Source organism: Mycobacterium sp. NPDC050551, from assembly GCF_040674075.1.
Classification (GTDB): Bacteria; Actinomycetota; Actinomycetes; order Mycobacteriales; family Mycobacteriaceae; genus Mycobacterium.
In genome coordinates this window covers 1-54,578 of sequence record NZ_JBFARC010000004.1, presented here as the reverse complement: position 1 = coordinate 54,578, position 54,578 = coordinate 1, and the positions used below count along the sequence as shown (strand labels likewise).

60 protein-coding genes (1 of these 60 running past the window's edge) are annotated in these 54,578 nt (G+C 70.7%); 25 read left to right on the top strand and 35 right to left on the bottom strand.

The features are described 5' to 3' along the window. The 4 genes in view from AB0K11_RS16665 to AB0K11_RS16650 are tightly spaced (at most 5 nt apart) and all read right to left on the bottom strand, a layout consistent with a single transcriptional unit that may run on beyond the window. Positions 1-353, bottom strand: partial view of an aldolase/citrate lyase family protein gene (locus AB0K11_RS16665; protein WP_364978725.1) — the start only. The gene continues 430 nt to the left of window position 1, outside the view; 353 of the gene's 783 nt are visible here — the first part of the coding sequence; the start codon lies at positions 351-353; its stop codon lies beyond the left edge, outside the window. Then, a complete protein-coding gene (locus AB0K11_RS16660; RefSeq protein ID WP_364978722.1) occupies positions 350-1,318 on the bottom strand; it encodes a zinc-binding dehydrogenase in 969 nt (322 codons plus the stop codon). Before AB0K11_RS16660 ends, AB0K11_RS16665 begins: the two co-directional genes overlap by 4 nt. A gap of 2 nt (positions 1,319-1,320) precedes the next feature. After that, positions 1,321-2,547 (bottom strand): cytochrome P450, encoded by a 1,227-nt coding sequence (locus AB0K11_RS16655; RefSeq protein ID WP_364978719.1) that lies wholly within the window; start codon positions 2,545-2,547, stop codon positions 1,321-1,323. Positions 2,548-2,552: 5 nt separating this feature from the next. Continuing rightward, positions 2,553-3,257 (bottom strand): NIPSNAP family protein, encoded by a 705-nt coding sequence (locus AB0K11_RS16650; protein ID WP_364978716.1) that lies wholly within the window; start codon positions 3,255-3,257, stop codon positions 2,553-2,555. A 95-nt stretch (positions 3,258-3,352) separates the two neighbouring features. Between AB0K11_RS16650 and AB0K11_RS16645 the strand changes: the two genes are divergently transcribed. From AB0K11_RS16645 to AB0K11_RS16635, 3 genes are read left to right on the top strand one after another with little or no spacing between them, the layout of a single operon-like run. Then, positions 3,353-4,183, top strand: a complete 831-nt coding sequence (locus AB0K11_RS16645; protein WP_364978713.1) for an SMP-30/gluconolactonase/LRE family protein — start codon at positions 3,353-3,355, stop codon at positions 4,181-4,183. After that, entirely contained in the window at positions 4,176-4,988 is an 813-nt protein-coding gene (locus AB0K11_RS16640; protein ID WP_364978710.1) for a thioesterase family protein, read from the top strand. Before AB0K11_RS16645 ends, AB0K11_RS16640 begins: the two co-directional genes overlap by 8 nt. 22 nt (positions 4,989-5,010) lie before the next feature. Further along, positions 5,011-5,385 (top strand): NYN domain-containing protein, encoded by a 375-nt coding sequence (locus tag AB0K11_RS16635; RefSeq protein WP_364978707.1) that lies wholly within the window; start codon positions 5,011-5,013, stop codon positions 5,383-5,385. A gap of 9 nt (positions 5,386-5,394) precedes the next feature. Here the strand turns inward: AB0K11_RS16635 and AB0K11_RS16630 are convergent, their stop codons facing one another. Next, positions 5,395-6,630 (bottom strand): cytochrome P450, encoded by a 1,236-nt coding sequence (locus AB0K11_RS16630; protein ID WP_364978703.1) that lies wholly within the window; start codon positions 6,628-6,630, stop codon positions 5,395-5,397. A 148-nt stretch (positions 6,631-6,778) separates the two neighbouring features. Beyond that, the gene (locus tag AB0K11_RS16625) at positions 6,779-7,957 is read right to left on the bottom strand and encodes a CoA transferase (RefSeq protein WP_364978700.1); all 1,179 of its coding nucleotides are present in this window, start codon (positions 7,955-7,957) and stop codon (positions 6,779-6,781) included. Positions 7,958-8,068: 111 nt separating this feature from the next. On the opposite strand from AB0K11_RS16625, the gene AB0K11_RS16620 reads away from it, so the two are divergent. From AB0K11_RS16620 to AB0K11_RS16605, 4 genes are all read left to right on the top strand, one after another. Beyond that, positions 8,069-9,208 carry a phosphotransferase gene (locus AB0K11_RS16620; protein WP_364978697.1) on the top strand — a complete coding sequence of 380 codons (1,140 nt, stop codon included), beginning with the start codon at positions 8,069-8,071 and terminating at the stop codon, positions 9,206-9,208. Positions 9,209-9,289: 81 nt separating this feature from the next. After that, complete coding sequence (locus AB0K11_RS16615) at positions 9,290-9,835, top strand: TetR/AcrR family transcriptional regulator (protein ID WP_364978694.1); 546 nt, start codon at positions 9,290-9,292, stop codon at positions 9,833-9,835. A gap of 77 nt (positions 9,836-9,912) precedes the next feature. After that, complete coding sequence (locus tag AB0K11_RS16610) at positions 9,913-11,406, top strand: aldehyde dehydrogenase family protein (protein ID WP_364978692.1); 1,494 nt, start codon at positions 9,913-9,915, stop codon at positions 11,404-11,406. Further along, entirely contained in the window at positions 11,403-11,840 is a 438-nt protein-coding gene (locus tag AB0K11_RS16605) for a nuclear transport factor 2 family protein (protein ID WP_364978689.1), read from the top strand. Before AB0K11_RS16610 ends, AB0K11_RS16605 begins: the two co-directional genes overlap by 4 nt. Here AB0K11_RS16605 and rlmN read toward each other — a convergent pair. Beyond that, a complete protein-coding gene (gene rlmN, locus AB0K11_RS16600; RefSeq protein ID WP_364978686.1) occupies positions 11,819-12,943 on the bottom strand; it encodes a 23S rRNA (adenine(2503)-C(2))-methyltransferase RlmN in 1,125 nt (374 codons plus the stop codon). The two genes, AB0K11_RS16605 and rlmN, sit on opposite strands and share 22 nt — an antisense overlap. A gap of 78 nt (positions 12,944-13,021) precedes the next feature. Here rlmN and AB0K11_RS16595 point away from each other — a divergent pair, with 78 nt between their 5' ends. After that, positions 13,022-14,107, top strand: coding sequence for a DMT family transporter (locus AB0K11_RS16595; protein ID WP_364978683.1), 1,086 nt, complete (start codon positions 13,022-13,024; stop codon positions 14,105-14,107). Here the strand turns inward: AB0K11_RS16595 and AB0K11_RS16590 are convergent. The 3 genes from AB0K11_RS16590 to pyrH are packed head-to-tail and all read right to left on the bottom strand — an operon-like array spanning position 14,015 to position 16,236. Then, positions 14,015-14,893: a phosphatidate cytidylyltransferase gene (locus AB0K11_RS16590; RefSeq protein ID WP_364978680.1), complete on the bottom strand. Its 879-nt coding sequence runs from the start codon at positions 14,891-14,893 to the stop codon at positions 14,015-14,017. The genes AB0K11_RS16595 and AB0K11_RS16590 overlap by 93 nt on opposite strands. Next, positions 14,893-15,450, bottom strand: a complete 558-nt coding sequence (gene frr / locus AB0K11_RS16585) for a ribosome recycling factor (protein ID WP_364978677.1) — start codon at positions 15,448-15,450, stop codon at positions 14,893-14,895. The genes AB0K11_RS16590 and frr overlap by 1 nt, the downstream gene beginning before the upstream one ends. Before the next feature lie 42 nt (positions 15,451-15,492). Further along, positions 15,493-16,236: a UMP kinase gene (pyrH, locus tag AB0K11_RS16580; protein ID WP_364978674.1), complete on the bottom strand. Its 744-nt coding sequence runs from the start codon at positions 16,234-16,236 to the stop codon at positions 15,493-15,495. 140 nt (positions 16,237-16,376) lie between these two features. Here pyrH and AB0K11_RS16575 point away from each other — a divergent pair, with 140 nt between their 5' ends. After that, positions 16,377-16,835, top strand: a complete 459-nt coding sequence (locus AB0K11_RS16575; RefSeq protein ID WP_364980380.1) for an SRPBCC family protein — start codon at positions 16,377-16,379, stop codon at positions 16,833-16,835. A gap of 12 nt (positions 16,836-16,847) precedes the next feature. Here AB0K11_RS16575 and AB0K11_RS16570 read toward each other — a convergent pair whose 3' ends face one another. Beyond that, positions 16,848-17,543, bottom strand: coding sequence for a class I SAM-dependent methyltransferase (locus tag AB0K11_RS16570; protein WP_364978671.1), 696 nt, complete (start codon positions 17,541-17,543; stop codon positions 16,848-16,850). 45 nt (positions 17,544-17,588) lie between these two features. On the opposite strand from AB0K11_RS16570, the gene AB0K11_RS16565 reads away from it, so the two are divergent. The 3 genes from AB0K11_RS16565 to AB0K11_RS16555 all read left to right on the top strand — a co-directional run bounded on the left by AB0K11_RS16565 (position 17,589) and on the right by AB0K11_RS16555 (position 20,144). Then, positions 17,589-18,011 carry a MarR family transcriptional regulator gene (locus AB0K11_RS16565; protein ID WP_364978668.1) on the top strand — a complete coding sequence of 141 codons (423 nt, stop codon included), beginning with the start codon at positions 17,589-17,591 and terminating at the stop codon, positions 18,009-18,011. A 67-nt stretch (positions 18,012-18,078) separates the two neighbouring features. Beyond that, positions 18,079-19,038, top strand: a complete 960-nt coding sequence (locus AB0K11_RS16560; RefSeq protein WP_364978666.1) for a D-glycerate dehydrogenase — start codon at positions 18,079-18,081, stop codon at positions 19,036-19,038. Beyond that, entirely contained in the window at positions 19,035-20,144 is a 1,110-nt protein-coding gene (locus AB0K11_RS16555; RefSeq protein WP_364978664.1) for a glycerate kinase, read from the top strand. Before AB0K11_RS16560 ends, AB0K11_RS16555 begins: the two co-directional genes overlap by 4 nt. On the opposite strand, the gene AB0K11_RS16550 is transcribed toward AB0K11_RS16555, so the two are convergent. The 3 genes from AB0K11_RS16550 to rpsB all read right to left on the bottom strand — a co-directional run bounded on the left by AB0K11_RS16550 (position 20,141) and on the right by rpsB (position 23,327). After that, entirely contained in the window at positions 20,141-21,553 is a 1,413-nt protein-coding gene (locus tag AB0K11_RS16550) for an amidase (protein WP_364978663.1), read from the bottom strand. The genes AB0K11_RS16555 and AB0K11_RS16550 overlap by 4 nt on opposite strands. Before the next feature lie 65 nt (positions 21,554-21,618). After that, positions 21,619-22,443, bottom strand: a complete 825-nt coding sequence (gene tsf, locus AB0K11_RS16545; protein WP_364978660.1) for a translation elongation factor Ts — start codon at positions 22,441-22,443, stop codon at positions 21,619-21,621. Positions 22,444-22,454: 11 nt separating this feature from the next. Then, on the bottom strand, positions 22,455-23,327 hold the full coding sequence (gene rpsB / locus AB0K11_RS16540; protein WP_264015333.1) for a 30S ribosomal protein S2: 873 nt from the start codon (positions 23,325-23,327) through the stop codon (positions 22,455-22,457). A 292-nt stretch (positions 23,328-23,619) separates the two neighbouring features. Here rpsB and AB0K11_RS16535 point away from each other — a divergent pair, with 292 nt between their 5' ends. Further along, positions 23,620-24,108 carry a M23 family metallopeptidase gene (locus AB0K11_RS16535; protein WP_364978656.1) on the top strand — a complete coding sequence of 163 codons (489 nt, stop codon included), beginning with the start codon at positions 23,620-23,622 and terminating at the stop codon, positions 24,106-24,108. Positions 24,109-24,341: 233 nt separating this feature from the next. Beyond that, positions 24,342-24,641, top strand: coding sequence for a hypothetical protein (locus AB0K11_RS16530; RefSeq protein WP_364978653.1), 300 nt, complete (start codon positions 24,342-24,344; stop codon positions 24,639-24,641). Positions 24,642-24,665: 24 nt separating this feature from the next. Here the strand turns inward: AB0K11_RS16530 and AB0K11_RS16525 are convergent, their stop codons facing one another. The 6 genes from AB0K11_RS16525 to AB0K11_RS16500 form a co-directional block, all read right to left on the bottom strand. Next, positions 24,666-25,568: a tyrosine recombinase XerC gene (locus AB0K11_RS16525; RefSeq protein ID WP_364980377.1), complete on the bottom strand. Its 903-nt coding sequence runs from the start codon at positions 25,566-25,568 to the stop codon at positions 24,666-24,668. A gap of 43 nt (positions 25,569-25,611) precedes the next feature. Further along, positions 25,612-26,772 (bottom strand): lactate 2-monooxygenase, encoded by a 1,161-nt coding sequence (locus AB0K11_RS16520; protein ID WP_364978650.1) that lies wholly within the window; start codon positions 26,770-26,772, stop codon positions 25,612-25,614. 46 nt (positions 26,773-26,818) lie between these two features. After that, positions 26,819-27,706 (bottom strand): siderophore-interacting protein, encoded by an 888-nt coding sequence (locus tag AB0K11_RS16515; protein WP_364978647.1) that lies wholly within the window; start codon positions 27,704-27,706, stop codon positions 26,819-26,821. 64 nt (positions 27,707-27,770) lie between these two features. Continuing rightward, complete coding sequence (gene dprA, locus AB0K11_RS16510) at positions 27,771-28,889, bottom strand: DNA-processing protein DprA (RefSeq protein WP_364978643.1); 1,119 nt, start codon at positions 28,887-28,889, stop codon at positions 27,771-27,773. Further along, positions 28,886-30,397 (bottom strand): YifB family Mg chelatase-like AAA ATPase, encoded by a 1,512-nt coding sequence (locus tag AB0K11_RS16505; protein WP_364978640.1) that lies wholly within the window; start codon positions 30,395-30,397, stop codon positions 28,886-28,888. Before AB0K11_RS16505 ends, dprA begins: the two co-directional genes overlap by 4 nt. Next, a complete protein-coding gene (locus AB0K11_RS16500; protein WP_364978637.1) occupies positions 30,398-30,766 on the bottom strand; it encodes a YraN family protein in 369 nt (122 codons plus the stop codon). 158 nt (positions 30,767-30,924) lie between these two features. Here AB0K11_RS16500 and AB0K11_RS16495 point away from each other — a divergent pair, with 158 nt between their 5' ends. Next, a complete protein-coding gene (locus AB0K11_RS16495) occupies positions 30,925-31,743 on the top strand; it encodes a DUF1206 domain-containing protein (RefSeq protein WP_364978634.1) in 819 nt (272 codons plus the stop codon). An 89-nt stretch (positions 31,744-31,832) separates the two neighbouring features. On the opposite strand, the gene AB0K11_RS16490 is transcribed toward AB0K11_RS16495, so the two are convergent. Continuing rightward, positions 31,833-32,231, bottom strand: a complete 399-nt coding sequence (locus AB0K11_RS16490; protein ID WP_364978631.1) for a heme-binding protein — start codon at positions 32,229-32,231, stop codon at positions 31,833-31,835. Positions 32,232-32,351: 120 nt separating this feature from the next. On the opposite strand from AB0K11_RS16490, the gene AB0K11_RS16485 reads away from it, so the two are divergent. Further along, entirely contained in the window at positions 32,352-34,889 is a 2,538-nt protein-coding gene (locus AB0K11_RS16485; protein ID WP_364978628.1) for an AMP-binding protein, read from the top strand. Here AB0K11_RS16485 and AB0K11_RS16480 read toward each other — a convergent pair. From AB0K11_RS16480 to AB0K11_RS16460, 5 genes are read right to left on the bottom strand one after another with little or no spacing between them, the layout of a single operon-like run. Continuing rightward, positions 34,779-35,579, bottom strand: a complete 801-nt coding sequence (locus AB0K11_RS16480; RefSeq protein WP_364978625.1) for an acyl-CoA thioesterase domain-containing protein — start codon at positions 35,577-35,579, stop codon at positions 34,779-34,781. The genes AB0K11_RS16485 and AB0K11_RS16480 overlap by 111 nt on opposite strands. Next, positions 35,576-36,796: a CoA transferase gene (locus tag AB0K11_RS16475; protein ID WP_364978622.1), complete on the bottom strand. Its 1,221-nt coding sequence runs from the start codon at positions 36,794-36,796 to the stop codon at positions 35,576-35,578. Before AB0K11_RS16475 ends, AB0K11_RS16480 begins: the two co-directional genes overlap by 4 nt. A 23-nt stretch (positions 36,797-36,819) precedes the next feature. Next, the gene (locus tag AB0K11_RS16470) at positions 36,820-38,994 is read right to left on the bottom strand and encodes a thiamine pyrophosphate-dependent enzyme (RefSeq protein ID WP_364978619.1); all 2,175 of its coding nucleotides are present in this window, start codon (positions 38,992-38,994) and stop codon (positions 36,820-36,822) included. After that, positions 38,994-39,893, bottom strand: a complete 900-nt coding sequence (locus AB0K11_RS16465; protein WP_364978616.1) for an arginase family protein — start codon at positions 39,891-39,893, stop codon at positions 38,994-38,996. Before AB0K11_RS16465 ends, AB0K11_RS16470 begins: the two co-directional genes overlap by 1 nt. 2 nt (positions 39,894-39,895) lie before the next feature. Then, complete coding sequence (locus tag AB0K11_RS16460) at positions 39,896-40,669, bottom strand: HAD-IIA family hydrolase (RefSeq protein WP_302914396.1); 774 nt, start codon at positions 40,667-40,669, stop codon at positions 39,896-39,898. 139 nt (positions 40,670-40,808) lie between these two features. Between AB0K11_RS16460 and AB0K11_RS16455 the strand changes: the two genes are divergently transcribed. Beyond that, complete coding sequence (locus AB0K11_RS16455; protein ID WP_364978611.1) at positions 40,809-41,435, top strand: sigma-70 family RNA polymerase sigma factor; 627 nt, start codon at positions 40,809-40,811, stop codon at positions 41,433-41,435. A gap of 7 nt (positions 41,436-41,442) precedes the next feature. On the opposite strand, the gene AB0K11_RS16450 is transcribed toward AB0K11_RS16455, so the two are convergent. The 4 genes from AB0K11_RS16450 to rplS all read right to left on the bottom strand — a co-directional run bounded on the left by AB0K11_RS16450 (position 41,443) and on the right by rplS (position 43,815). Beyond that, positions 41,443-41,748: a DUF2469 domain-containing protein gene (locus AB0K11_RS16450; RefSeq protein WP_207358246.1), complete on the bottom strand. Its 306-nt coding sequence runs from the start codon at positions 41,746-41,748 to the stop codon at positions 41,443-41,445. Between the two features lie 40 nt (positions 41,749-41,788). Then, a complete protein-coding gene (locus AB0K11_RS16445; RefSeq protein WP_364978607.1) occupies positions 41,789-42,526 on the bottom strand; it encodes a ribonuclease HII in 738 nt (245 codons plus the stop codon). A gap of 41 nt (positions 42,527-42,567) precedes the next feature. Further along, positions 42,568-43,374, bottom strand: a complete 807-nt coding sequence (gene lepB / locus AB0K11_RS16440) for a signal peptidase I (RefSeq protein WP_364980374.1) — start codon at positions 43,372-43,374, stop codon at positions 42,568-42,570. Between the two features lie 99 nt (positions 43,375-43,473). After that, positions 43,474-43,815, bottom strand: a complete 342-nt coding sequence (gene rplS, locus AB0K11_RS16435; protein ID WP_364978604.1) for a 50S ribosomal protein L19 — start codon at positions 43,813-43,815, stop codon at positions 43,474-43,476. A gap of 324 nt (positions 43,816-44,139) precedes the next feature. Here rplS and AB0K11_RS16430 point away from each other — a divergent pair, with 324 nt between their 5' ends. Further along, on the top strand, positions 44,140-45,075 hold the full coding sequence (locus AB0K11_RS16430; protein WP_364978601.1) for a hypothetical protein: 936 nt from the start codon (positions 44,140-44,142) through the stop codon (positions 45,073-45,075). On the opposite strand, the gene trmD is transcribed toward AB0K11_RS16430, so the two are convergent. From trmD to AB0K11_RS16405, 5 genes are all read right to left on the bottom strand, one after another. Next, positions 45,072-45,758: a tRNA (guanosine(37)-N1)-methyltransferase TrmD gene (gene trmD, locus AB0K11_RS16425; RefSeq protein ID WP_364978598.1), complete on the bottom strand. Its 687-nt coding sequence runs from the start codon at positions 45,756-45,758 to the stop codon at positions 45,072-45,074. The two genes, AB0K11_RS16430 and trmD, sit on opposite strands and share 4 nt — an antisense overlap. Positions 45,759-45,762: 4 nt before the next feature. Further along, a complete protein-coding gene (rimM, locus tag AB0K11_RS16420) occupies positions 45,763-46,281 on the bottom strand; it encodes a ribosome maturation factor RimM (protein ID WP_364978595.1) in 519 nt (172 codons plus the stop codon). A gap of 43 nt (positions 46,282-46,324) precedes the next feature. After that, positions 46,325-46,564, bottom strand: coding sequence for an RNA-binding protein (locus AB0K11_RS16415; RefSeq protein ID WP_364978592.1), 240 nt, complete (start codon positions 46,562-46,564; stop codon positions 46,325-46,327). A gap of 8 nt (positions 46,565-46,572) precedes the next feature. Then, positions 46,573-47,100, bottom strand: a complete 528-nt coding sequence (gene rpsP / locus AB0K11_RS16410; protein ID WP_364978589.1) for a 30S ribosomal protein S16 — start codon at positions 47,098-47,100, stop codon at positions 46,573-46,575. A gap of 163 nt (positions 47,101-47,263) precedes the next feature. Then, positions 47,264-47,683 (bottom strand): nuclear transport factor 2 family protein, encoded by a 420-nt coding sequence (locus AB0K11_RS16405; RefSeq protein ID WP_364978586.1) that lies wholly within the window; start codon positions 47,681-47,683, stop codon positions 47,264-47,266. A gap of 158 nt (positions 47,684-47,841) precedes the next feature. On the opposite strand from AB0K11_RS16405, the gene AB0K11_RS16400 reads away from it, so the two are divergent. The 7 genes from AB0K11_RS16400 to AB0K11_RS16370 all read left to right on the top strand — a co-directional run bounded on the left by AB0K11_RS16400 (position 47,842) and on the right by AB0K11_RS16370 (position 54,249). Then, positions 47,842-48,801, top strand: coding sequence for an ABC transporter substrate-binding protein (locus AB0K11_RS16400; RefSeq protein ID WP_364978583.1), 960 nt, complete (start codon positions 47,842-47,844; stop codon positions 48,799-48,801). After that, positions 48,798-49,667 (top strand): ABC transporter permease, encoded by an 870-nt coding sequence (locus tag AB0K11_RS16395; protein WP_364978580.1) that lies wholly within the window; start codon positions 48,798-48,800, stop codon positions 49,665-49,667. The genes AB0K11_RS16400 and AB0K11_RS16395 overlap by 4 nt, the downstream gene beginning before the upstream one ends. Beyond that, positions 49,664-50,410 carry an ABC transporter ATP-binding protein gene (locus tag AB0K11_RS16390; RefSeq protein ID WP_364978577.1) on the top strand — a complete coding sequence of 249 codons (747 nt, stop codon included), beginning with the start codon at positions 49,664-49,666 and terminating at the stop codon, positions 50,408-50,410. The genes AB0K11_RS16395 and AB0K11_RS16390 overlap by 4 nt, the downstream gene beginning before the upstream one ends. Beyond that, entirely contained in the window at positions 50,385-51,992 is a 1,608-nt protein-coding gene (locus AB0K11_RS16385) for an FAD-binding protein (RefSeq protein ID WP_364978574.1), read from the top strand. The genes AB0K11_RS16390 and AB0K11_RS16385 overlap by 26 nt, the downstream gene beginning before the upstream one ends. Continuing rightward, a complete protein-coding gene (locus tag AB0K11_RS16380; RefSeq protein ID WP_364978571.1) occupies positions 51,989-52,402 on the top strand; it encodes a ferredoxin family protein in 414 nt (137 codons plus the stop codon). Before AB0K11_RS16385 ends, AB0K11_RS16380 begins: the two co-directional genes overlap by 4 nt. Before the next feature lie 11 nt (positions 52,403-52,413). Continuing rightward, positions 52,414-53,307, top strand: a complete 894-nt coding sequence (locus AB0K11_RS16375; protein ID WP_364978568.1) for a serine hydrolase — start codon at positions 52,414-52,416, stop codon at positions 53,305-53,307. Positions 53,308-53,469: 162 nt separating this feature from the next. After that, entirely contained in the window at positions 53,470-54,249 is a 780-nt protein-coding gene (locus tag AB0K11_RS16370) for a D-alanyl-D-alanine carboxypeptidase family protein (RefSeq protein WP_364980371.1), read from the top strand. The last annotated feature ends 329 nt before the right edge of the window (positions 54,250-54,578 follow it).

Genomic DNA, 54,578 nt, shown 5'->3' with positions numbered 1-54,578 from the left:
CCGAAGCTGCGCACCCCGTCGGGCGCGTACCGCCTCGCGGCGACGGCGGCGGCCGCCTGCTCGGGCGTCTCGACCATCGCCACGATGACTGCGTCGGCGCCCGCGTCGAGCACGCGGCCGATCGGTGCGGGGTCGGTGGCGGGCACCCGGACCGCGGTGGCGACCGGGACGTGTTCGAGCCTGCGGAGCAGCAGCGCGACATCGGCGTCGTCGAGATAGCCGTGCTGGGTGTCGAATCCGACGTAGTCGTATCCGGCGGCGGCGAACTCCTCGGGTCCGATGATCGTCGGGCCGACCACCCAGCCGCCCCAGAGCTTCGGCCGGTCGGCCAGTGCCCGCCGGAACGCGTTCATCCGGCGATCGCGATCTTGACGCGCCCCGGTGTGGGCCGGCAGGCCAGGTCGAACGCCTCTGCGACGGCGTCCACGCCGAAGGTGTGCGTCAGGTATCCGGGCAGCAGGCCGGGATGATCGGCGGCGAATCGGCCCGCCTGCTCGAGCACACGGCGGCGGTCCTGTGTCACACCGGATTTCAGGGTGAGGTTGTTGCGCAGCATCGCCCGCATGTTGATCGGGTAGCTGTCGTCGTCGGGGACCCCGAAGTAGAAGACGGTGCCGCCGAACGCCGCGGCCTCGACCGCGTGGTTGAGGGTGGCCACCTGGTGGCCGACGGCCTCGATGACGATGTCCGGCCGGTCGGCGGGATCGAGGTGGCCGACCCACCGGTCGCTGGTGGCGCGCACCGGGGTGTCGACGCCGAACCGGGCGGCCAGCGCGGCCCGGTCGACCGGGTCGACACCGATGACCTGTGCGGCGCCCGCCGCCTTGGCGACGTAGGAGAACAGCAGCCCGATGGAGCCCTGGCCGATGACCGCGACCCGCCGCCCGGCCAGTGCAGGCAGCTGTTCGACGGCGTACAGCACGCATGCCAGCGGTTGCAGCCCGACGGCTTGCGCCGGGCTGAGCGCCTGGTCGAAGGGCGCCAGCCCGTCACCGTCGGCGACCACCCGCTCCTGCAGCCCGTCGAACCCGGATGCCCAGCCCACCACCCGGTCACCGTCGCGGTGGCGCGGATGACGGCTGGCGATCACCTCGCCGGCGATCTCGTGGATCGGGAAGCCGTCCATCTCCGCGGCGTGGGCGCCGGTGTCGCCGGGCAGTCTGCCGCGGGTGCCGCGAAATCCCGGCAGGTCGCTGCCGCAGATGCCTGCGGCCAGGAACCGCAGCAGCACCTGTCCGTCGGCCAGGCTCGCCGCGGAGGGCTCGGGCCGGTCGGTGCGTTCGAAGCTGTACGGCGCGACGAGCCGATAGGACCACATCGTCACACCTCCACCGGCACGTTGTTCCAGCCCCACTGGAAGCTCGACGGCGGCCGGAACGCCCGCGCGGCGTCGATGTGGAAGTCGGGCACCCGCCGCAGCCATTCCTGCACCAGGATGGTGATCTCCAGCCGGGCCAGGTGCACACCGAGGCAGAAGTGTTGTCCGCGGCCGAATGCCAGCAGTCGCTCGACGCGGCGGTCCCACACGAACGCTTCCGGGTCGGGGTACTCGCGTTCGTCGAACTTCGCCGAGGCGAGCAGCGTGATGACCCGCTGGCCGGGCTCGATGGTGGTGCCGTGCAGGGTGAACGGCTTGCGCAGGGTGCGGGCGAACCACTGCGCAGGGGCGCAGTACCGGATCATCTCCTCGCGTGCCGTCGGTACGTTCGCGTCGGGATCGGCGCGCACGGCCGCCATCTGCTCCGGTCGCGAGCCGAGCTCCCACAACCCGTGCGCGACGATCTTGGGGACGGTCTCCGTGCCACCGATGAAGACGCCGAGCATCTGCACCGCCGCCTCCATGTCGGTGAACCGCGAGCCATCGGGCAGGGTGTGGCCGAGCAGGTTGTCGACGATCGGCACCTCCTCGCCGAGATCCGCCCGCCGGCATTGCACCACCGGCGTGAGGTACTCCAGGTAGCCGGGCCGGGCGTTGGCCACCTCGACACCGCTGCCCGGCTGGGCCAGGCTGCCCGCGTTCACCGTGGCCAGCACGTCGGCGGCCTGCTCGACGGGCAGGCCGAGCACGTCGCACACGATCGACGCGGCGACCATGCCGCCGTAGTCCTGGGTGAGGTCGAACCGGCCGCGCGGCAGCAGTTCGTCGAGACGCTCGTTCGCCAGTTCCCGGATCCTGTCGGCGAACCGGGGCACCGAGCGCGGCCGGAACGGCGCCGAGGTGCATCGCCTCACGGTGTCGTACACCGGGGTGTCGAAATTGGCGTGGAACGGCATAGGGTGCAGCGGCGGGTCGGCCACCGGCCCGCTGTTGCGCCGCGCCAGCACCGCCGCGGCGGGCAGCGTGCCCTCGGACGCGACGAACGTACCGTCGTTGACGCCCAGCACCTCCCAGATGTCGGCGAACCGCGACACCGCGTAGGTGTCCAGGTCCGCCACGTAGTACAGCGGGTGCTCGTCGCGCAGCACCCGGTAGTACGGCGTCGGGTCCGCCATCACCGCCGGGTCGAACGGGTGGTACGAGAAGCCGGTCTCCTCTGGGGTTCTCATCGCGCTCACTGCAGCGGAGACGGCGGAAGGGCCTGCAGTATCGAATCCTCCCAGCCGTCGCGCAGCGCCGGCGCGACGCTCATCCAGGTGACGATCTCGGCGGGCGGGCTGTCCTTCCACGACGGGTAGTGCTCGGCGAAGCAGTCCCAGTCGCCGTCGAGCGCCCAGTAGTGGATGACCTCGTTGAAGCGGAAGGTGGTGATGAACGAGCCCAGCCACCGCTTGCCGGTGCGTTCGGACCACGGCACGTAGAGCCGTTCGAGTTCGCGGATGTAGTCGTCCTGGCGGCCGGGTTTGGTCTGCATGATCTCCTGGATCACCAGGCCCGCCCCGAAGCCGGCCGAGGTCAGCTCGGTGAGCGTGCGGTTGCTGCGGCCCGCGTACATGATCCGGCCCTCGCCGTGGGCGCCAGCGCCGGCCAGGAACGCCGCCCACTGGGCCGCCGGTGCCTCGTGGGTTCCGCCGCGCGACTGCGCCTTTCCGATGCGCGAGTAGTCGGCGAACGCGTCGATCTCCCAGATGACGGTGACCTGCGGCCAGTGCCCGTTGTAGGGCGTCGTCTCCCACATCGCGAACAGCCGGGCCCCGAGCTCGGCCATCATCGGATGATAGGTGGCGGTGAAGGCCTCGGTGAAGCGATCGCTGCACATCGACCCCAGTGCGATGGTCTCGTGCAGATAGAGCAGGGTGTGGCTGTGGTACTTCTTCATGACCTGTCGCCGGTGGTCATCGCGGGCGGGCGCGGGTGGTTGACAGTGGCACCCAGCGAGCGTGACACTTGTGCCGTGTTTTGTAAAGGTGTGCAGTGACGCCGCTGGCGTCCGGCTTCTGCTTCGGCGAGGGGCCGCGGTGGTTCGAGGGAATGTTGTGGTTCTCCGACATGCTCGGCGAGGCGGTCCACACCGTCGACATGACGGGTTCGATGACCACGCTGCCCGTGCCCGGGCACGCGCCGTCGGGTCTCGGCTTCCGGCCGGACGGGACGCTGCTCATCGCGTCCACCGAGCGGCGCGAGATCCTGGCCTACGACGGCGACACCGTGGTGACGGCCGCGAACCCGGCGGACCTGGCGCCGGCGGCGTTGGGCGACATGGTGATCGACGACGCGGGCCGGGCGTACATCGGGTCGCAGGCACGATCCGGCGGGGTGATCCTGCGACTCGATCCCGACGACACCGTCACGGTCGTCGCGGGCGGTCTCGACTTCCCCAACGGCATGGTGATCACACCGGACGGCTCCACGCTGATCGTGGCGGAGTCCACCGGCCGTCGCCTGACGGCGTTCCCGCTCCGCGGCGACGGCGCACTCGGGGAGCGGCGCCCGTTCGCCGAGCACCTGGCCGGCCCGCCGGACGGGCTCGCGATCGACGCCGAGGGCGGGGTGTGGACGTCGATGACACTGGCGCACGGATTCGTCCGGATCGTCGACGGCGGCGCCGTGACCGACCGGATCGACACCGGCGGGCGGACCGCGATCGCCTGTGCGCTCGGCGGCCCGGAGGACCGGGTGCTGTTCCTGCTCACCAGCACCGACGCCTACCCGGAACGGCTTGTCGGAACCAGGAACTCGCGGGTGGACACCGTGGTCGTCGACGTCGCCGGCGTGCACGGCGCGGGAGTGCACGGACATGTCTGACGCGTACTACGAACTCGTCGACGCCGACGACCCCGTCGGCGAACGGTTCTCGGCGACCGATCTGGTGCGCAGCACCTGGTCGGCGTCGATCCAGCACGCCGCACCCGTCTCGGCGCTGCTGGTGCGTGCCCTCGAGCAACGCGAACAACGCACCGACACCCGGCTGAGCCGGGTGCTGGTGGACCTGCTCGGCCCGGTGCCCGCCGACGGCGACCTGTGGCTGCGGTCCCGGATCGAGCGGCGTGGCAGGCAGATCGAACTCGTCGCCGCCGAGATGCTCGCGCCGGGGCCCGACGGTGCGCCGCGGCCCGTCGCCCGGGCGACCGGATGGCGTCTGCAGCGGCTCGACACCTCGGCACTGCAGCGCGCCGCGGCGCCGCCGCTGCGCCCGATCGACGAAGGCCGCAGCCGCGACCTCGCCAAGGACTGGGATCGCAACTACGTGCACAGCCTCGACTGGCGCTGGCTGACCGACCCGCTGAACGCCGGCCCGGGCGAATCGTGGCTGACGCCGACCGTCGACCTCGTCGCCGACGAGACGATGACGCCCCTGCAGCGGATGTTCTCGGTGGCCGACTGCGCGAACGGGATCGGCACCCGGCTCGACCCGCGCCAGTGGACGTTCCTCAACACCGACCTCGCGGTGCACGTGCATCGCGTCCCCGACGGCCGATGGATCGGCATCCGCGCCGAGACCGACTACGGACCAGACGGCATCGGCACCACGATCGGCACGCTGTTCGACCAGACCGGCCCCGTCGGCGCCATCGCCCAGTCGGTGCTGGTGCGCCCTCGGCCGCGCTGAACGCCCGGCCTAGGCTGACGCCGTGCGGTGGATCGTCGACGGCATGAACGTCATCGGCTCACGCCCGGACGGGTGGTGGCGCGACCGGCGGCGGGCGATGGCGGTTCTGGTCGCCGACCTCGAACGGTGGGCCGGTGCCGAGAACGTTGATGTGACCGTGGTTTTCGAGAAGCCGCTGTCGCCGCCGCTGGAGTCCGCCGTGATCACGATCGCCAACGCGCCCGCGGCAGCGCCGAACTCCGCAGACGACGAAATAGTCCGGCTGGTCGCGGCCGACGAGCGGCCCGCCGACATCATGGTGGCCACCTCCGACCGGGCACTCACCGACCGGGTACGCGCGGCGGGCGCCACCGTCGTCGCCGCGAAGGCCCTGCGCGACAGGATCGATCCGCGCTGAGCGCCGCGTTCAGCGGATCACGGCGGGCAGCCGCTTGATGCCGTGCACGAAGGTGCTGTGCAGCAGGTCGGGTTCGCCGAACTCGACATCCACACGCGTCAGCAACTCGCGGAACAGCACCCGCAGCTCGACCCTGGCGAGGTTGCTGCCGAGGCAGAAGTGCGGTCCGCCGCCGCCGAAGCCGAGGTGCGGGTTGGGTGAGCGGGCCAGGTCGAAGTCGTGCGGATCGCCGAAGACGGCCTCGTCGCGGTTGGCCGAACAGTAGAACAGGCCGACCTTGTCGCCCGCCGCCACCGGTGCGCCGTTGATCTCGGTGTCGGTCGTCGCGAACCGGGCGAACTGCATCACCGGGGAGGCCCACCGCACGAACTCCTCGACCGCGGGGCCGACGCGGTTCTCGAAATCGGCCAGCAGCCAATCGCGTTGGGCGGGACGGTGGTTCAGCGCCAGCATGGCGTGCGAAGTCGTCTGCTTGGTCGTGTCGTTGCCTGCCGAGGCGAGCAGGATGAGGAACGCCCCGACCTCCTCGTCGGTCAGCCGGTGACCGTCGACCTCGGCGTTGACGATGTCGGTCATCAGGTCGTCGCCGGGATTCTTGCGACGGAACTTCGCCAACTCGACCCCGGTGGCCGACAGCAGCATGATCTCGTTGATGGTGTCGGCGGCGCGCTCCTCCAGCGACGAGTACTCGTCGTCGCTCATGCTGAACAGCTTCTCCGCGGCCTTCGCCACCGCGGGCTGGTCGGCGCGCGGCACACCCAGCATGTCGGAGATCGTCAGCATCGGCAGCCGCGCCGAACAGGCCTCGACGAAGTCCACCTCGCCCGCGCCGACGAGATCGTCGACCACCGCGACCGCGTTGTCGTGGATCTGCTGTTCGATCCTGCGGACGTTGCGCGGGGTGAACGCCGCGCTGATCAGCCTGCGGTAGACGGTGTGCTCCGGCGGGTCCATGGTCAGGAAGAACGAGGCGATCCGCTGCACCTCGGCGGGCATCGGGTCGAGCGCCACGCCGCGCGCGGAGGTGAACAAGTCGGGATGCTGGCTGACGTACACGATGTCGGCGCGCCGGGTGAGAGCCCAGAAGCCGTCCTCCTCCATCGGGAAGAGCGACGGCAGCGGCCGGTGCCAGGTCAGTCCGTCGCCGGCGCGCAGGGTCGCGAACGACCGGTCGCGCTCGGCGAACGGCAGGCTCCAGAACTCCTGGGAGGTGATGTCGACCTGGCTGAATTCGCGGGTGGACACCGTTCCAGCAGCTGAATCACCGTTCGTCACACCGTTTCCCCTCGACTCCGCGACCGGCGGTCCGTCGCGCCCAGATGTGATCAGCGTGACATTGACCCGCGGTTTTGTAAAGCTCGCCCGGTCGGTGCCCGAGGTCTGGTGGGCGGGGTCAGCTCGCGCCCCGCGCCGTGCGCCCCGCCAGCTCGGCGAGTACCTCCTCGGTGTGTTCGCCGAGCATCGGTGCGACGCTTCGCTGTTCGCACGGCGTGCCGTGGAAGTCGGCCGGCGTGGCGACCATCGGGGCGGCGGACTCGCCGTCGGGCACGTAGACCACCCCGCCTGCCGCATGGAACTGCTCGTCGGCCACCACATCCTCCATGGTGTTGATCGGAGACCAGAAGAAGTCGGGATCGGCGGCGAAGACCTCTGCCCACTCGGACAGTGGCCGGGTCGCGAAGATCTCGTCGAGCTGGCCGATCAGTTCCGCGGAATTGCGCGCCCTGGCGCGGGGCGTGGCGAACCTCTCCTCGGTCAGCCACCCCAGCCGGCTCACCGCGCGGCACAGCGCAGGCCAGTGCCGCTCCCCCTGCAGACCGACGACCCAGAACCGCCGGCCGTCGGCCGCGGTGTAGTTGTTCATGCACGGGTTGGCCATCGTCTCGCGCTGCCCGATGGCGATCTGGTGCCCGGTCATCAGGAACGTGTTGAGGTCGAAGCTCACCGCGTAGGCGCCCTGCCGGTAGAGCGAGGTCGTCACCAGCTGGCCCGTGCCGCGCGCCGCCCGCGCCACCAGCGCGGCGCACAGGGCCCCGGCCATCGTCATCCCCGCCATGTGGTCGCCCAGTCCGCCGCGCTGGAACGGCGGGCTGTCGCCGGGGCGGGTCAGCAGATGCGCGAGCCCGGCGCGCGACCAGAACGCCGCGACGTCGTAGGCCGCCCTGTCGGCGTCGGGCCCGGCCTCGCCGTAACCGGTGATCAGCCCGTAGACCAGCCGGGCGTTGCGGGTCGCCACCGTCTCGAAGTCCAGACCGAGCCGGCGCAACGCACCCGGCCGCACGTTGGTGAGGAAAACGTCGGCGTCGCAGATCAACTCGAGTGCGGTGGCCCGCCCCTCGGCCGTCGTCATGTCCAGGACGACGCCGCGTTTGTTCCGGTTGTCCATCTCGAACGGCGGATTGACGTCTCCGTCGATGCCCAGCATGCGGCCGAACATCCGCGCGGGATCGCCCGCCGGGGGTTCGATCTTGACGACGTCGGCGCCCCACTCCGCGAGGACGGCGCCGGCGGCCGGACCCGCCACCCACACGCCGAGTTCGACGACGCGCACGCCTGTCAGCGGACCGGCCATGTGACCCCTTCCGAATCGCACGGATCGCGTCAGGCCATTCGGCCTTTACACTTCGGCGATAGTTTGTAAACTGTGCGGACCTACCGGCCAACCTAGGAGGTTATCGACCCGGTGACGATCGCCTCAGGGGTTTCGGCGCGACTCGCCGAACGGGTGGTTCCCGTCCTCGGTCTCGCCGCCCATCTGGGGCGCGGGGTGCAGCGGGTGGTGACCGATGCCGCGATCGGCGGTGCCCGTTCGCTGCCGCGCCGGCCGGCCGACCTCGGGCCCGAGGCGTTGTCGGCGATCATGGGTCGCACCGTGACGTCGGTGCGTCTGGTCGGCGGGGACGCGGGCACGTCCTCGCGTGCGCGTCTGGCGCTCACCGGAAACGGCGTCCCGACAACGGTGTTCGTCAAGATGCCCGCCGAGACGGCAGCCACCCGGCTGATGGGTGAACTGGGCCGGCTGGCCCACACCGAGGTGTGCTTCTACGACCGGCTGGCGCCAGGACTGCAGGGCGTGCCGACGTCCTACGGCTCGGCCTTCGACCCCCTCACCGGGCGCTTCGTCCTGGTGCTCGAGGATCTGCCCGCCGCCGAGTGCGACTTCCCCGACACCCTGCATCCGCTCGACCGCGACCGGGCGTCTCTTGTGGTCGAACGCCTCGCGGGGTTGCACGCGACGCACTGGGGGCGGCCGCCGGGCTGGGTCTACACCCCCTCGGGTGACCACACGTCGCTGCTGACCGGCGCGCTGTGCAGGGCGTCGGCGCGCCGGATCGCCGAGCGCACCGACATCCCGGTCGACCGCGGCCGCTTCATCGACGAGAACTACCGCGCGGTGGCGGCGCTGATCGACCGGCCGCCGCACACGGTGATGCACGGCGACGCCCACCCGGGCAACGTCTACTTCCGCAACGGTGCGGCCGGGCTGCTGGACTGGCAGGCCGTCCGCAGCGGCAACCCCGGCCGGGAGTTGGCCTACACCCTGGTGACATGTCTGACCACGGCCGACCGCCGGGACGCCGAGCGCGACCTGCTCGACGTGTACCGCCGGGCGCTGGCGGCCGGCGGCGGCGGCCCGGACTGGGACCGCGACGACCTCTGGCGCCGGTACCGCCAGGGTGCGCTGTATGCCTATGTCGCACCGTTGATCACCGCGGGCATGGGCGGCATGCAGGCCGAGGGCATCGCGATGGAGGGGCTGCGACGCGGCGTGGCCGCGCTCGACGACCTGGACACCGTCGCCGTGCTGCGGGCGGCACTATGACCGGACTCGTGCCGCGTCGCTGCCGTGACCGCGGGTTACACCATCTACGATTTGTGCAACACCACCACCTGAGGCGCCCACGTGAATGAACCCCTGACCGACCAGCAGGTCCTCGACGACACGTCGACGCGGCACCGGATCCTCGCCGCGACCGCCGAGGTGCTCGGCCGCAGCGGGCAGACCAAGCTCAGCCTGTCCGAGGTGGCGCTGCAGGCCGGCGTCTCGCGGCCCACGCTGTACCGCTGGTTCGCCTCGAAACAGGAGTTGCTCGACGCGTTCGGGCGGTTCGAGCGCGATCTGTTCGACAACGGGATCAGCAGGGCCACGGCGGGCTTGCGCGGCACCGAGAAGCTGGACGCGGCGCTGCGCTTCATCGTCGAGTACCAGCAGTCCTACTCCGGGGTGCGGCTGATCGACATCGAGCCCGAGGTCGTCATCGCGCAGCTGTCCCGGATCCTGCCTCTGATGCGGGCCCGGCTGGAGAAGCTGCTCGTGGGCACGAATGCCGGCGTCAAGGCCGCCACCGCCATCCGCGTCGCGGTGTCGCACTACATCGTGCGCAGCGACGACGGCGACCAGTTCCTCGCACAGCTACGCCATGCGGTCGGCATCCGGCCCGCCGACTGATCTGCGCCGACACGCCCGGCGCTGAGCGATCGCCCAAAAGGGCTGACACTCGGGCCGGGATTTGTAAGGCTAGGGCCATGACGAGCGTGCAGAGCGAGACCGGCGTGCTGGCCGGCGACGAGCGGATGCTGATCGACGGCGAGCTGCAACACACCAGCAGCGGCGCCACATTCGACGTGGTCCATCCGGCCAGCGAGGAGGTGGCCGGGCAGGCGACCGACGGCACCGTCGAGGACATGGGCCGCGCGGTGGCCGCGGCGCGGCGGGCGTTCGACGAGACCGACTGGTCGCGCGACGTCGAATTCCGCTACCACTGCCTGATGCAGCTGCACGCCGCGCTGGAGCGTGACGCCGAACGGCTGCGGCGCATCCTGATCACCGAGGTGGGTTGCCCGGTGACGGTGTCGGGCAGCCAGATCGAGAGCCCGATCGCCGAGGTCAAGCACTGGGCCGAACACGGCCGTGGCTTCGACTACCTCGTCGACACCGGCGTGCACGAGACGCAGATGGGGCCCGCCCGTCGCAAGATCCACTACGAGCCGGTCGGTGTGGTCGGGGCGATCACGCCGTGGAATGTGCCGTTCTACCTCAACATCGCCGAGACGGTGCCCGCGCTGATGGCCGGCAACACCGTGGTGCTCAAGCCCGCGCAGCTGACGCCGTGGTCGGGCAGCGAGTACGGCCGCATCGTCGCCGAGGAGACCGACATCCCGCCCGGCGTGTTCAACGTCGTGGTGTCCAATGCCAACGAGGTGGGGGCGGCGCTGTCGGCCGATCCGCGCGTCGACATGATCACCTTCACCGGCTCGACGGCCACCGGGCGGGCGATCCTCGCGGCGGGCGCGGCGACGGTGAAGAAGACGCTGCTCGAACTCGGCGGCAAGTCTGCCCACATCGTGCTCGACGACGCCGACTTCAACTCCGCGCTGCCGCTGGCGGCGATGATGGCGTGCGTGATGAGCGGCCAGAGCTGCATCCTGCCGTCGCGAATCCTGTTGCCGCGCAGCCGATATGACGAAGGACTCGAGATCCTCAAGTCGATGATGGAGGGCTTTCCGGTCGGTGACCCGTGGACGCCGGGCAACATGCAGGGCCCGCAGATCAGCGAGACCCAACGCCAGAAGGTACTGGGGCTCATCCGCTCCGGCGTGGATTCCGGCGCGCGCCTGGTGACCGGCGGCGGGGTGCCCGAGCACCTGCCGACGGGCTACTACACCCAGCCCACCCTGCTCGCCGACGTCGACCCGGACAGCCAGGTGGCCCAGGAGGAGATCTTCGGCCCGGTGCTGACCGTCACCCCCTACGACAGCGACGACGAGGCCGTCGCGATCGCCAACAACTCCATCTACGGGCTGTCGGGCGAGGTCAGCGGCGGCGACGTGGACCGGGCGTTCGCGGTCGCCACCCGGATGCGCACCGGAAACGTCACCATCAACGGCAAGAGCCACTTCGGCATCACCAGCCCGTTCGGCGGCACCAAGCAGAGTGGGCTGGGCCGGCGCAACGGCGACGAGGGCTTCAAGGAGTACTTCGAGTCCAAGACCATCGGCATGCCCGACCCGGCGGCGTGAACCACGCCACCGACCACCGGGAGATCGAGGCGCTGCTCTACCGGTACGCCCGCGCCGTCGACACCAAGGACTGGGAGCTCTACCGCTCGGTGTTCACCGAGGACGCCGTCATCGACTACTCGGCGATGGGCATCCCGGCGGGCCCGCGGGACCGGGTCGCCGACTTCCTCGCCCAGGGCTTCGCGGCGATCCCGTGGAGCATGCACTACATCACCAACATCGAGATCCTCGAGTCGGACGGCGACAGCGCGACGGTCCGGGCGATGTTCCACAACCCGATGCAGCTGCCGGGGATGACCGAGATGTCCTCGTGCGGTGGCTATTACCACCACCAGCTGGTCCGCACGCCCGACGGCTGGCGCAGCCGGTCCCTGCGGGAGGACAACGTGTGGTTCGTCAACCGCCCGGCGACTCAGCCCTCGGCGGCCAACTGACCGCAGGCGGCGGCGATCTCGCGGCCGCGGGTGTCGCGCACCGTGCAGGACACCCCGCGCTCGCGCACCCGGCGGACGAACTCGCGCTCCGCCGGTTTCGGGCTGGCATCCCACTTGCTGCCCGGCGTCGGGTTGAGCGGGATGAGGTTGACGTGGGCCAGCGGTCCCAGCGCGCCGTGCAGTCGCCTGCCGAGCAGGTCGGCGCGCCACGGCTGGTCGTTGACGTCGCGGATCAGTGCGTACTCGATCGACACCCGCCGGCCGGTGGTGTCCGCGTAGTACTTTGCCGCGTCCAGCACTTCGGTGACGTTCCAGCGGTTGTTGACCGGGACGAGGGTGTCGCGCAGCTCGTCGTCGGGCGCGTGCAGCGACAGCGCCAGCGTGACGTTGAGGCGCTCGTCGGCGAGCTTGCGGATCGCGGGCGCCAGTCCCACCGTCGACACCGTCACCGACCGCGCGGAGATGCCGAACCCGTTGGGCGGCGGCGCGATGATGCGTCGCACGGCGGCCAGCACGCGGTTGTAGTTGGCCAGCGGCTCGCCCATGCCCATGAACACGATGTTGGACAGCCGCCCACCACGTGCGGCGGGCGTGATCCCGTCGCCGTCGCGGTCCCGCAGTTCGGCGGCCGCGGCGCGCACCTGCTCGAGGATCTCGGCGGCCGACAGGTTGCGCGTGAGCCCGCCCTGGCCGGTGGCGCAGAACGGGCAGGCCATCCCGCAGCCGGCCTGTGACGAGATGCACACGGTGTTGCGGTCGGCGTAGCGCATCAGCACCGATTCGAAGGTGGTGCCGTCGACCGCCCGCCACAGCACCTTGCGGGTCTCCCCGGAGTCGCACTCGATCTCACGCACCGGGTCGATCAGGGCGGGGAACAGCGTCGCCGCAACGTCGTCGCGCACCGCGGCGGGCAGGTCCGTCATCTGGTGCGGGTCGGCGATCAGCCGGCCGTAGTACTGGTTGGCCAGCTGTTTTCCGCGGAAAGCCGGCAGCCCCAGTTCGGCGACGGCGGCGGCGCGGCCCGCTTCGTCGAGATCGGCGAGATGCCGCGGCGGCATGGCACGGCGCGGCGCATCGAAGACCAAAGGCAGGGATCCAGGCATGGGCAACTGTCAGTATCTCACCTGCGCGTGGCGGAAATTGAATGGCGAGCGCCGCCACCCGTCCCCCACGATGGGCTGATGGCCACCGCAACTCCAGCGCCCACGATGGGCGCCCGCTCGGCGACGGTGCTGACCTTCTTCTATGCGCTCGGCTATCCGATTGGCGCCCATGCTGTTTCGGTGATGTCGCCGATGGCGGTGCTGGTGCTGCGGTTCGGGCTGGCCGGCGGCATCATCGGCGGCTGGGCATGGGCCTCCAAAGTGACGTGGCCCACCGGCCGGGCGCTGGTGCACGTGCTGGTCAGCGGATTGCTCACCCAGGCCGTGCAGTTCATCTGCCTGTATCTGGCGCTGCTGCACGGCGCGCCCGCGGTGCTCGGCGCGGTGATCGTGTCGATGAACCCGGTGGTGACGGCGCTGCTCGCGGCCGCCGTGCTGCGTGAGCGGCTCACCTGGCGGCGGGTCGTGGCGCTCGCGCTCGGGATCGTCGCGGTGCTGGCGGCGTGCGCGGGCCGGCTCGTCGCGGTCGGCGGCGTCGACCCGGTGGTGCTGCTGCTGGTGGTGGCGCTGCTCGGACTGGCCGTCGGCGGGGTGTACCAGCAGCGGTTCTGCTCCGATGTCGACTTCCGGGCCACCGCGGCGCTGCAGAACGGCGTGTCGCTGCTGCCCGTCGCGGCGCTGGCGGCGGTGATGCCGTTGACGGTGACCGACCCGTGGCAGGCGGCAGGCGCGGTGGCGGCCGTGGTGCTGCTGAACGCGGTGCTGGGGATGACGCTGTTCGTCCGGGCGGTCAACAACTACGGGGCGGCGGCGGTGGCGATGCTGTTCGCGGTGATCCCCGCCGTGGCCGGACTGCTGTCGTGGCTGATGCTGGACCAGCGTCCCGACATCGGCATCGCGGTCGGGCTGGTGGTCGGCGCCGCGGCCTGCTGGCTGAACAGCTCGGCGTCACGCCATGCCGCGTCAGGGTCCGGCGGGCAGGAGCGAAGCGACAGGGGGTCAGGGTCCGGCGGGCAGGAGCGAAGCGACAGGGGGTCAGGGTCCGGCGGGCAGGAGCGAAGCGACAGGGGGTCAGGCCAGCAGCGTCAGCACGATCCAGCCGGCGACGGCGGACGGGAGCATCGCGTCGATGCGGTCCATGATCCCGCCGTGCCCCGGAAGTAGCGTGCCCATGTCCTTGATGCCGAGGTCGCGCTTGACCTGGGACTCGACGAGGTCGCCGAGCACTCCGGTGATCACCAGCATCAGACCCAGCGGCACCCCGACCCAGGCGGGTTTGTCCAGCACGAACGTCACCGCCAGCACGGCCGCGGTGATGCCGAAGACCAGCGAGCCACCCAGCCCCTCCCACGACTTCTTCGGGCTGATCGCAGGCGCCATCGTGTGCTTGCCGAACAGCACCCCGGCCGCGTAACCGCCGATGTCCGCGAGGACCACCGTGAGGATCACGGTGAACACCCGGCCGCCACCGTGGTCCTGGAAGATCAGCAGCGCACTGAAACTCGCGAAGAGCGGCACCCACGTCGCGATCAGCACCGCCGCGGACATGTCGCGCAGATAGTTGACCGGCTGCGTGCGCAGCCCGTGCCCGAGCAGGCGCCACACCATGCAGACCACGATCGTGCCGCCGAAGGCGCCGACCAGGCCGGTCGGGCCGAAGGGCCACGTCAGCCAGATCATCGCCTGGCCGCCGAGCAGCAGCGGGATCGCGGGGAGTTCGTAGCCGGCCTCACCCAGCCTGCGGATCACCTCGTGGGTGGCGACCGGGATGAAGACCGCCAGCACCGGCAGCCATCCGATCGGCGCGAACAGCAGGACGCCGATGGCCATCCCGCCGAGCAGCACGCCGACACCGATGGCTGCGGGCAGGTTTCGGCCCGCCCGCGACTTCTTCTTGGGCGGTTCGTCGACCGGCGTGTCTGTCACGGGACGTGTCTGCTGATCGGCCACTAGACCTCCAGCAACTCGCCCTCTTTGTGTTTGACCAAGTCGTCGATCTGGCTGGTGTAGGTGTGGGTGCTCTTGTCGAGATCCTTCTCGGCGCGGCTCACCTCGTCCTCACCCGCCTCGCCGTCCTTCTTGATCCGGCCGAGTTCCTCCATCGCCTTGCGGCGGATGTTGCGGATCGACACCCGGGCGTCCTCACCCTTCGACTTGGCCTGCTTGACCAGGTCGCGACGACGCTCCTCGGTCAGCTGCGGGATGGAGATGCGGATCACGTTGCCGTCGTTCGTCGGGTTCACCCCGAGGTCAGAGTTGCGGATCGCGTCCTCGATGTTGCGCAGCAGGTTCGTTTCGTAGGGCTTGATCACGACGAGCCGGGCCTCGGGGACGTTGATGCTCGACAGCTGCGTGATCGGCGTCATCGCGCCGTAGTAGTCGATGTTGACCCGCGAGAACATCCCCGGGTTGGCGCGACCGGTGCGAATCGACGCGAGGTCGTCGCGCGCCACCGAAACGGCCTTCTCCATCTTCTCCTCGGCATCGAAGAGAGTTTCGTCGATCACGTCACCTTCTCCCGTCGCTCGCCCATGGACGCTTCGTCCCGGTCACGTGGTGACCAGCGTCCCGATCTTCTCACCTGCCACCGCCCGGGCGATATTGCCGTCGGTGAGCAGGTTGAACACCAGGATCGGCATGCCGTTGTCCATGCACAGGCTGAACGCGGTGGCGTCGGCCACCCGCAGTCCGCGGTCGATGACCTCGCGATGCGTGATCGCAGTCAGCAGCTCGGCGTTGGGATCCTCGCGCGGGTCGGCAGTGAACACCCCATCGACGGCCTTGGCCATCAGCACCACCTCGGCGCCGATCTCGAGGGCGCGCTGAGCGGCGGTGGTGTCGGTGGAGAAGTACGGCAGACCCATACCGGCGCCGAAGATCACCACCCGCCCCTTCTCGAGGTGCCTGCGGGCCCGCAGCGGGATGTAGGGCTCGGCGACCTGACCCATGGTGATCGCGGTCTGCACCCGGGTGTCGATGCCCTCCTTCTGCAGGAAGTCCTGCAGCGCAAGGCTGTTCATCACTGTGCCGAGCATGCCCATGTAGTCGCTGCGGGTGCGCTCCATGCCGCGCTGCTGCAGCTGGGCGCCGCGGAAGAAGTTGCCGCCGCCGATCACCACGGCGACCTGCGCGCCGCTTCGCACCACCTCCGCGATCTGCCGGGCGACGAGGGCCACCACATCGGGGTCGAGGCCCACCTGCCCGCCGCCGAACATCTCACCGCCCAGCTTGAGCAGCACACGGGTGTACATCGGCCGGATCGGCGGTGTCGCGATGTCGCTGGTTGCCGCCATCCGACTCCTTCGGGGTGCTCGCGCGGGAAGACCATCCCGGCGCATGCGCGGGGGACGGCTCCCCTGATCCTGCCAAATCGTACGGGTTGGCTCGTCGACGGGCGGGCACGACATTGCAATCGGCGGCAATCCCCGCCCTGCTGCGGTTGGATGGCCCGGTGGCCTCCATATCCCGCAGCCGGACGATCGCTGCGCCTCCGCAGGTGATCTTCGACGTCCTCGCCGACTTCGGCGCCCTGAGCACCTGGGCCGACGACGTCACCGAATCCAGCGTGCTCGACCAAGGGTCCGACGGCCCGCTCGGCACCAGCCGCCGGGTGAAGGTCGGGCGCGACACCCTGGTGGAGACCATCACGGAGTTCGACGCGCCCAGGGCGCTGGCCTACGACATCGAGGGCCTGCCCAAGATCCTGCGGGACGTGTCGAACCGGTGGACGCTGCGGCCCGGCAACGGGTCGACCGACGTGACGGTGACCAGTTCCGTGCGGGTCAGCGCCGGGCCGGTGTCGAAGGTGGCCGAGTGGGTGGTCACCCGCGTGATGGCCCGCAAGTCCGACGGGATGCTCGCCGGGATGGCCCGTCGCACCGAAACCGGATAGACCGACCGGGCCTCAGCTCAGGTGGGCCGTCAGCAGCCAGGCGGGCATCGACTTCCGGCCGCCGGCCTCGTCGCGCAGATCCTTCATTCCGAAGACCTCGGCGACGGGCATCTCGGCGGGCAGGTTGGCGTGAATGCGGGCGGGCCGGATCTCGTCGATCTCCCAGTACCTGCCGACGACGTCGCGAAGCTCCTCGGCGGTGACGGCGTTGATCGGGCTCTCGTCAGGCATGCCCGAGGAGTCGAAGACCAGCACGAAGTACGACGCACCCGGCGCCGCGGCGCGCACGATCGACTGCTGGTAGCCCTCGCGCAGTTCGACCGGCATCGAGTGGAACAGGGTGGAGTCGACGATCGTGCCGAACCGGCCGTCGTAGCCGGTGAACGCGCTGATGTCGGCCACCTCGTAGGTGGCGTTGGCGAGCCCGCGCCTGGCGGCCTCGGCGCGGGCGAGCTCGATCGCCGTCGGCGACTGGTCGAGGCCCACCGTGGTGAAGCCGCGCTCGGCGAGATACAGCGACACGGCCGCCTCGCCACAGCCCGCGTCGAGCACGTCGCCGTGGACCTTGCCCGCCTCGATCAGCGCGGCGATCTCGGGCTGCGGTTCGTCGATGCTCCACGGCGGCCGGTTGCCCGCGCCCAGGTCGCCGGCGTCGCGGCGGTAGGCCGACTCGAACATCACGTTCAGCTCTTCAGGAGGGTTCGTCATACCCCCGGTATATCAATGTAGTTGATATATGTCAATATGCTTGATATGGATGCGCGTGAGGATCAGCCGCTCGGCTATCTGCTGCACCGGGTGGCCTACGCGCTGCGCACCGAGGTGACCGCGACGGTGCTCGACCCGCTCGGGCTGTCCTTCCCGCAGTACCTCTGCATGCGAGTGCTGTCGAAATCCCCCGGCCGGTCCAATGCCGAACTCGCCCGCGACATGTACGTCTCACCGCAGGCGATGAACACCGTCGTGCGCAGCCTGCAGGACCGCGGGCTGGTCACCCGCCCGGCGTCGGTGGCGTCGGGCCGCTCGCTGCCCGCGGAACTGACGAGCGGGGGCCGAGACACCCTGTCCCGCACCGACTCCGGGGTGCGCGCCGCCGAGCAGCGGCTGATGGCGAACCTGAGCGACGCGCAGCGCCGCGACTTCAAGCGCATCCTCGTCGCCCTCGGCGCCGACTGACGCGCCGACACGACGGTTGTTGCCCGGATCCTGCCGGAATCGGTCATCAACCGTAGGGTCGGCGGGGATGACCGGGCACGTCTACGTCTCCCGCCTGCTGACCGACCGGGCGATGGCCAGGCTACGCGCGCTGGGGCGGCCGGTCCGCGCCGGCAGTGACGACCCGCCCAGCCGGGCCGAGTTGACCGCCGGGATCGCCGGCGCCGCCGCGGCCGTCGTGACGCTGACCGAGCGCATCGACGCCGAGGTGCTCGCCGCCGCAGGCCCTGCGCTGCGGATCGTCGCGAACGTCGCCGTCGGCTACGACAACATCGACGTGCCCGCGGCCGCCGAGTCCGGCGTCGTCGTCACCAACACCCCCGGCGTGCTCGACCGCGCCACCGCGGACCACACCTTCGCCCTGATCCTGGCGGCCACCCGGCGGCTCCTCGACGGCGACCGGTTGATTCGCTCCCGGGAGCCGTGGGTCTGGGGGCCGCGGATGCTGATCGGTCTGGACGTCAGCGCGGGCGCGACGCTGGGCGTCCTCGGCTACGGCCGCATCGGGCGCGCCGTCGCCCGCCGCGCCAAGGCGTTCGACATGACGGTGCTGGCGGTCGCCAGGAGCCGCACGCCGGGCACCGAGGAGGACGGCGTCACGTTCGTCGACACCGCCACGCTGCTCGCCGAGAGCGACGTGGTGACCGTGTTGACGCCGCTGACACCCGAGACCCGCCACCTGATCGACGCCACCGCCCTGACCGCGATGAAACCGACGGCCTACCTGGTCAACACCGCACGCGGCGGCATCGTCGACGAGCGCGCACTCGTCGACGCCCTGCACGCCGGCCGTCTGGGTGGCGCCGCGCTGGATGTGTTCGAGAATGAACCGCATGTCGATCCCGCACTGCTCGACGCGCCCAACCTGGTCCTCACCCCGCACATCGCCAGCGCGGGCGAGGCGACCCGCGACGCCATGGGCATCCTCGCCGCCGACAACGTCGACGCCGTGCTGTCCGGTCGCGAAGCGTTGACACCGGTCCGATGAAGATCGTCCTCGCACCGGACTCGTTCAAGGAGTCGATGACCGCCGCCGAGGCGATCGCCGCGATGCGCGACGGCGTTGCGGCCGCGCTGCCCGACGCCGAGTGTGTCGGCGTGCCGATGGCCGACGGCGGCGAGGGCACGGTCGACGCGGTGGTCGACGCCCTCGGCGGCAGCCACGTCACCGTCGAGGCCGCCGACGCACTGGGCCGCCCCGTCCCCGCCACGTACGGCTACGTCGCCGACCGTGGGCTGGCCGTCATCGAGATGGCCGCGGCGGCCGGACTGGAACGCATCGCAACCGCCGAGCGGGATGTGTTGCGGGCGAGCACGTTCGGCGTCGGCCAGCTGATCACCTCGGCGCTCGACCGCGGCGCCGCCGAGTTCCTCATCGGCCTGGGCGGGTCGGCCACCAACGACGCGGGCGCAGGCATGTTGACCGCACTCGGAGCGGTGCTGCTCGACGCCGACGGCGCTCCCCTACCGCCTGGCGGCGCCGCGCTCGAGCGCCTCGACCGGGTCGACCTCACTGGGCTGGACCCGCGCCTGGCCGCCGCGCGTTTCAGGCTGGCGTGCGACGTCACCGCACCGCTGCTGGGCCCCGGCGGTGCGAGTGCGGTGTTCGGGCCGCAGAAGGGCGCTGGGCCGGCCGACGTCGAGCGGCTGGAATCGGCGCTGGCCCGGTTCTCCGCGGTCGTCGGCGCAACCCACGTCGACACGCCCGGCGCCGGCGCGGCGGGCGGCTTGGGCTTCGCCCTGCTGCAGTTCCTCGACGCCGAGACCCGCCCCGGGGTGGAGGTGATCGCCGAGACCGTCGGCCTCGAGGCGGCGATTTCCGGTGCCGACTGGGTGTTCACCGGCGAGGGTGGGGTCGACGCGCAGACCATGCTCGGCAAGACGCCGTTCGGTGTCGCGCAGGTGGCCGCGCGCGCCGGGGCGCGGGTGGTGATCTTCGCCGGCCGGGTCGGCGACGACGCGGCGGTGCTGCTCGATCACGGGGTGGACGAGATCGTCGGGATCACTGCCCCGGGCACACCGCTGGCCGAGGCGCTGCGCACCGGCCCGCAGTCGTTGGCCCGGGCCTGCGCCGAGGTGTGCCGCCGGCTCTAGGCGTCCTGGATCCTCGCCCAGGGCCGGGCCTGTTCGAGTTCGTAGGCCAGCCCGAGCAGCCGGGCCTCGTGACCGAGGGTGGCCGACAGCATCATGCCGACGGGCAACCCGTCCGACGACTCGGCAAGCGGCAGCGAGATCGCCGGGTCACCGGTGACGTTCTGCAGCGGCGTGAACGCCACCCAGTCCATCAGCCGGTCGATGATCTGCTGATAGTCCGCGGTCGGGTCCAGATGCCCGACGCGGGGTGTCACCTGGGCCAGTGTCGGGGTGAGCAGGACGTCGTGATCGGCGGCGAGCCGGTTGGTGATGCGGCGCGCCTGCGACAGCCGCGCCATGGCCAGCGGCAGCCGGTGCAGGTTGCGTGCGGCATGCAGTTCCAGGCCGAGGGTGAGGTTGTCGAGCTTGTCGCGCTGGAAGCTCGGGCCGAACGTCCGGCGGCCGCCACGCACCAGCGCGAACGACATCAGCGCCCAGTACAGCAGGAAGTCGTCGCCGAACGTCTTGGGCACCGGTGGGTTCTCGATCTGTGTCACCCGGTGACCCAGTTCCTCGAGCAGCGCGGCGGTCTTCAGCGTGAGCTCACGCACCTCGGGGCTGGAGTCGCGCTCGATCGAGCGGGTGCACACCGCGATCCGCAGCCGCTGCCGGGCCGGGCCGGTGACGTCGCCGACCGGCAACAGCTTCGGATGCCGGTACACCCGTTCGGCTTCCCGGTAGAACGCCGCGGTGTCGCGCACCGACCGGGTGAGCACGCCGTTGGCGACGATGCGGATCGGCATCTGGCGCATCTGCCGGTCGAGCGGCAGCCTGCCGCGCGACGGCTTGAGTCCGACCAGCCCGTTGCAGGCGGCGGGGATCCGGATCGAGCCGCCGCCGTCGTTGGCGTGCGCGATCGGCACCACGCCGGCGGCCACGAACGCTGCGGATCCCGACGACGAGGCGCCCGCGGTGTGCTCGGGGTTCCACGGGTTGCGCACCGGGCCCAGCCGCGGGTGCTCTGCGGCGGCGCTGAAGCCGAACTCCGAGAGCTGTGTCTTGCCCAGCGGGATCAGGCCGGTGGCGAGGAAGGCGCGTGCGAAGTCGCCGTCGAGCCGCTGCGGGCGGGGATCCCACGCATCGGTGCCCTCCATCGTCGGCATGCCCGCGACGGCCACGTTGTCCTTCAGAAAGGACGGGACACCGTCGAAGAAGCCGCCGTACGGCGTTCGCGCCCCGGCCCTTTCGCGAGCGCGCTCGAAGGCGCGGTAGGCCAAGCCGTTCAGCCGGGGGTTGACCGCCTCGGTGCGCGCGATCGCCGCGTCGACGAGTTCGGCGGCCGACACCCGGCCCGCCCGCAGCGCGTCGACCAGGCCGACGGCGTCGCGGTCACCGAGGGCGTCGTCGCGGAAGGCCGTAATACGACTCATGCGCCGACGGTACCAAGTGGTACCGCCGGCGCATGAGAGTGAGTCGCGTCAGCTGTGCTGGGCCGTCAGGCCTGGCCGACCTCGAAGCGGACGAAGCGCGTCACGGTCACGCCCGCATCGTCCAGCAGCGCCTTGACGGTCTTCTTGCTGTCCGACACCGACGGCTGCTCGAGCAGCACGACGTCCTTGTAGTAGCCGTTCACCCGGCCGTCGACGATCTTGGTCAGCGCCTGCTCGGGCTTGCCCTCGTTGCGGGCGGTTTCCTCGGCGATACGACGCTCGTTGGCCACGAGGTCCTCCGGCACGTCCTCACGGGTGAGGTAGCGGGCCTTCAGCGCGGCGATCTGCAGCGCCACCGCATGCGCGGCCGCGGCGCCGTTCTCGCCGCCGCCCTCGTACTCCACCAGCACACCCACGGCCGGCGGTAGGTCCGCGGCGCGCTTGTGCAGGTAGGTCTCGACGTTGCCGCCGAAGTACGTGGCACGACGCAGTTCGAGCTTCTCGCCGATCTTGGCGCTCAGATCGGCGATGGTCTGCTCGACGGTCGTGTCACCGACCTTGGCCGCCTTGAGCGCGTCGACGTCTTCCGCCTTCGATTCCGCGGCGGCGGCGACGATCTGGTCGGCCACTGCTTGGAACTCGGCGTTCTTCGCGACGAAGTCGGTCTCGGAGTTGATCTCGATCAGCGCGCCGTTCTTGGCCGCGACAAGGCCCTCGGCGGTGGCCCGCTCGGCACGCTTGCCGACGTCCTTGGCGCCCTTGATGCGCAGCAACTCCACAGCCTTGTCGAAGTCGCCGTCGGCGTCGACGAGCGCATTCTTCGACGCGAGCATGCCGGCGCCGGTCAGCTCCCGAAGTCGCTTGACGTCGGCAGCGGTGTAGTTCGCCATTTCAGCCTTCCCTATGGGTTCGCAGGGGTGGTGGGTTCGGTCTGGATGTCGGCCTCCGGGGTGCCGGGCTCGGCGCCCGCGGCGGTCGGCGACGCGGTGGCAGTCGCGGTGGCGGACGCCAGCAGCTCCTGCTCCCACTCGGTCAACGGCTCGGCGGCACCGTCGGCGTCGGGCTTGTCACCCGTGCGGCCGACGTTGGACCGGGCCTGCAGCCCCTCGGCGACCGCGGCGGCGATGACGCGGGTCAGCAGCGCGGCCGACCGGATCGCGTCGTCGTTACCCGGGATCGGGTAGTCGACGAGATCGGGATCGCAGTTGGTGTCGAGGATCGCGATGATCGGGATGTTGAGCTTGCGCGCCTCGGCCACCGCGAGGTGCTCCTTGTTGGTGTCGACGACCCAGATCGCCGACGGCACCTTCGCCATGTCGCGGATACCGCCGAGCGACCGCTCCAGCTTGTTCTTCTCGCGGGTCAGCATCAGGATTTCCTTCTTGGTGCGACCCTCGAAGCCACCGGTCTGCTCCATGGTCTCGAGTTCCTTCATCCGCTGAAGGCGCTTGTGCACGGTGGAGAAGTTGGTGAGCATGCCGCCCAGCCAGCGCTGGTTCACATAGGGCATGCCGACGCGGGTGGCCTCTGCGGCGATCGATTCCTGCGCCTGCTTCTTGGTGCCGACCATCATGATCGAGCCACCGTGCGCGACGGTCTCCTTGACGAACTCGTACGCCTTGTCGATGTACGTCAGCGTCTGCTGCAGGTCGATGATGTAGATGCCGTTGCGGTCGGTGAAGATGAACCGCTTCATCTTGGGATTCCAGCGACGGGTCTGGTGCCCGAAGTGGGTGCCGCTGTCCAGCAGCTGCTTCATGGTCACGACGGCCATGGGTGTACCCAGCCTTTACTTGTCGGTTGTCGCCCGGCGTCGGGGTGATGCCAGGCCCTGGTGTCTGCTGGTTGCCGGACCCGGCCGAAGTGATCTTCGGACGGGACCGCCGGCATCCGGGTAGAACCGCCGTGGGGCGGCCTGTGCAGACACGCGAAGTCAGCCCGCGCAAGCGAGCTGCGGTTAGCAGTTTACACCGTCTGACGGGGTGCTTTTGCCACGGTGACCTGGCCATCCACAGCTTCGGCGAGGGGCCTGGCGCAGCGGGCCTGTCGTGCGCTGAGCTGGACCGATGCGGTGGCTGATGCTGATCGTCGTGACGCTGACCGTGGCCGCACCCGCGCACGCCGACGGCGGACGCCTGGACTGGCCGCTGCGGCCGCGACCCGCTGTGGTGCGGGTGTTCGACGCGCCGACGCCCAATTGGCGGCGCGGGCATCGCGGTGTCGACCTGGCCGCCCCGCCCGGCGCGCCGGTGTACGCCGCGGCGGCGGGCACCGTGGTGTTCGCCGGCGAGCTGGCGGGCCGCCCCCTGGTCTCGATCGCCCACCCCGGCGGCCTGCGGACCAGCTACGAGCCGGTGCGGGCGACGGTGCGGCGCGGCCAGCTCGTCGCCCGGGGCACGGCGGTCGGTGTGCTCGACGCCGGTCACGCGGGCTGCCCGGCCGCGGCGTGCCTGCACTGGGGCGCGATGTGGGGGCCGGCGGCGCGTGCCGACTACGTCGACCCGCTCGGCCTGCTGGCGGGCACCCCGATCCGGCTCAAGCCGGTCGCCGGCTGAACTCCCGCACTTCCCGTAGCCCCGCGAGCGTGCGTGTCTGTGCGCGACACGCCGATGCGCAGCGGCACTACGCGCACGCTCGGCGGACCGCGGGAGTGCGCTCAAGGTCGAAACGTGACCACGGATGCTCACCGCGCAGGGCCACTTCGCGATTGCGCACCGGAAACCCTTGCGCTCGAGGCCGACTCGGGGCCCGCTTCGCGTGTGCGCTGCGACCGATAAACTCGGCGATCATGACGGAGCACGAAGCCGACATCGACCTCCCGATCGAATACCTCCCGGACGACGAGGGATTCCGTTGGTTGACGATCGACTCCCCGAACGCCGACATGACCGGGTGGCGCGTCGAGGTCGCCGACGACGCGCCGTGGTTGATCTTCCGCAGCATGAAGCCCGACGAGACGTACCGCGACGTTCGCGACTTCGAACGGATGCCGTTCTCGCTCATCGGCGAGAGATGGAGCGCTCCCGTGAACTGGGGCGAGCTCGTCGTCCGGTGGATCCCTCCGGAGTCCGCCGAACAGTCCGCCTGAACCTGCGGATCTATCGCGCGGGGATCAAGCCCGCGGGTGCGCCTGGTCGTGCACCGCCCGCAGCCGCGCGACGGTGACGTGCGTGTAGAGCTGCGTCGTGGCCAATGTGGAGTGGCCGAGCAGCTCCTGCACGATGCGCAGGTCGGCACCGCCCTCGAGCAGATGCGTTGCCGCGCTGTGCCGCAGCCCGTGTGGGCCGATGTCGGGTGCGCCGTCCACCGCCGCGACGGTCTGGTGCACGACCGTGCGCGCCTGCCGCTGGTCGAGCCGCCGGCCGCGGGCGCCGAGCAGCAGGGCGGGCCCGGAGTCGGAGGTGGCCAGGGCAGGCCTGCCGTCGGCCAGCCACGACGAGAGCGCCAGCAGCGCGGGCTCTCCGAACGGGACCGTCCGTTGCTTGTCGCCCTTGCCCAGCACCCGCAGCAAACGTCGCGAGGTGTCGACGTCGTCGACGTCGAGTCCGCACAGCTCGCTGACCCGGATCCCGGTCGCATACAGCAGCTCGACGATCAACCGGTCCCGCAGGGCGAGCGGATCATTCTGCTGCGCACCGGAAGTGGCGGCCGCCATGGCGTCGAGCGCCTGGTCCTGGCGCAGCACCGACGGCAGCGTGCGCCGGGCCTTGGGCAGCTGCAGCCGGGTGGCCGGATCGGTGGCGAGCAGGCCGCGGCGTACGGCCCACGCGGTGAACGTCTTGACCGCGGACGTCCGCCGGGCCAGCGTGGTGCGCGCGGCGCCGCCTCCGGCCTGCTCGGCGAGCCAGGATCGGAGCACCGGCAGGCTCAACCCGGCGATGCCGGCGCCGGGTAGCCGCCGGTCGACGAAGGCGAACAGCGATCGCAGGTCGCCGCCGTAGGCGCGGCGGGTGTGCGGCGAGCGCCCGCACTGCAGTTCGAGGTACTCGTCGAACTGGTCGAGGACCTCGTCGATCGTGGCCGTCACGCCCCTACCGTCGCAGAGCGCCCGCGGGTGTCTAGCCGACGCGCCGCAGCGTGTCCGGAGTGAGATCGGCCAGCGTCGGATAGCCGTCGACGGCCATCGTCAGGTCCGCCTCGGCCAGCAGTGACCGCAGCACGTGGACGACGCCGTCGGTGCCGCCGAGCGCCAGGCCGTAGGCGTAGGGCCGGCCGACGCCGACCGCGGTGGCGCCCAGCGCGAGCGCCTTGACGATGTCGGCGCCGCTGCGGATGCCCGAGTCGAAGAGCACCGGGAGTCCGTCGGCCGCGGAGACGACGTCGGGCAGGCAGTCGATGGCGGCCAGGCCGCCGTTGGCCTGCCGGCCGCCGTGGTTGGAGCAGTAGATGGCGTCGACGCCGCCGTCCTTCGCCCGCCGGGCGTCATCGGGATGGCAGATGCCCTTCACGATCAGCGGCAGGTCGGTCAACGACCGTAGCCAGGGCAGGTCGTCCCAGGTGACCGGGTTGCCGAACAGCGAGACCCAGTGCAGCACGGCGGCCTGGGGATTCTCCTCGGGTGTCTGCGCCAGCGCGGCGCGGAACACCGGGTCGCTGGTGTAGTTGGACAGGCATTTCCCGCGCAGCTGCGGGAAGTTCGACGTGGACAGGTCACGGGGTCGCCAGCCCGGCACCCAGGTGTCGAGGGTGACGATGATGCCCTTGTAGCCGGCGGCCTCGGCCCGGTGCACGAGGCTGGCGGCCAGGTCCCGATCGGTCGGGCAGTACAGCTGGAAGAAGCCCGGGGTGTCGCCGAATTCGGCGGCGACGTCCTCGAGCGGATCCTCGGTCAGCGTCGAGACGACCATCGGGACGCCGGTGCGCGCCGCGGCCTTGGCGGTGGCCACGTCGCCGTGCCCGCCCTGGGCGCAGATGCCGATCACGCCGATCGGCGCCATGAACACCGGGGACGGCAGGTCGAGTCCGAACAGGTTCAGCGACAGGTCGCGCTCGCGGGTCGCGCGGAACATCCGCGGCATCAGTCCCCAGTTGTCGAACGCGGTGCGGTTGAAGCGCTGGGTGCGTTCGTCGCCGGCGCCGCCCGCGACGTAGGAGTACACCGACGGCGGCATCGCGGCTTCGGCCTTGGCCTCCCAGTCCGCGAACGTCATCGGCATCGTGGGCAGGACGCCGGACAGGCCCTGCAGGTAGATCTCGAACTGGTAGTTACCGAAGGTCATGGCGGCCAGCGTGCCAGCCCCGCAGGGTCGGCGGCCAGCCCGGGTGTCAGCCGGCCTCGGCCTTGGCGAGCTCGGCCTTCCACTGCCGGAAGGTCTCCTCGGTGCGGCCGCGCCGCCAGTACCCGGAGATCGACGACGCCCACTTCGCGTCCACTTCGCGCTCCTTGCGGATGTACGCCCGCAGGTTGTGCATCACGGCCTGCGCCTCGCCATGGATGAACACCTGGACCTGACCCGGCATCCAGAGCGTCTCCTTCACCGCGGCGATCAGCGGCGCATGGTCACCCGCTCTCTCCTCGGGTACCAGGTCGGCCCGGCCACCGCGGTAGACCCAGATCACCGACACCCCCTCGGGGGCGGTGAGCTCGATCTGATCGTCGGGGCCCGCGACCTCGATGTAGGCCCGCCCGACGGCGTCGGCGGGCAACGCCTCGAGCGCCGCGCCGATGGCGGGCAGCGCCGCCTCGTCGCCGGCGAACAGGTACCAGTCGGCCTCGGGGTCCGGTGAGAACGCCCCGCTCGGCCCCATCAGGTACGCCGGTTGGCCGGGCTGGGCCGTGGCGGCCCACGGACCCGCCACGCCGTGTTCGCCGTGCACGACGAAGTCGATGGTGATCTCGCCGCGCTCGGCATCGACCCGGCGCACGGTGTAGGTCCGCACGGTGGGCTGCTGCTCAGCAGGCAGCGCGGCGAAGCTGTCCATCGTCAGCGGGGTCTCCAGCGCGGACACGTCGACCCCGGCCGGCACGAACACGAGCTTGACGTACGAGTCGGTGTTCTCGCCGGGCGTGAACGTGCCGAAGCCGCCGCTCTTCCCGTTGTGGCCATCAGTGTGGCCGTCGGTGTGGTTGCCGCCCAACACCACTCGGACCATGTGCGGTGCCAGCTGTTCGCTGCGCACCACCTCGAAGGTGTGTATCGGACGTCCCGCCACTGTGTTCCTCCACTACGTCTCGCCGTCGCCTCGACTATACGAGCGTGCCCGTCCCGGCGGCCTCCTACCGATTCCGGACCAGTTTCCAGCGGCCGTCGCGCTGCGTGACCAGGCCTGCGAGTTCCATCGCCGCCAGCGGGCCGATGACGCGCGGCCCCGGCACGCCCGCCGCCACCGCGATCTCGTCGACGGTCCGTCCACCGCGGGCGGGCAGCGCGTCGTACACCCGCCGCTGTGCGTCGTCGAGCCCGTCGAGCGGCGATGTCGGCCGCTGCTCTTCAGGAGCCAGCTCACCCATCCGGCCCACCAGTTCGACGACGTCCTCGGCCCGGGTGACCAGGTCGGCACCGTCGCGGAGCAGCCGGTGACAGCCGACCGACACCGACGACGTGACGGGTCCCGGCACCGCGCACACGATCCGGCCCAGCGTCCGTGCCCATCCGGCGGTACTGGCGGCCCCGCTGCGCGCGCCGGCCTCCACCACCACCGTGGCGCCCGACAGTGCGGCCACCAACCGGTTGCGGGTGAGGAACCGCAGCCGGCCGGGGCGCACGCCGGGCGGGTACTCGCTGACCACCAGGCCGTCCTCGGCGATGCGCCGCAGCAGCGCGGTGTGGCCTGCCGGATACGGCACGTCGATGCCTGCGGCCAGCACCGCGACCGTCAGCCCGTCGGATGCCAGCGCCGCGCGGTGCGCCACCCCGTCGATGCCGTAGGCGCCACCGGAGACCACGGCCACGTCGCGGGCGGCCAGCCCCGCGGAGAGGTCGGCGGCGACGTGCTCGCCGTAGGCCGTCGCCGCTCGGGTGCCGACCACCGCGGCGGCCCGACCCGGCACCTCGTCGAGGCGGGCTGCCCCGACCACCCACAGCACCAGCGGCGGGTGGCACTCCCGCGGCCGCGCCGACCGGCCGAAGGCCGCGAACGCGAGCACCGGCCACTCGTCGTCGCACGCCGTCACGATGCGGCCCCCGAGCCGTTCGACGGTGTCGAGATCATCCCGCGCGCAGTCGATGTCGCGACGCGCCTCGGTGTGGGTGGCCAACCGCTCCCCGACGGCGCCGCGGCGGATGCGGTCGGCCGCCTCTCGAGCGCCGACGCGGGCGACGAGATCGGCGAGCTCGGGACACGGCGGCTCGGCCACCCGCGAAAGGTAGGCCCAAGCCCGGGCATCGGCGTTCATCGCGCACCTCCGAACTGGCGGAAGCCCAGCGCCGTGACGACGTCGTCGATTTCCGGCGTGGAACGGCCTGCGAGATCGGCAAGTGTCCAGGCGACCCGCAGTGTGCGGTCCATACCCCGGATGGACAACTGGCCGGTGTCGACGGCGGTGCGCAGCGGTTTCATCGCCTGCTGGGACAACCGGAATCGGCGGCGCAGCAGCGCGCCGCTCACCTCGGCGTTGGTGCGGATGCCGTGCGATCGCCAGCGGTCCTCAGCCGCGGCACGGGCGGCGGCCACCCGCGCCCGCACCTTGCCGGTGGCTTCACCGTCCTCGACGGAGAACGCCCCGGTGCGCGCCGAGTGCATCTGCACCCGCAGGTCGACCCGGTCCATCAGCGGACCGGACAGCTTGCCGAGATAGCGGCGCTTCTCGGCACTGCCGCACATGCAGTCCTGCGGGTCGATCGGTGCGCACGGACACGGGTTGGCGGCCATCACCAGCTGGAACCGCGCGGGGTAACGCGCCACCCCGTCGCGACGGGCGAGCCGGATCTCGCCGTCTTCCAGTGGAGTTCGCAACGCCTCCAGTACGGGCAGGCCGACCTCGGCACACTCGTCGAGGAACAGCACCCCTCGGTGCGCCCGGCTCACCGCACCCGGGCGGGCCATCCCCGTGCCGCCGCCCACCAGTGCCGCCACGCTCGACGTGTGATGCGGCGCGACGAACGGCGGGCGAGTGATCAGGGGTGCGCTGCCCGACAGCAGGCCCGCCACCGATTGGATCGCCGTGACCTCGAGGGACTCCTCATGAGACAGCGGTGGTAAAAGCCCTGGAAGCCGTTGCGCCAGCATGGTTTTACCCACGCCTGGCGGTCCGGTCAACATCAGGTGGTGCGCACCGGCCGCCGCCACCTCGACGGCATAGCGGGCCTCTGTCTGTCCGACCACATCGGCCAGGTCCACCGTGTCGTCGGGCGTCGCGGGCGGTGCGATGATGCGTTCGGCGAGTGGCGCCTTGCCTGCCAGCCACGCCTGCAGCTGACCGAGGCTGCGGACGCCGAGCACGTCGATGCCGTCGATGAGGCTGGCCTCAGCGAGATTCTCCACCGGCACCACCACCGTCGGCCAGCCTTCCCGTTTGGCCGCAAGCACCGCGGGCAGCACGCCCTTGATCGCCCTCACCCGGCCGTCGAGCGCCAGTTCACCCAGCAGCACAGCCTTTTCCAGTCGCGGCCACTCCTTCTTCGAATGCGCCGACAGCACCGCCGACGCCAGCGCGATGTCGTAGACCGATCCCATCTTCGGCAGGGTGGCCGGTGAGAGGGCGAGCGTCAGGCGCCTCATCGGCCACTCGTAGCCGCAGTTGGTGATCGCCGCGCGCACCCGGTCGCGCGACTCCTGCAGCGCCGCGTCGGGCAACCCCACCAGGTGCACGCCGGGCAGACCGTTGGCGATATCGGCCTCGATCTCGACGATGTGGCCGTCCAGGCCGCGGACCGCCACCGAGAACGCCCGGCCGACCGCCATCTACCCCACCCCCTGCACGTGGATGATCTCCGGCACCGGGCGACGTCCGATGCGTACCCCGATGACATCCAGCCGCACCGACGCCCAGCTGTCGGTCTGACCTGCCAGCCAGATCCCCGCCAACCGCCGCAGCCTGCGCACCTTCTGCGGGGTGACCGCCTGCGCCACCCCGCCGAACCGGTCCGACGTCCGCGTCTTGACTTCGACGAACACCACCGCCCGCGCCGCCGGGTCGGTGGCGATGACGTCGAGTTCGCCGTAGCGGCACCGCCAGTTGCGAGCCAGTACCCGCAACCCGAGCGATGTCAGGTGTTCGACGGCGAGCTTTTCGCCGAGTGCGCCGATCTCGGCACGTGTCCACGTGGTCATGGCTGCCACGCTGGTCCGGCGCACCGACAGGGAAACGGAGTTCATCCCCAGCCTCGGGTTTGTCCACAGTGCGGGGAGGACCGGGTTTCGCAAGCGTTAAAAACGGGGTATACGGGCGCGTCCCATCCAGTCGAACTGCGAAGTCGCAGGAGGTCCACATGAGTGCCAGACCGACCCACGGCGTGGTCGACAGGGCCACCGACAGCGACGCTTTCGAATACGCGGCGCGCGCCGGCTTCGCCATCAGCGGGGTGCTGCACCTGCTCGTCGGCTACATCATCCTGCGCATCGCATTCGGGTCCGGCGGCAACGCCGACCAGTCCGGCGCGCTGTCCACGATCGGCAACCAGACCGGCGGCAAGATCATGCTGTGGATCGCGGCTGTGGGACTGGTCGCGCTGGGACTGTGGCGGCTGGCCGAAGCGGTGATCGGCTCCAAGCCCGGTGAGAGCTCCGGCCGGGGACAGGACGACTCGCCCGCCTGGAAGCGGGGCAAGGCCGTGGCGCTGGCGATCGTCAACTTCGCGATCGCGTTCTCGGCGGCGCGCTTCGCCACGGGCAGCGGCCAGTCCAGCGGCCAGCAGAACTCCGGCATGTCGGCGCAGTTGATGCAGTCGGGCTGGGGCAAGGTGCTGCTCGTCGCGGTCGGCCTCGGTGTGATCGGCGTCGGCGGCTACCACGTCTACAAGGGCGTGACAAAGAAGTTCTTCAAGGATCTGCGGGTGTCGGGCGGCAGCGGCGTCAAGGCCGTCGGCATCGCCGGCTACGTGGCCAAGGGCCTCGTGCTCGCCGGCGCGGGCATCTTGGTCATCGTCGCGACGCTGCAGGCTGATCCGGCCAAGGCCTCCGGACTGGACGCCGCGGTCAAGACCCTCGGCGAGGCGCCGTTCGGCAAGTTCCTGCTGGTGGTCGCCGCAGTCGGTATCGCCGCGTTCGGTGCCTACAGCTTCGTGCGGGCACGCTACGGGCGGATGTAGAACACCCACCGACGCGCCAAACGTGCGCTCAAAGCGAGATTCCGGCTCGGATGTCGCAGTGAGCGCACGTTCGGCGGTTCAGCGGAGGGTCAGTCCTCCAGCGCGTCGAACAGCGTGGCCAACTGGCTCGGTGTGACCGCCGTCCCGCACCGGTTTCGCAGGTCGGTCAGCGGCCGGGCGATGTTCTGCAGGTCGAAGTACTCGTTCGGGTGGCCCTCGAAGTAGCCGCGCACGTTGCGCTCCGCGTCAGCGGCCGGCTGGTTGACCGCGGCGGTCAGCACGTCGTTCGCGCCGGGGTGGGTGGCCAGGTAACCGCCCGCGGCGTTGAGCACACCGCTGGCGGTGGTGGCGTAGCCGCTGGCGCTGCACGGGTCGGGCTGGGCACTCGCCGCCGGGAGCGCGATGGTGGCCGCCGCGGCACCGCCGAGCAGGCATGCGGCGAATGCGCCGCCGATTGCACGGCGCACGGTCGTTGCTGGGGATGTCATGAGCTTGTCGTCCTCGTGTCGTCGGGCCGGGTCCGGCCTTCGGACCCGCTGGTCAATTACCCGCGGGACGCGGGCTCAACCGCGCCGCGGCGTTTGCCGGACAGCGGTAAGTTCGGGCAGGTGAGGCTAACCGAACATCTGAACGCCCACGGCGACGACGTCGCGGTGCAGACGTCAGCGCACACGCTGACCTACGGTGACCTCGCCGACCGGGTGGACGCCGCGGCCCGCGCCCTCGGACCGGACCGCAGGCTGGTACTCCTCGAGACCCGCAATGACGTCCCCACACTCGTGCACCATCTCGCCGCGCTGGCCGCCGGTCATGTCGTGCTCCCGGTGCCCGCGGGACGGGACCACGCGGCGATCCTGCACACCTACGACCCCGACGTCGTGGTCACCTCGGCCGGCGTGCACCACCGCCGCGCAGGCAGTCGGCATGAGCTGCATCCCGACCTCGCGGTGCTGATGTCGACGTCGGGCAGCACCGGTTCACCGAAGCTGGTGCGGCTCTCCCGCCGCAATCTGACCGCCAACGCCGTCGCCATCGCCGACTACCTCGACATCCGCCGAACCGACCGCGCCGCAACGACTCTGCCGATGTCTTACTGCTACGGCCTCTCGGTGGTGCACAGCCACCTGCTGCGTGGCGCCGGGCTGATCCTCACCGAGCGGTCGGTGGTCGACGACGAGTTCTGGGAGCTGTTCCGACGACACCGCGGCACGACGTTCCCCGGGGTGCCCTACACGTTCGAACTGCTGGACCGGATCGGGTTCGACGCGATGGACCTGCCCGATCTGCGCTACCTCACCCAGGCCGGCGGGCGGCTGCCGCCCGAGCGGGTGCGCCGCTACGCCGCACTCGCCGCCGACCGCGGCTGGCAGCTGTTCGTGATGTACGGCGCCACCGAGGCGACCGCCCGGATGGCTTATTTGCCACCGCATCTCGCGGCGACGAGACCCGCCTCGATCGGCGTGCCGATCCCCGGCGGATCGTTCTCCATCGACCCCACCGACGGCTGGCCCGACGGCACCGGCGAACTGGTCTACCGCGGCGCCAACGTCATGATGGGGTACGCGCACAGCCCGGCCGACCTGGCACTCGGGCCGGGCGACGACACGCTGCGCACCGGCGACATCGCCCGCCGCGGCGCCGACGGCCTCTACGAGGTGATCGGCCGCCGCAGCCGGTTCGTCAAGGTCCACGGTCTGCGCATCGACCTGCAGGCCGTCGAGTCCGCGCTGGCCGAGCGCGGCGTGAGCGCGTTGTGCACCGACCTCGGCGACGGCCTGGCCGTGGCGGCGACCGGGCCGTCGGACGGCACCGCGCTGCGGCGTCTCACCGCGGAGGTCGCAGGCGTGCCCGTCGACACGGTGCACGCGGCGGCGGTGCCCGAACTCCCCCAGCTGCCATCAGGCAAGCCGGACTACCCGGCCGTGCGGATGCTGGCCGACCACCCGGATGATGCGCCCGACAGCTCCGACCTGCGGTCGATCTTCGCCGACGTGCTGCAGATCGAACCCGCGGCCGTCACACCCGAGCGGAGTTTCGTCGACCTGGGCGGCAATTCGCTGTCCTACGTGACGATGTCGGTGCGCCTCGAGCGGGCGCTCGGCCGGCTGCCCGCCGACTGGCCGCGCCTCGCGGTGCGGGATCTCGAGCGCGCCGGATCGCCGCCGCGGCGACGGTGGGGCGCGACGCTGGAGACCAGTGTGGCGTTGCGTGCGATCGCGATCTTGTTGATCGTCGGCTCGCACGCCGGGCTGTTCGAACTGTGGGGCGGGGCGCACCTGCTGCTCGGCGTGGCCGGCTACAACGTCGGCCGGTTCTGTCTGACACCGCTGCCGCGCCGCGAACGGCTGCGCCACCTGCGGACCACCATCGCCTGGATCGCCGTGCCGTCGGTGCTGTGGGTGGCGCTGACGCTGCTGTTCATCGACCACTATCGCGCGTCGAACCTGTTGCTGACCAACAAGTTCCTCGGCCCGCACGACAGCATGACCGCGGGCAGGCTGTGGTTCGTCGAGGTGCTGGTGTGGATCCTGGCCGGGGTGGCGCTGCTGTGCGCGTCGACCGCCTTCGACCGGTGGGAACGGCGCTATCCGTTCGCGGCCGCCGCCGTGTTGCTGGGGTTCGGTATGACATTGCGGTACGACGTGCTCGGCTTGGAGCTCGGCCGGGATGCCTGGTTCACGGTGCTGGCCTTCTGGTTCTTCGCGGCGGGCTGGGCCGCGGCGAAGGCGGCGACGGTCTGGCAGCGCCTGACCGTCACGTGTGTCGTCGCCGTCGGGCTGATCGGCTATTTCGGCGACCCGCTGCGGGAAGTGATGGTGCTGAGCGGTTTCGCGTTGTTGATCTGGCTGCCTGCGATCCGCTGTCCGGCGGGCCTGACTGTGGTGGCCGGGGTGGTCGCCGAGGCGTCGCTGTACACCTATCTCACCCACTACCAGGTCTATCCGCTGTTCGACGGCCATCCCGCCGTCGGCGTCGTCGCCGCGGTCGCGGTGGGCGTGGCTCTCACCCAGGCGGTGACGACGCTGCGCAGGCGGCTACTCCCGGTCCGCGATCAGCCCCTCCTGCACCAGCGTGGCGGCGATGACGCCGTCGTCGCGGACCAGGCTGGCGGTGATCACGGCGCGGCCCCGCGCCGCGGCGGGTGAGGTCGATTCGAGCAGGTTCCACTGGTCGGCGCGCACCGGTCGGTGGAACCACACCGACGAGTCCGTGGTGCCGCTGCGGTGGGTGCGGGCCTGCATGGAGTGGCCGTGCGCCTGCAGTGCCGGATCGATCATGTACAGGTCGGTGACGTAGACCGCGACGAGCGTGTGGGTGAGCGGATCGTCGGGCAGGTCGACGGTGGCGCGCCACCACATCCGCCGCACGAACAGGTCATCCGAGCGTTCGTCGGCGATGCGGATGTCGAGTTCGTCGAGCGGCAGCGACGGCGCGGGCCCCGGCGGCCCGGTCTGCGGCAGGGTGTCCGGATGCGCAGGCATCGCGGATCGCCGCCCGTGCTCGGGTCCGGCGATCGGGGCGGCGAACGACACGGTCGCGGTGGTGAGCAGGCGACCCGCCTGCTGGGAGTCCACCCGGCGCGCGGCGGCGGTGCGGCCGTCGAACACCGGTGTGACGGTGTAGTCGACGGGGTCACCGGCCTCGCCCCCGCGCAGGAACTGCAGATGCATGTTGGTCGGCGGGCGGCCCGCGTCGACGGTGCGCGCGGCGGCCGCCAGGCTCTGCGCGGCGAACTGGCCGCCGAACGACCGTTTGCCGGCCGGGCCGCTGGCCGCGCCGGTCCAGCCGCCGTCCTGCGCCGGCTGCACGTCGAGCAGGGTGAGCAGCCGGCTCATGCGGAACCCGTTGCCACGACGCCGCTTCCGACGAGCCGGCCGAGGTCGTCGGCGCCCACGCCCAGCCAGTCGGACAGCACCCCGGCGGTGTCGTCGCCCAGCGCGGGTGCGGCGACGGCCGGTGGGTAGACACCGCCGATCGCCATCGGCAGCCCCGGCGCCAGGTACTCGCCGATGCGCGGCTGGACGAGGCGGGTGAACAGCGGGTTGTCGGTCACCCGGTCGTCGGTGGCAACATCGGCGAAGCTGCGGTAGCGCTCCCACAGCACCGACGTCGCCGCCAGGGCCGCGGCGATCTCGTCGGCGGTGTGTCCGGTGAACCACACGGTGAACAGCCCCGTCAGCGCGTCGCGATGACGGTACCGTTCGCCTTCGTCGGTGAAGTCGGCGCCGAGCGCCTGCCCCAGTGCGGCAACCGCTTTGGCGGTGCCGGTCGTCTCGGTGAGGTCGCGGAAATGCCGGTTGGTGAGCGCGACGACCATGAACGCGACGCCGTCGCTGCTGGTGAAGTTCTGCCCGTAGGTGCCGAACAGCGAGTTGCCGATCCGCTGCCGCTGCGCACCGTTGACCATCACCTCGGTCAGGAAGCTCAGGTTGCCCGCGGTGGCGAGCGCGACGTTGTCGAGCGGGATGCCGATCCGCGCGCCGGTGCCGGTGGCGTCGCGGTGCCGCAGCGCCGTCGACACCGCGAGCGCGGTGTACAGCCCACAGGTGACGTCCCAGGCGGGCAGCACGTGGTTGACCGGAGTGGCCAGCTGCGCCGGACCGGTCACCAGGGGGAAGCCGACCGAGGCGTTGACGGTGTAGTCCACTCCGGTGCCGCCGTCGGCGCGCCCCGACACCTCGACGTGCACGATGTCGGGCCGGAGCGCCACCAACGTGTCGTACGAGTGCCACTGTCGGCCAGCGACATTGGTGATGAACACGCCGGCGTCGGCGATGAGCCGGGTGACGAGGTCCTGGCCCTCGGGTGAGCGCAGGTCGGCCGCGACGGACCGCTTGCCTTTGTTCAGGCCTGCCCAGTAGATGCTGTCCCCGGCGTCGGTCACCGGCCAGCGGCGGTAGTCGGCCGCGCCGCCGATCGGGTCGACGCGGATCACCTCGGCGCCGAGCTGAGCGAGCGTCATCCCGGCCAGCGGCACCGCGACGAAGCTCGAGATCTCGACGATCCGGACGCCGGCCAGCGGTCGCGTCGGGTCGGGGGCTGGTTCGGCCATCCGCTCAAGCTAGCAAGCGGCAGTCAGAGCGTGGTCATGGTGAGCACCGCCGACTCGATGGTGTCCTCCGAGAGCAGCACCTGCAGCGCGGCATCGCCGAGCGGGATGAAGCTGTCCTCGCCGGCGACGCGGGCCAACGGGCCGGTGTAGCCGTGGGCGAGCAGGGTGGCGAGCACCCCTTCGCCGACGCCGCCGGTCGTTCTGGTCTCGTCGACGACGAGCACGCGGCCGGTGGCGCGGGCCTCGCGCAGCATGTCCTCGACGGGAAGCGGTGCCAGCCAGCGCAGGTCGACGACGCGGATACCGATGCCTGCGCGCTCGAGACGGCGCGCCACCCGCAGACTCATCCGCACGCCGTTGCCGAACGTCAGGACCGTCAGGTCGGCACCGTCGCCGTGGGTGCGGGCCCGTCCGATCGGCGCGACCTCCTCCGGATACGGCGCCAGCCACTGCTCGTCGCCGTCCTGGTACAGGTCACGGGTGTGGTAGAGCGCAATCGGCTCGAGGTAGACGCACACCGTGCCCGCGGCGTCGGCGGCCGCGGCGCAGGCGTGCAGCATCGCCGCGGCGTCGTCCGGTCGCGACGGCGAGGCGACCACCACGCCGGGGATGTCGCCGATCGCGGCGATCGAGTTGTCGTTGTGGAAGTGGCCGCCGAACCCCTTCTGGTAGCCGTATCCGGCGATCCGCACGATCATCGGATTGCGGTACTGGCGATCGGAGAAGAACTGCAGGGTCGCGCCCTCGCCACGGATCTGGTCGGCGGCGTTGTGCAGGTACGCCAGGTACTGGATCTCCGGAATGGGCAGCAGCCCCGACATGCCGGCGCCGAGCGCCAGCCCGAGGATGGCCTGCTCGTCGAGCAGCGTGTCGAAAACGCGAGCGCGCCCGGCCGCGTTCTGCAGTCCGCGGGTCACCCCGTACACCCCGCCCTTGCGGGCGACGTCCTCGCCGAACACCAGTGCGCCAGGCCTGCGTTCGAGGATCTCGCGCAGCGCCCGGTTGATCGACTGCGCCAGCGTCAGCGGGTCACCGGCTTCGCCTGCGGGCGCGAGGGATTCCGGGCGCGCCGATGCCGCGACCGCCTCGGCCATCGCATCGCGCAGCGGCCGCACCACCTCGGTCGTCGTCTCGAGTTGCGGCAGGCCGACAGCCTCGCGCCCTGCGGCGAGCACCTCGGCACGGACGGCCTCGTAGCGGTCGATCACCTGCTCGGGCGTCAGCACACCCGCGGCGACGAGGTGGCCGGCCGTGCCGAGCAAGGGGTCCCGGTCGAGATCGGCCATGATCTCGTCGGGCCTGCGGTAGGCGGGCTCGAAGTCCGAACCCGCATGCCCCATCAACCGGACGGTGCGCAGGTGCAGGAAGGCGGGCCGACGGTTGCCGCGCACGTACGCGGCGGCGGCCCGTGCCACGTCGAACGTCTCGGCCGGCTCGGCGCCGTCCGCCGCGAAATACTGCAGCCCGGCGCGGTTCTCGTACGTCCTGGCCACCCAGCCGCGCGGTGTCGGAGTGCTGATGCCGATGCCGTTGTCCTCGCAGACCAGCAGCAGCGGCATCGGCAGACCCTGGTAGGCCGAGTGCATCGCGGTGTTGATGGCGCCGACCGCGGTGGAGTGATTCACCGAGGCGTCGCCGAAGCTGCACACCGCCAGTGCGTCGTCGGGCCAGGCGCCCGCCACGCCGAGCTTGCGGGCCCTGGCGATGGAGAACGCCACACCGACCGCCCGCGGCAGGTGGGAGGCGATGGTCGACGTCTGCGGGATCACGTTGAGCCCGCTGCTGCCGAAGACTTTGTGCCTGCCGCCGGAGATGGGTTCCGCCGCCGCGGCGACCAGCCCCAGCAGCACGTCGCGCACGGCCTCCGCCATGCCGTCACGGCCGCCGGCTTGGCCGGCCCGCGCCACGAAGAAGCCACCGGACCGGTAGTGCAGCAGGGCGGGATCGGTGACGCGGAGGGCGGCCGCCACCGCCGCGTTGCCCTCGTGCCCGGAGGAACCGATCGTGTAGAAACCCTTGCCTTTCGACCGCAGTTCGCGCGCGGCGATGTCGAGGTGGCGGCTGCGCAGCTGGGCGTCGAAGATGTCGAGCGCCTGTTGTGCGGTGAGCGCTGTTCCGTCACGAGGAGGGACCCGCGGCGTGCCGCCGGTCATCGCGCCTACCGCCGCGAGGAAGTGGGTGTCGACGGATTCGGCCATCACGCCGTCCCGGTCGCGGCAGGCAGGACATCGCGCACGAATTCGACGATGCGCGCCGCATCGGCACCGTCGGTGTCCTGGTCGGGATCGTAGATCGCGAGGCTGGCGCCCACACATCCGCCGGCCCCGGCCATCGCCAGGACCAGTGCGGTGAGCTGCCGCCACGTCAGTCCACCGGGTTCGTCGGGGACACCGGGCAGCCCCTGCGCGGGGAATTCGACGGGATCGAGGACGTCGAGATCGATGTGCAGCCACCACTTCTGGGTGGACAGCGCCGCGAGCGCGCGGCGCCCGGTCTGCGGCGGGTCGGCCGCGACGTCGGCCAGCGGCGCCAGCCACACCCCCCAGTCGGCCAGCGTCCCGACATTGAACTGCTTGCGCCACAGCTCGTCACGCGGTCCGAGCACCATCAGCCGGTCGCGCTGCAGCGCCGGAAGGCGCTGCGCCAGCGGGCCCTTCAGGAGCCGGCCGGTGAGGCCGAGCAGCAGACCGATCTCGGTGTTGGCGGCCTCGCCGTCCTCGGACACGTCGAGTGGCATGGTGTCCTCGTGGCCGTCGACGAACACCAATCCGGTGTCGCCCGCGTGGTCGCGCAGGCCGGTGGCGATGCCGAAGAGCATGGCGCAGTCGCCGCCGAATATCACCGGGAACCGGCCGGAGGTGACCGCGGCGCCCACCCGTTCGTTGAGCGCGTCGGTCATCGCGAGAAGGGCGGGCTCGTTGATCAGACCGTTGCGGCCGCGGGCGGGTTCCGCCTGCGGCAGGACGATGTCGTCGTCGCGGACGACTTCGCCGACGTCTGCGAGGCCCGCGGCGCGCAGTGCCGCCGCCGCGCGGGCCTGGTTGCCCACGCGTCCGTAGCCGTCGAACGGCACACCGATCAGCTCGACGGTCGTCATCGTCAGATGAGCTCGATGGCCTCGGCGATCGACGGCAGCACCCGGCTGGGCCGGAACGGGTACCGCTCGATGTCGGCCTGCGTGGTGGACCCGGTGAGCACCAGGATGGTCTCCAGCCCGGCCTCGATTCCCGCGACCACGTCGGTGTCCATCCGGTCGCCCACCATCACGGTGCTCTCCGAGTGCGCCTCGATGCGGTTCAGCGCGCTGCGGAACATCATCGGATTCGGCTTGCCGACGAAGTACGGTTCGCGGCCGGTGGCCTTGGTGATCATCGCCGCGACCGAACCGGTCGCAGGCAGCGGCCCCTCGGCCGAGGGCCCACTCACGTCCGGGTTGGTGGCGATGAACCGGGAGCCGCTCAGGATCAGCCGGACCGCCTTGGTGATCGCCTCGAACGAGTAGGTCCGCGTCTCGCCGAGCACGACGAAGTCGGGGTCGACGTCGGTGAGGGTGTAGCCCGCCTCGTGCAGCGCGGTGGTCAGGCCGGCCTCGCCGATGACGTAGGCCGACCCGCCGGGCAGCTGGTCGGCCAAGAACGTCGCGGTCGCGAGCGCCGAGGTCCAGATCGAGTCCTCCGGCACCGTCAGCCCCGACCGGGACAGCCGGGCGGCCAGGTCGCGCGGGGTGAAGATCGAGTTGTTGGTGAGGACGAGGAAGGGCCGTTCGAGTTCGGTCAGTCGCATCAGGAACTCGGCGGCGCCCGGCAGGGCGTGCTCCTCCCGGACCAGGACGCCGTCCATGTCGGTGAGCCAGCACTTCGGTGTGTCACGCACCCGTTCAGTGTGTCAGCCGTGGCAAGAGCCGGTTGCGAAGTAGTGCTAACCCCCACCCGGCTGTCCGGCCAGCACCATTCCGGCCGCACCCCCGTGGCCATAGCGTCATTCCTGTACCGACGCGAAAGGGATGACGGACATGGTGGCTACGGAATTGATTGCCGGAGAACGACTTCTGCGCTCGTGCGGTTCGACCACGATCGACCCGCAGCTGGCCGCGCGATTCGAGCGGGATGCGCTGCCCTACGTCGATCAGCTGTACCGGGGCGCGCTGCGCCACACCCGCAATCGGATCGACGCCGAGGACCTGGTGCAGGAGACGATGATGAAGGCCTACGTCGGCTTCGCCACCTTCCGCGAGGGCAGCAACCTGCGGGCCTGGCTGTTCCGCATCATGAGCAACGCCTGGATCGGCGCCTACCGGACATCACAGCGCAGGCCCGACGAGTTCCTCACCGACGAGCTGACCGACGCCCAGTTCTATGCCACGGCGGCGTCGCGACCGTCGGCCGAACTGGAGGCGCTGGCGGGGATGACCGACGACCATGTGCGGGCCGCGCTGGACGCACTTCCGGAGGGCCAGCGGCTCGCGGTGTACTACGCCGACGTCGAGGGCTACAAATATCAGGAGATCGCCCACCTGATGGCCGTGCCGCTGGGCACCGTGATGTCGAGGGTGCACCGCGGGCGGCGGCAGCTGCGCCGGCTGCTCGCCGACGTCGCCGGGGAACGCGGCTACGCGGCGCCGGTCGCCGTCGCGTCCTGATTCCGCGTCACTCCGGCAGCCGTAGCTCCGGCTTCTCGACTTCCTCGATGTTGACGTCCTTGAAGGTGATCACCCGCACCTGTTTGACGAACCGCGCCGGCCGGTACATGTCCCACACCCAGGCGTCGGAGAGCCGCAACTCGAAGTACACCTCGCCGTTGGCGTTGCGCGGCACCATCTCGACGCTGTTGGCGAGGTAGAACCGCCGTTCGGTCTCCACGACATAGCTGAACTGACCGACGATGTCCTTGTATTCGCGGTACAGCGAGAGCTCCATCTCGGTTTCGTACTTCTCGAGATCCTCGGCACTCATGCGCTGCGCTGTCCTTCTGCTCGGTTCATGTCATCTTTCCTCACCCGACGTCGCCCCGCTGCTCCGGCTCCAGATCCAGCGCGTCCAATACTCCGCCGGGGGCGTCGCGGACCACCACCTCGGTGCGGCTACCCGCGCGTCGCACGTTCACAAACGAATACCGGTGCTCGGGACACGGCCCCAGCTCCGCCAGCGCCGCGGTGTGCGTCGACGTGCAGTAGCCCTTGTGCAGCGCGAACCCGTAACCGGGATGGTCGTCCTCCATGGTCACCATCAGCCGGTCCCGGCTCACCTTCGCCAGCACGCTCGCCGCCGCGATGCACGCCGCCGCGGCATCGCCGCCGATCACCGGGAGGGACGGCATCGGCAGCCCCGGCACCCGGAACCCGTCGGACAGCACGTACCCCGGCCGCACCGGCAGGCCCGCCACCGCACGGCGCATCCCCTCGATGTTGGCCACGTGCACACCGCGACGGTCGACCTCGGTCGACGAGATGAACACCACGTGATAGGCCAGCGCGTAGCGGCGGATCAGCGGGAACAGCCGCTCGCGCTCCTTCTCGCCCAGCTTCTTGGAGTCGTCGAGCGCGGCCAGGCTCTCCAGCCGGTTCGGGCCCAGCACACACGCCGCGACGACCAGCGGACCGGCGCAGGCACCGCGGCCCACCTCGTCGACACCCGCGACGGGCCCCAGCCCACCGCGGTACAGCGCAGACTCGAGCGTGCGCAGTCCGGCGGACTTCCGCATCACCGCCCGGGGCGGCCAGGTCGCCGGCACGCTCAGCCTCCGCATCTCGCGCCGCGGCTCGATCGCCGCCGCTAGGAATCCGTCTGGGGGTCCACCGAGCCGACCCCGCCCCACCGAGACGGCGGCCACGCGATGAACCGCGCCTTGCCGATCACATTGTCCACCGGCACGGTGCCCGCCGTCGGGTCGCCCGTGCAGAGCAGCCCGCGCTGCGCGTCGGCGGGCTGGTTGCTGCAGTGCGCGCGGGAATCGGCGGAGTGGGTGCGGTTGTCGCCCATCACCCACACCCTGCCGTCGGGCACGGTGACCGGTCCGAACTCGTTGCCCAGGCAGGGATAGATGGCGGGATCGGCCATCATGGTCTGCGGGTCGAGGTACGGCTCGGCGAGGCGCTTGCCGTTGACCGTGAGCCCGGTGGCGGCGCGGCATTCCACCGTCTGCCCGCCCGTGGCGATCACGCGCTTGACCAGATCGTTCTCGTCGGGCGGGACGAAGCCGACGAACGAGAGCGCGTTCTGCACCCAACGGATCGCGGTGTTGTCGGACCGGATCGACTTGTAGCCGATGTTCCAGTTCGGCGGGCCCTTGAACACCACGACGTCGCCGGGCTCGGGCTGGGTGAACCGGTAGGTCAGCTTGTCCACCATGATGCGGTCACCCACACAGCCGGGACATCCGTGCAGCGTCGGCTCCATGGACTCCGACGGGATCAGGTAGGGCCGCGCGACGAACGTCAGCATGACGTAGTACAGGACCAGCGCGATGGCGACGAGGATCGCGCCCTCGCGCAGCGCGCCGCGCTTGCGGTCCGGCTTTTCCTGCTCGCGATCCGGCTCTCGGTCCGGTCCCGCTTCACCGCTGACGGTGTCCTCGGCCATCCCGTCGGCTGGAGGGTCGGCGGGCTCGCTGGATCGGGTCACCAGGTCAGACTAGCCAGCGTGGCGTGCAGACCGCCGCAGCGGCCACAGCGCGGCAAGTCAGCGCTTTTCCTTGATCTTCGCCTTCTTGCCACGCAGTTCGCGCAGGTAGTACAGCTTGGCCCGGCGGACATCGCCGCGGGTGACCACGTCGACGTGGTCGACGTTGGGCGAGTGCACCGGGAAGGTGCGCTCGACGCCGACGCCGTAGCTCTCCTTACGCACGGTGAAGGTCTCGCGGACCCCGCCGCCCTGACGGCGGATGACCACACCCTTGAAGACCTGGATGCGCTCCTTGGACCCCTCGATGACCTTCACGTGGACATTGATGGTGTCGCCGGGGCCGAAAGCCGGGATGTCGTCGCGCAGCGACGTCTGGTCGACGAAGTCCAGCGTGTTCATCGGTGACACTTCCTTGTTTGTTCGCGGCGTCGGGGCAGGCTGTCGCAGTGCGGCGCGCCACCGTGCCGGGGTGTTCCGGGCGTTTCGAGGTGTATCACGCAGCACACGGCAGGTACCGGCCGCTGCGGACAACTGCTCAATTGTGCCAGACGGGCACCTGTGCAGTGAAATCGCCGGTCGATCCGGGTGCGGACGGCCGACCGCGCCGGCGCGAAAAAGGCGGGCAGGCGTGCCGCACGCCGACCCGTTAGGCTTGAACCACCGGCCAGGGGCGACGATGCGACCGCCGGATTCCCACGACTTCCGAGTATGCCGAGGAGAGATATGCGACGGCCGTGCAGGGTCGTGACGGCCGGCGCAGCCCTCGTGGTCGCGGCGCTCACGGTCTCGGGGTGCGAAGCGCGGGTGTACGGCACGCCACCGCCGCCGGCCGACGCCCCGCACCTGACGGTGGTGGCCCCGGAAGGCAGCATGGCTCCGCTGCCCATCGCGCCGCCCGACCAGCCCGCCGCCACCTTCGACGGCCTGGCCGACCGGGCCCAGCAGGCCACCGCGGAGGCCGCCGACGCCGGCGCCGACATCACCGCCCTCGTGCTCGACCGCAACACCGGGCTGACGGTGTCCAACGGCAACACCCGCGGCATCGCCATCGCGTCGGTGGTCAAGCTGTTCATCGCGGACGAGATGCTGCGCAGCGAGGAGCCGCTGTCGCCGGAGGACCGCACGTTGTTCGACGCCATGCTGCGCAAGTCCGATGACAGTGCCGCCGAGGTGTTCTGGAATCGCTACGGCGCCAGCTCGATCGTCACGAAGGTGGCCGCCCGCTACGGGCTGGGCGGCACCCGCCCGCCCAGCAACGGCCTCTGGTACAACACCATCAGCACGGCCGCCGATCTGGTGCGCTTCTACGACATGCTGCTCTCCGGTGCGGGCGGGCTGGCTCCCGACAAGGTCGACATGATCGTCGGCGACCTGTTCTCGGCGGCGCCCACCGGCCTCGACGGGACCCAACCCGGCGGAACCTATCCCCAGCGTTTCGGCATCCCCGACGGGTTGCCGGGCGAGCGGGTCGGCTACAAGCAGGGCTGGATGTGCTGCGTCGGGTCGGACTGGATGCACCTGTCCACCGGCATCATCGGCGAGGACCGGCGCTACGTCATGGTGGTCGGCTCCGACCAGCCCACCGGCGCGCCCGCCGCCCGCGAGACCATCACGCAGTTCGTCCGGACGATGTTCCCCGGCGGCCGGATCTCCAGCTAGGAATCGCCGCCGAGCAGGTCGGGCCTGCGGTCCTTCGTGCGCTGCTCCGCCTGTTCGCGCCGCCACGCGGCGATCTTCGCGTGATCGCCCGACAGCAGCACGTCGGGCACCGCCAGGTCACGCCACAACGGCGGGCGGGTGTAGCTGGGTCCCTCCAGCAGTCCGTCGGAGTGCGAGTCGTCCCGGTGCGACGCCGGATTGCCCAGCACGTTGGGCAGCAGCCGGACCACCGCCTCGACCATCACGACAGTCGCGGACTCGCCGCCGGTGAGCACGTAGTCGCCGATCGACACCTCCTCGACCCGCATGCGCCTCGCCGCGTCGTCGGCCACCCGCTGGTCGATGCCCTCGTAGCGGCCGCAGGCGAACACCAGGTGCCGTTCTGTGGTCCACCGCTGCGCCGTGGCCTGATCGAACAGCCGGCCGGCAGGCGTCGGGACGACCAACAGGGTGTCATCGGTGCAGATCTCGTCGAGCGCGTCGCCCCACACCGGCGCCCTCATCACCATGCCGGGGCCGCCGCCGTAGGGCGAGTCGTCCACCGACCGGTGCACGTCGTGGGTCCACCGCCGCAGGTCGTGTACGCCGAACTGGATGTGGCCGGCCTCGATCGCCCTGCCGGGCAACGACTCCCGTAGCGGGTCGAGGAAACGCGGGAAGATCGTGATGACGTCTATCCGCATGCCGTCAGTTCATCTCCAGCAGGCCCTCGGGCGGGTCGATCTCGACGTACCCGTCGGTCAGCGACACCGAGCTGACGATGGCGGCCACGAACGGCACGAGCACCTCGGCGCCGCCGGAACGGCGCACCGCGAGCAGCTCACCACCGGAGGTGTGCAGCACCTCTGTCACGGTGCCGACCTCGAGACCCTCGACGGTGCGCACGGTGAGACCCTCGAGCTGGTGGTCGTAGTACTCGTCGGGCTCCTCGATCGGCGGCAGGTCCGCGGAGTCGACGAGGAACAACGTGCCGCGCAGTGCGTCGGCGGCAGTGCGGTCCGCCACGCTCTGCACCCGGACCAGCAGCCGCCCGCCGTGCGGGCGCACCGACTCGACGACGTACTCGCGTTCGGCGCCGGCCCTGGGCCGGGCGCGCAGCCGGGCGCCGGCGACGAAACGGCCCTCGGGGTCGTCGGTGCGGACATCGACGACGAACTCCCCCGTCACGCCGTGCGCCTTGGCGACACGACCGACTACCAGGTCCATCGGTATCCCCGAGTCGTTTCGGCCCTGCCCAGCGGCAGGGGGACTACTGGTCGGTGTCCACCACGTCGACGCGGATGCCCCGGCCGCCGATCGCAGCCACCAGGGTGCGCAGCGCCGTCGCGGTGCGCCCGCCGCGGCCGATCACCTTGCCGAGATCGTCGGGATGGACGTGCACCTCGACGGTGCGGCCGCGCCGGTTGGTCACCAGGTCGACCTGCACGTCGTCCGGGTTGTCCACGATCCCCCGCACCAGATGCTCGACGGCGTCGACGACGACAGTCACGGCCCCGCTCAGCTCTCGGCGTCGGCGGTGGCGTCGGCGGTGGCGCCGGCGATGGTGGCGTCAGCGCCCTCGGCCGCAGGCTCGGACTTGTCGGCCGAACCGGACGGGTCGGCGGTCGCCTCGATGTCGGACGCGGCCTTCTTGGCGGGCGCCTTCTTCTTCTTGGGCTGGGTGGCCTCAGCGCCGGAGCCGCCGTCGGCCTCCGCGAGCGCCGCGTTGAACAGGTCGAGCTTGCTGGGCTTGGGCTCCTTGACCTTCAGCGTGCCCTCCGCGCCGGGCAGACCCTTGAACTTCTGCCAGTCGCCGGTGATCTTCAGCAGAGCGAGGACGGGTTCGGTGGGCTGGGCACCGACACCGAGCCAGTACTGCGCGCGCTCCGAGTCGATCTCGATGAAGCTCGGGTCTTCCTTCGGGTGGTACCGGCCGATGACCTCGATGGACCGGCCGTCGCGGCGGTTGCGCGCGTCGGCGACGGCGATGCGGTACTGGGGGTTGCGGATCTTGCCGAAACGGGCGAGTTTGATCTTGACAGCCATGGTGTGGCGATTCTCCTTGTCTGCCACGCTTGCAATTCAAGCGACGCGGGCGGGATGCCCGGTCCGGTTTTGCCTTGCGTGTGTGACCACCGGGCGGCCGTAGTCGCCCGGTAGACAGCCGCCCATTGTGCCAGAACCGACAGGTCAAGCGGAAATCACGGCGTCACTGCTTGTCGAAGCACTTCACCTCGACGCGCCTGCTCATCCGCCAGCCTGCCTCGGCGCGGACGAACTCGTCCTCGTACCAGAGGCCGATCAGCATGGTGGTCGGCTGGTCGCCGGCGAACACCATCGGGTTGAAGCAGAACGTACGGGCGGTCGCGGTGTCGCCGTCGAGGTGGATGGCGGGCAGCCCCAGCATGTGGGCGTAGCCGCTGAAGAACTTCGGCAGCACATCGGCCAGCCATGGCTTGATCTCCGGGTAGCGGCCGTCGATGCCACCGGTGGCCCGGTAGTCGATGTAGGCGTCGGGCACGAACACCTGGTCCAGCTCGTCGAATCGCCGCCGGTCGATCGCCTCCGAGTAAGTGACCAGCAACTGCTGGATCTCGAGCCGGTCCGAGATCTCCGCCTGCGACAACATGGCGTCATTCAACACGACCGCCGCGGCCGGTGATCTTGCGGTCAACGTGATTCAAAGGATCGACCGGATCCGCCGATCGACGTGTACTACAGCAAGCCCTCGAAACGGCCCCGCCGACGCCGCGTTCCCGCGCGTCACCACACCCTCGGAGTTTCCTTGTGTTCAAGCGTCTTTCACGCCTCGCCGCGGCATCAGCAGTTCTCCTCGCGACGGTGGTCGCGTGCGCCGATGACAACGGCGGCTCGGGCTACACACTGCGCATCGGCGCCACCTCCCCCACCGGGACGCCCGCCGGATCGTTGGGATGGGGCGACAAGGAGGGCATCCTCTCCGAGCAGCTCAAGGCCGCAGGCGTCGACAAGATCGAGTACTCGTTCTTCCAGTCCGGCAGCGATGTCGCCTCGGCGCTGTTCGCCGGCGCCGTCGACGTGGCCGCCATCGGCGACAACCCCGCCCTGCGCGCCCGCAGCAGGGACCCGAAAGTCGTTCTGCTGAGCCTTGACTCGATCAACGGTGACGCGTATCTGGTGGGCGCAAGGGGTGGACCGACCGACATCGCAGGCCTGGTCGGCAAGTCGGTCACCGCACCGCAGGGCACCATCCGGGACCGGGCGGCCAAGCAGCTGATCGCCGCGGCCGGGCTGACCGGCAAGATCGAGGTCCGCGACGTGCCCACACCCGAATCCATCGCCGGGTTGAGCTCGGGACAGATCGACGCCACCGTCGTCACCGGTGCCAGCGCGATCGAACTGCAGAACAAGGGCTTCCCCATCATCGACAGCCTGTCGCGGCACGACTTCGGCAGCACCGGGACCAACATCGCACTCACCACGTTCACCGAGGCGCACCCCGAGTTCGCCGACGCCTGGCGCAAGGCCGTCACCGCGGTCAACGTCGACATCACCGAGAACTTCGACGCCTACCTCGCCTGGGTCGCCCAGACCGACGGCACACAACTGGACTTCGTCAAGGAGGCGACGAAGAAGGACGAGTTCAACACCGAACCGTTCCCCGCCGAGGGCGTGGACCAGCTCGAGGCCGCGTACGAATTCCTCAATGCGGACGGCTCACTGGAGAACGAGTACTCGGTACGTGAGTGGGCCGGGGCCGAGCAGTGACGGCCGCGGTCGCGCAGGCACGCCCCGGCGCACCGGCACCCGAGCTGATCGACGTCGTCGCCGGGCAGCGCCGCCGGCGCGGCGTGTGGGCCCGCATCCCGCGCCCGGTGCGCCGCATGGTGAGCCCGGTGCTGATCCTGGCGGCGTGGACCATCGGGTCGACCACGGGTCTGCTCAACCAGGACCTGTTCCCCAATCCGGCGCACGTCGCCACCACCGCGTGGCGGCTGCTGTCCGACGGCCAGCTCGCCCTGCACGTCGGTGCGTCGGCGACCCGGGTGCTGACCGGCACCGTGCTGGGCATCCTGCTCGGTGTGCTGCTGGCGGTGCTGGCGGGCCTCACCCGCACCGGTGAGGACCTGCTCGACTGGACGATGCAGATCCTCAAGGCGGTCCCCAATTTCGCGCTCACGCCGCTGCTGATCATCTGGATGGGCATCGGCGAGGGCCCCAAGATCGTGCTCATCACCCTCGGCGTCGCGATCGCCATCTACATCAACACCTACGCGGGAATCCGCGGTGTGGACCAGCAGCTGGTCGAGATGGCCCAGACCCTCGAGGCGCGCAGATTCACGCTGATCACCCAGGTCATCCTGCCGGGTGCGATGCCGAACTTCCTTGTCGGCCTTCGCCTGGGGCTGTCCAGCGCATGGCTGAGCCTGATCTTCGCCGAGATGATCAACACCACCGAGGGCATCGGCTTCCTGATGTCGCGGGCGCAGACCAATCTGCAGTTCGACGTCTCCCTGCTGGTGATCGTGATCTACGCGGTGGCGGGCCTGGCGTCCTACTCACTGGTGCGGGTGCTGGAACGGGTGCTGCTGTCCTGGCGCAACGGCTTCACCGGTTTCGAAGGCACGGCATGAGCGCTCCGGTGGTGACCGTCCGGGGCCTGCGACGCGCATTCGGCGCGCAACGGGTGCTCGACGACCTCGACCTCGACATCGCCGACGGCGAGTTCGTCGCGATGCTGGGCCGTTCCGGCTCCGGCAAGAGCACCCTGTTGCGGATCCTGGCCGGTCTCGACGACCAGGTGACCGGATCGGTGGTGGCGCCGCGGTCACGAGCGGTGGTGTTCCAGAATCCGCGGCTGCTGCCCTGGCGCCGGGCGCTGCCGAATGTGACCTTCGCCCTGACCGACCGGGGGCCGGACACGCCGAGCCGCACCGACCGTGGCCGCGCGGCACTGGCCGAGGTGGGCCTGTCCGACAAGGCCGGCGCGTGGCCACTGTCGCTGTCCGGCGGTGAGGCGCAGCGGGTCGCGCTGGCGCGCGCGCTGGTCCGCGAACCCGACCTGATGCTGCTCGACGAGCCGTTCGGGGCGCTCGACGCGCTCACCCGGATCAAGATGTACAAGCTGCTGCACGAACTCTGGGCGCGCAGGCGGATGGCGGTCCTGCACGTCACCCACGACGTCGACGAGGCAATTCTGCTGGCTGACCGGGTGGTGGTGCTCTCCGGTGGTCGGGTGTCGCTGGATCGGCCTGTCGGACTGCCGTTTCCGCGCACCCGAGGCGACGCGGGCTTCGCCGAACTGCGCGCCGACCTGCTCGCCGAACTCGGGGTCCGCGAGGAGGTGGGCGATGACCGGCACGACGTCGTCTCCTGACGTCCACGACACCGACGTCCTCGTGCTCGGCGGCGGCCCCGCCGCGACCTGGGCGGCGATCTCGGCGGCCGAGAGCGGCAGCCGGGTCACGCTGGTGGACAAGGGTTATTGCGGAACGAGTGGGGCCACCGCCGCCGGGGGCAACAATCTGTGGCTGGTGCCGCCGGGGACGCAGCGCGACGACGCGGTCCGCCGCCATCAGGCCGTAGCGGGCGGCATCACCGACGAGGACTGGATGTCGCGGGTGCTCGCCACCTCATGGGAGCGCATCGAGCACCTGGCGCAGTGGGGCTACCCGTTCCCGGTCGGCCACGACGGGGAACCGCTGCGCAGCAGCCTGCAGGGACCCGAGTACATGCGACGGATGCGGCGAAGGGCCCACCGCAGCGGCGTACGGATCCTCGACCACCATCCCGCGCTCCAGCTGACCACCGACCGCGACGGGGCCGTCGACGGCGCCGCGGGCATCGCGCGGCAGGACGGCGGCAGGCCGTGGCGGATCACCGCGGGTGCGGTGGTGGTGGCCACCGGCGGCACCGCCTTCCTGTCCGGGACGTTCGGCACCAACGTCGACACCGGCGACGGACTGCTGATGGCCGCCGAGCAAGGTGCACAGCTGTCCGGCATGGAGTTCAGCAGCTCCTACGCGCTGGCGCCGGAGTGGGGCGTGCACACCAAGGGCCGGATGCTGCAGTGGGGCAGCTTCTACGACGAGGACGGGCAGCCGCTGGCCACCCGGCCCGGCCTGACCGGACGGCAGGACGCCCAGTGGGCGCTGGCGCACGGCAGGCGGGTGTTCGCCCGGCTCGACCGCGCTCCGGCACATGTGCGGCAGACGATGCGCGACGCGCAGCCCAACTACTTCCTGCCGCTGGACAAGGCGGGCATCGACCCGTTCCGCACCGCCTATCCGGTGCGGATGGTCTACGAGGGCAGCGTGCGCGGCACCGGCGGTCTGCGGATCATCGGACCCGATTGTGCGACAACGGTTCCCGGCGTGTTCGCTGCGGGCGACGCCGCGACGCGCGAACTCGTCACGGGCGCGGTCAGCGGAGGCGGCAGCCGCAACGGATCCTGGGCGATCGCCTCCGGGACGTTCGCGGGGCGCGGCGCCGCCGAGTTCAGCAGGCGCCGCAGGGCCGACTCTGCCGCGGCCGTCTCCGGCTCCGTCCGGGGCGGCAGCGGCGCACCCACCGTCGACGAGGTGGTCCTCGCGGTGCAGTCGCACATCCTGCCGCCGATGCGCAGCTACCTGAAGACGGCGGACCGGCTCCGTGAGTCGGCGGCGGCGCTGGAGACGCTGTGGCGCGACGTGTCCGGCGGCCTGGCGCCGCTGCCCGATCGGGAGGCCTACAAGGGGCGTCAGGCGGTGGCGCTGGTGGCGATCGCCCGCTGGATCACCGCGGCGTCACTGGCCCGGCAGGAGAGCCGCGGCCTGCACCGCCGCGAGGACCTCCCCGACATGTCGCCGGCGTTCGCGCACCGCATCCTCGTCGGCGGGCTGGACGAGGTGTGGACCGCGACCGATCCGGTCACAACGCGGTCCGCGGCCGACCCGGTGGCGGCGGGGAGGTGCGCGTGATCGAGATCGTCAGCGCGCAGGCCTGCATCGCCTGCGACATCTGCATCAAGGTCTGCCCCACCGACGTCTTCGACCGCGGGCCGGACGGGGTACCGACGATCGCCCGTCAGAGTGACTGCCAGACCTGCTTCATGTGCGAGGCGTACTGCCCCGCCGACGCCCTGTACGTGTCCCCCGCGGCGACGCCCGTCGGGGCGGACAGCCCGCACGCCGACGAACACTCGGTCGCCCGGTCCGGCCTGCTCGGCGGCTACCGCCGGATGGTCGGCTGGGGCCGGGGCCGGGAGGCCGGCGCGCGCAAGGACCGGAATCCGCTGCTCTCGGCGGTACCACCGCTGCCCGAATCAGCGCTGCCCGTCCCGGCGCCGGTCTGCGACCAGATGTGGAACCACCCGCAACCGTCGGGTTAGGCTCACCGCCCATGGGGAGGCTACTGGCGGCTGTGACCGCCGCGCTGTGTCTGTTCGCTTCGAGCGCGACGACGACCACGGTGACGGCCTCGGCCGTGCCCGCGGTGGGCGTCAGCCAGCCGACCGGTTCGCTCCCCATCCCCGAGGGACCCGCCCAGGCCTGGGTGGTGGCCGACATGGACACCGGCCGCGTGCTCGCCGGCCGCGAACAGAACACCCGCTACGCCCCGGCCAGCACCATCAAGGTGCTGCTGGCACAGGTGGTCCTCGACGAGGTGCCACTGGACTCGACGATCGTCGCCGACGAGGCCGACACCAGGGTCGAGTGCAACTGCGCCGGCGTGCAGCCCGGCCACGTCTACACCGCCCGTCAGCTGCTGGAGGCGCTGCTGCTGGTCTCCGGCAACGACGCGGCCAACACGCTGGCCCGGATGCTCGGTGGCGCGGACGCCGCGGTCGCGAAGATGAACGCCAAGGCGGCGGCGCTCGGCGCGAACGGGACCAACGCGGTCACCCCGTCCGGACTGGACGGCCCGGGCATGCCGTTCTGGTCGACACCGCACGACCTCGCGGTCATCTTCCGGGCGGCGATGGCCAACCCGGTGTTCGCACAGATCACGGCCATGCCGTCGACGGTGTTCTTCACCAAGGCCGGCGACGCCGTGCTGGTCAACCAGGACGAACTGCTGCACCGCTATCCGGGTGCGATCGGCGGCAAGACCGGCTTCACCGACATCGCGCGCAAGACCTTCGTGGGCGCCGCACAGCGCGACGGCCGCAGGTTGGTGGTCTCGATGATGTACGGCCTCGTCAAGGAGGGCGGGCCGACGTACTGGGATCAGGCCGCGGCCCTCTTCGACTGGGGTTTCGCGCTCAACCGCGACGCGGGAGTCGGCGCGCTGTAACCCGCGGCCGGCGTCGTCACACCTGTCGACACCGAGCTGCAATGGCTTCGAGACGATTTCGATGCGGCGGCAACACTACGCTCGGCGGCCGTGGCCACGTCGCGCGAGCGTTCCCTGGCGCGCACGCTGGTAGCGGCGCTCGCCGTCCCGATCCTGGCGGTCATGCCCGTCCCGGCCGCCGCGGCGGACCCCGTCGGGGTTGCCCCCGCGGGTGCCGTGTCGCTGCCCGAAGGACCGGCGCAGTCGTGGCTGCTCGCCGATCTGGACTCCGGGCGGGTACTGGCCAGCCGCAACCCTCATGAGCCGCACGCACCGGCCAGCACCATCAAGATCCTGCTGGCAACGGTGGTGCTCGACCATCTGCGGCCGGACAACTTCGCACGCGCCAACCAGTCGCACACACAGGTCGAATGCTCGTGTGTGGGGCTGAAACCCGGCCAGCCGTACACCACCCGCCAGCTGCTGGAGGCACTGCTGATGGTGTCGGGCAACGATGCGGCGAACATGCTGGCCGACATGCTCGGCGGCCAGCGGGTCGCGGTGGCGGCGATGAACCGCAAGGCCGCGAGTGTCGGTGCGCGCAGCACCAGGGCCTCGTCGCCGTCGGGACTCGACGGGCCGGGATGGGAATCCATCACCACCGCGCACGACCTCGCGCTGATCACCCGGGCGGCGCTGCGCTATCCGCTGATCGCCCACATCATGGCGCAGCCGTCGGCGCAGTTTCCCGGCAAGACGATCACCAACCAGAACGAGCTGCTCAGCCGCTACCCGGGCGATATCGGCGGCAAGACCGGCTTCACCAATCTCGCCCGTAAGACCTACGTCGGCGCCGCCCAGCGGGGGACCCGCCGCCTGGTGGTGGCGCAGATGTACGGCAGCGGGGACCTCTACGGCCAGGCGACCGGCCTGTTCGACTGGGGCTTCGCCCAACCGGCGTAGTCACACCTTCGTTGGGCAGGAGGCTTCGCTTCGCGGGTGATGTGTCATAGCGAGCGGGTAGTTTCGAACACATGTTCGAAGTGCTGCCGCCAGAGATCGAAGAGCTGCCCGAGTTGGCCGATTCGGTGGTCTGCGACGCGATCACTGGTTGGGCGCGCATCGAAGCCGCCGCCTGCGCACGCAAACACGCCGCGATGGCCGAACTGTTCACCCGCCGCACCGGCTGTGACACCGCGAGGACCGCAACATCTGGTGGGTCGACCCCGACGCGGCCGTCGGCGCCGAGATCGGCGCCGCCCAGAACATCAGCAGCGGCCTGGCCTTGTTCC

Coding starts and splice junctions, on each gene's coding strand:
- AB0K11_RS16500 (WP_364978637.1), bottom strand. CDS start 30,766: ATGACCACGTGGACACGTGCCGAGATCGGCGCACTCGGCGAAAAGCTC.
- AB0K11_RS16550 (WP_364978663.1), bottom strand. CDS start 21,553: ATGAGTCGTATTACGGCCTTCCGCGACGACGCCCTCGGTGACCGCGAC.
- AB0K11_RS16430 (WP_364978601.1), top strand. CDS start 44,140: ATGCGACGGCCGTGCAGGGTCGTGACGGCCGGCGCAGCCCTCGTGGTC.
- AB0K11_RS16475 (WP_364978622.1), bottom strand. CDS start 36,796: ATGGCCGAACCAGCCCCCGACCCGACGCGACCGCTGGCCGGCGTCCGG.
- AB0K11_RS16565 (WP_364978668.1), top strand. CDS start 17,589: ATGGATGCGCGTGAGGATCAGCCGCTCGGCTATCTGCTGCACCGGGTG.
- AB0K11_RS16555 (WP_364978664.1), top strand. CDS start 19,035: ATGAAGATCGTCCTCGCACCGGACTCGTTCAAGGAGTCGATGACCGCC.
- AB0K11_RS16405 (WP_364978586.1), bottom strand. CDS start 47,683: ATGTTGTCGCAGGCGGAGATCTCGGACCGGCTCGAGATCCAGCAGTTG.
- AB0K11_RS16535 (WP_364978656.1), top strand. CDS start 23,620: ATGCGGTGGCTGATGCTGATCGTCGTGACGCTGACCGTGGCCGCACCC.
- rlmN (WP_364978686.1), bottom strand. CDS start 12,943: ATGCCTGGATCCCTGCCTTTGGTCTTCGATGCGCCGCGCCGTGCCATG.
- AB0K11_RS16560 (WP_364978666.1), top strand. CDS start 18,079: ATGACCGGGCACGTCTACGTCTCCCGCCTGCTGACCGACCGGGCGATG.
- rimM (WP_364978595.1), bottom strand. CDS start 46,281: ATGGACCTGGTAGTCGGTCGTGTCGCCAAGGCGCACGGCGTGACGGGG.
- AB0K11_RS16495 (WP_364978634.1), top strand. CDS start 30,925: ATGAGTGCCAGACCGACCCACGGCGTGGTCGACAGGGCCACCGACAGC.
- AB0K11_RS16450 (WP_207358246.1), bottom strand. CDS start 41,748: ATGAGTGCCGAGGATCTCGAGAAGTACGAAACCGAGATGGAGCTCTCG.
- dprA (WP_364978643.1), bottom strand. CDS start 28,889: ATGAACGCCGATGCCCGGGCTTGGGCCTACCTTTCGCGGGTGGCCGAG.
- AB0K11_RS16650 (WP_364978716.1), bottom strand. CDS start 3,257: ATGAAGAAGTACCACAGCCACACCCTGCTCTATCTGCACGAGACCATC.
- AB0K11_RS16640 (WP_364978710.1), top strand. CDS start 4,176: ATGTCTGACGCGTACTACGAACTCGTCGACGCCGACGACCCCGTCGGC.
- AB0K11_RS16465 (WP_364978616.1), bottom strand. CDS start 39,893: ATGACGACCGTCGAGCTGATCGGTGTGCCGTTCGACGGCTACGGACGC.
- AB0K11_RS16455 (WP_364978611.1), top strand. CDS start 40,809: ATGGTGGCTACGGAATTGATTGCCGGAGAACGACTTCTGCGCTCGTGC.
- AB0K11_RS16370 (WP_364980371.1), top strand. CDS start 53,470: ATGCCCGTCCCGGCCGCCGCGGCGGACCCCGTCGGGGTTGCCCCCGCG.
- AB0K11_RS16530 (WP_364978653.1), top strand. CDS start 24,342: ATGACGGAGCACGAAGCCGACATCGACCTCCCGATCGAATACCTCCCG.
- rplS (WP_364978604.1), bottom strand. CDS start 43,815: ATGAACACGCTGGACTTCGTCGACCAGACGTCGCTGCGCGACGACATC.
- AB0K11_RS16570 (WP_364978671.1), bottom strand. CDS start 17,543: ATGACGAACCCTCCTGAAGAGCTGAACGTGATGTTCGAGTCGGCCTAC.
- tsf (WP_364978660.1), bottom strand. CDS start 22,443: ATGGCGAACTACACCGCTGCCGACGTCAAGCGACTTCGGGAGCTGACC.
- AB0K11_RS16520 (WP_364978650.1), bottom strand. CDS start 26,772: ATGACCTTCGGTAACTACCAGTTCGAGATCTACCTGCAGGGCCTGTCC.
- AB0K11_RS16660 (WP_364978722.1), bottom strand. CDS start 1,318: ATGTGGTCCTATCGGCTCGTCGCGCCGTACAGCTTCGAACGCACCGAC.
- trmD (WP_364978598.1), bottom strand. CDS start 45,758: ATGCGGATAGACGTCATCACGATCTTCCCGCGTTTCCTCGACCCGCTA.
- AB0K11_RS16610 (WP_364978692.1), top strand. CDS start 9,913: ATGACGAGCGTGCAGAGCGAGACCGGCGTGCTGGCCGGCGACGAGCGG.
- AB0K11_RS16375 (WP_364978568.1), top strand. CDS start 52,414: ATGGGGAGGCTACTGGCGGCTGTGACCGCCGCGCTGTGTCTGTTCGCT.
- AB0K11_RS16625 (WP_364978700.1), bottom strand. CDS start 7,957: ATGGCCGGTCCGCTGACAGGCGTGCGCGTCGTCGAACTCGGCGTGTGG.
- AB0K11_RS16505 (WP_364978640.1), bottom strand. CDS start 30,397: ATGGCGGTCGGCCGGGCGTTCTCGGTGGCGGTCCGCGGCCTGGACGGC.
- AB0K11_RS16470 (WP_364978619.1), bottom strand. CDS start 38,994: ATGGCCGAATCCGTCGACACCCACTTCCTCGCGGCGGTAGGCGCGATG.
- AB0K11_RS16655 (WP_364978719.1), bottom strand. CDS start 2,547: ATGAGAACCCCAGAGGAGACCGGCTTCTCGTACCACCCGTTCGACCCG.
- pyrH (WP_364978674.1), bottom strand. CDS start 16,236: ATGGCGGCAACCAGCGACATCGCGACACCGCCGATCCGGCCGATGTAC.
- AB0K11_RS16385 (WP_364978574.1), top strand. CDS start 50,385: ATGACCGGCACGACGTCGTCTCCTGACGTCCACGACACCGACGTCCTC.
- rpsP (WP_364978589.1), bottom strand. CDS start 47,100: ATGGCTGTCAAGATCAAACTCGCCCGTTTCGGCAAGATCCGCAACCCC.
- AB0K11_RS16490 (WP_364978631.1), bottom strand. CDS start 32,231: ATGACATCCCCAGCAACGACCGTGCGCCGTGCAATCGGCGGCGCATTC.
- rpsB (WP_264015333.1), bottom strand. CDS start 23,327: ATGGCCGTCGTGACCATGAAGCAGCTGCTGGACAGCGGCACCCACTTC.
- AB0K11_RS16480 (WP_364978625.1), bottom strand. CDS start 35,579: ATGAGCCGGCTGCTCACCCTGCTCGACGTGCAGCCGGCGCAGGACGGC.
- AB0K11_RS16595 (WP_364978683.1), top strand. CDS start 13,022: ATGGCCACCGCAACTCCAGCGCCCACGATGGGCGCCCGCTCGGCGACG.
- AB0K11_RS16390 (WP_364978577.1), top strand. CDS start 49,664: ATGAGCGCTCCGGTGGTGACCGTCCGGGGCCTGCGACGCGCATTCGGC.
- lepB (WP_364980374.1), bottom strand. CDS start 43,374: ATGGCCGAGGACACCGTCAGCGGTGAAGCGGGACCGGACCGAGAGCCG.